At 41.1% G+C, this 57,671-nt stretch carries 41 protein-coding genes and 1 other RNA gene (2 of these 42 cut by a window edge); 27 read left to right on the forward strand and 15 right to left on the reverse strand.

Going from position 1 to position 57,671, the window contains the following annotated elements:
• From R8P61_09865 to hisB, 5 genes are all read left to right on the forward strand, one after another.
• A protein-coding gene (locus tag R8P61_09865) for a UvrD-helicase domain-containing protein (protein ID MDW3647360.1) crosses the window boundary here: on the forward strand, positions 1-244 show its final stretch. The gene continues 3,056 nt to the left of window position 1, outside the view; only the last 244 of its 3,300 coding nucleotides appear in the window; its start codon lies off the left edge, out of view; the stop codon is at positions 242-244.
• 220 nt (positions 245-464) lie between these two features.
• Positions 465-1,322, forward strand: coding sequence for an ATP phosphoribosyltransferase (gene hisG, locus R8P61_09870; GenBank protein MDW3647361.1), 858 nt, complete (start codon positions 465-467; stop codon positions 1,320-1,322).
• A gap of 2 nt (positions 1,323-1,324) precedes the next feature.
• The gene (hisD, locus tag R8P61_09875) at positions 1,325-2,611 is read left to right on the forward strand and encodes a histidinol dehydrogenase (protein MDW3647362.1); all 1,287 of its coding nucleotides are present in this window, start codon (positions 1,325-1,327) and stop codon (positions 2,609-2,611) included.
• Complete coding sequence (gene hisC / locus R8P61_09880; protein ID MDW3647363.1) at positions 2,608-3,657, forward strand: histidinol-phosphate transaminase; 1,050 nt, start codon at positions 2,608-2,610, stop codon at positions 3,655-3,657. Before hisD ends, hisC begins: the two co-directional genes overlap by 4 nt.
• Before the next feature lie 93 nt (positions 3,658-3,750).
• Positions 3,751-4,890 carry a bifunctional histidinol-phosphatase/imidazoleglycerol-phosphate dehydratase HisB gene (hisB, locus tag R8P61_09885; GenBank protein MDW3647364.1) on the forward strand — a complete coding sequence of 380 codons (1,140 nt, stop codon included), beginning with the start codon at positions 3,751-3,753 and terminating at the stop codon, positions 4,888-4,890.
• Positions 4,891-4,897: 7 nt separating this feature from the next.
• Here the strand turns inward: hisB and R8P61_09890 are convergent, their stop codons facing one another.
• Entirely contained in the window at positions 4,898-5,482 is a 585-nt protein-coding gene (locus R8P61_09890; protein MDW3647365.1) for an HD domain-containing protein, read from the reverse strand.
• Between the two features lie 32 nt (positions 5,483-5,514).
• Between R8P61_09890 and hisH the strand changes: the two genes are divergently transcribed.
• Genes hisH through hisIE form a run of 4 tightly spaced genes read left to right on the forward strand, consistent with a single transcriptional unit; the run spans position 5,515 to position 8,225 of the window.
• Complete coding sequence (gene hisH, locus R8P61_09895; GenBank protein ID MDW3647366.1) at positions 5,515-6,102, forward strand: imidazole glycerol phosphate synthase subunit HisH; 588 nt, start codon at positions 5,515-5,517, stop codon at positions 6,100-6,102.
• Complete coding sequence (hisA, locus tag R8P61_09900) at positions 6,102-6,824, forward strand: 1-(5-phosphoribosyl)-5-[(5-phosphoribosylamino)methylideneamino]imidazole-4-carboxamide isomerase (protein ID MDW3647367.1); 723 nt, start codon at positions 6,102-6,104, stop codon at positions 6,822-6,824. Before hisH ends, hisA begins: the two co-directional genes overlap by 1 nt.
• 1 nt (position 6,825) lies before the next feature.
• The gene (gene hisF, locus R8P61_09905) at positions 6,826-7,581 is read left to right on the forward strand and encodes an imidazole glycerol phosphate synthase subunit HisF (GenBank protein ID MDW3647368.1); all 756 of its coding nucleotides are present in this window, start codon (positions 6,826-6,828) and stop codon (positions 7,579-7,581) included.
• A 41-nt stretch (positions 7,582-7,622) separates the two neighbouring features.
• Positions 7,623-8,225: a bifunctional phosphoribosyl-AMP cyclohydrolase/phosphoribosyl-ATP diphosphatase HisIE gene (hisIE, locus tag R8P61_09910; protein ID MDW3647369.1), complete on the forward strand. Its 603-nt coding sequence runs from the start codon at positions 7,623-7,625 to the stop codon at positions 8,223-8,225.
• 224 nt (positions 8,226-8,449) lie between these two features.
• On the opposite strand, the gene R8P61_09915 is transcribed toward hisIE, so the two are convergent.
• Together R8P61_09915 and R8P61_09920 are read right to left on the reverse strand one after the other, a co-directional pair.
• On the reverse strand, positions 8,450-8,668 hold the full coding sequence (locus R8P61_09915; GenBank protein MDW3647370.1) for a PspC domain-containing protein: 219 nt from the start codon (positions 8,666-8,668) through the stop codon (positions 8,450-8,452).
• A 53-nt stretch (positions 8,669-8,721) separates the two neighbouring features.
• A complete protein-coding gene (locus tag R8P61_09920) occupies positions 8,722-11,529 on the reverse strand; it encodes a putative LPS assembly protein LptD (GenBank protein ID MDW3647371.1) in 2,808 nt (935 codons plus the stop codon).
• Positions 11,530-11,673: 144 nt separating this feature from the next.
• Here R8P61_09920 and R8P61_09925 point away from each other — a divergent pair, with 144 nt between their 5' ends.
• The 5 genes from R8P61_09925 to R8P61_09945 all read left to right on the forward strand — a co-directional run bounded on the left by R8P61_09925 (position 11,674) and on the right by R8P61_09945 (position 16,904).
• Complete coding sequence (locus R8P61_09925) at positions 11,674-12,501, forward strand: N-acetylmuramoyl-L-alanine amidase (GenBank protein MDW3647372.1); 828 nt, start codon at positions 11,674-11,676, stop codon at positions 12,499-12,501.
• 150 nt (positions 12,502-12,651) lie between these two features.
• Positions 12,652-13,755: a DUF1573 domain-containing protein gene (locus R8P61_09930; protein ID MDW3647373.1), complete on the forward strand. Its 1,104-nt coding sequence runs from the start codon at positions 12,652-12,654 to the stop codon at positions 13,753-13,755.
• An 82-nt stretch (positions 13,756-13,837) separates the two neighbouring features.
• Positions 13,838-14,210: a transfer-messenger RNA gene (ssrA, locus tag R8P61_09935) on the forward strand.
• 277 nt (positions 14,211-14,487) lie between these two features.
• The gene (locus R8P61_09940; protein ID MDW3647374.1) at positions 14,488-14,715 is read left to right on the forward strand and encodes a UPF0175 family protein; all 228 of its coding nucleotides are present in this window, start codon (positions 14,488-14,490) and stop codon (positions 14,713-14,715) included.
• Between the two features lie 731 nt (positions 14,716-15,446).
• Positions 15,447-16,904 carry an FG-GAP-like repeat-containing protein gene (locus R8P61_09945; GenBank protein MDW3647375.1) on the forward strand — a complete coding sequence of 486 codons (1,458 nt, stop codon included), beginning with the start codon at positions 15,447-15,449 and terminating at the stop codon, positions 16,902-16,904.
• Here the strand turns inward: R8P61_09945 and R8P61_09950 are convergent.
• The 3 genes from R8P61_09950 to R8P61_09960 form a co-directional block, all read right to left on the reverse strand.
• A complete protein-coding gene (locus tag R8P61_09950; GenBank protein ID MDW3647376.1) occupies positions 16,881-17,669 on the reverse strand; it encodes a hypothetical protein in 789 nt (262 codons plus the stop codon). The genes R8P61_09945 and R8P61_09950 overlap by 24 nt on opposite strands.
• A 241-nt stretch (positions 17,670-17,910) precedes the next feature.
• On the reverse strand, positions 17,911-19,131 hold the full coding sequence (locus R8P61_09955; protein ID MDW3647377.1) for an NADH:flavin oxidoreductase/NADH oxidase family protein: 1,221 nt from the start codon (positions 19,129-19,131) through the stop codon (positions 17,911-17,913).
• A gap of 95 nt (positions 19,132-19,226) precedes the next feature.
• Entirely contained in the window at positions 19,227-20,189 is a 963-nt protein-coding gene (locus tag R8P61_09960; GenBank protein ID MDW3647378.1) for a hypothetical protein, read from the reverse strand.
• Positions 20,190-20,360: 171 nt separating this feature from the next.
• Here R8P61_09960 and R8P61_09965 point away from each other — a divergent pair, with 171 nt between their 5' ends.
• On the forward strand, positions 20,361-20,837 hold the full coding sequence (locus R8P61_09965; GenBank protein MDW3647379.1) for a hypothetical protein: 477 nt from the start codon (positions 20,361-20,363) through the stop codon (positions 20,835-20,837).
• Between the two features lie 55 nt (positions 20,838-20,892).
• Here R8P61_09965 and R8P61_09970 read toward each other — a convergent pair whose 3' ends face one another.
• The gene (locus R8P61_09970; protein ID MDW3647380.1) at positions 20,893-21,537 is read right to left on the reverse strand and encodes a TetR/AcrR family transcriptional regulator; all 645 of its coding nucleotides are present in this window, start codon (positions 21,535-21,537) and stop codon (positions 20,893-20,895) included.
• 95 nt (positions 21,538-21,632) lie between these two features.
• Between R8P61_09970 and R8P61_09975 the strand changes: the two genes are divergently transcribed.
• Genes R8P61_09975 through R8P61_09990 form a run of 4 tightly spaced genes read left to right on the forward strand, consistent with a single transcriptional unit; the run spans position 21,633 to position 26,436 of the window.
• On the forward strand, positions 21,633-22,865 hold the full coding sequence (locus R8P61_09975) for an acetyl-CoA acetyltransferase (GenBank protein MDW3647381.1): 1,233 nt from the start codon (positions 21,633-21,635) through the stop codon (positions 22,863-22,865).
• 29 nt (positions 22,866-22,894) lie between these two features.
• The gene (locus R8P61_09980) at positions 22,895-24,334 is read left to right on the forward strand and encodes a carotenoid oxygenase family protein (GenBank protein ID MDW3647382.1); all 1,440 of its coding nucleotides are present in this window, start codon (positions 22,895-22,897) and stop codon (positions 24,332-24,334) included.
• Positions 24,335-24,345: 11 nt separating this feature from the next.
• Positions 24,346-25,551: an acetyl-CoA C-acyltransferase gene (locus R8P61_09985; protein MDW3647383.1), complete on the forward strand. Its 1,206-nt coding sequence runs from the start codon at positions 24,346-24,348 to the stop codon at positions 25,549-25,551.
• Between the two features lie 24 nt (positions 25,552-25,575).
• Positions 25,576-26,436 (forward strand): DUF1295 domain-containing protein, encoded by an 861-nt coding sequence (locus tag R8P61_09990; GenBank protein MDW3647384.1) that lies wholly within the window; start codon positions 25,576-25,578, stop codon positions 26,434-26,436.
• Between the two features lie 114 nt (positions 26,437-26,550).
• Here R8P61_09990 and R8P61_09995 read toward each other — a convergent pair whose 3' ends face one another.
• Both R8P61_09995 and R8P61_10000 read right to left on the reverse strand, forming a co-directional pair.
• Positions 26,551-28,623, reverse strand: coding sequence for a caspase family protein (locus R8P61_09995; protein MDW3647385.1), 2,073 nt, complete (start codon positions 28,621-28,623; stop codon positions 26,551-26,553).
• A 51-nt stretch (positions 28,624-28,674) separates the two neighbouring features.
• A complete protein-coding gene (locus R8P61_10000; protein ID MDW3647386.1) occupies positions 28,675-29,427 on the reverse strand; it encodes a hypothetical protein in 753 nt (250 codons plus the stop codon).
• A gap of 240 nt (positions 29,428-29,667) precedes the next feature.
• On the opposite strand from R8P61_10000, the gene R8P61_10005 reads away from it, so the two are divergent.
• The 8 genes from R8P61_10005 (at position 29,668) to R8P61_10040 (ending at position 49,921) form a co-directional block, all read left to right on the forward strand.
• Complete coding sequence (locus tag R8P61_10005) at positions 29,668-34,284, forward strand: response regulator (protein ID MDW3647387.1); 4,617 nt, start codon at positions 29,668-29,670, stop codon at positions 34,282-34,284.
• A 136-nt stretch (positions 34,285-34,420) separates the two neighbouring features.
• On the forward strand, positions 34,421-39,469 hold the full coding sequence (locus R8P61_10010; protein ID MDW3647388.1) for a CHAT domain-containing protein: 5,049 nt from the start codon (positions 34,421-34,423) through the stop codon (positions 39,467-39,469).
• A gap of 76 nt (positions 39,470-39,545) precedes the next feature.
• Positions 39,546-42,065, forward strand: a complete 2,520-nt coding sequence (locus R8P61_10015; protein MDW3647389.1) for a T9SS type A sorting domain-containing protein — start codon at positions 39,546-39,548, stop codon at positions 42,063-42,065.
• 157 nt (positions 42,066-42,222) lie between these two features.
• Positions 42,223-43,434 carry a serine protease gene (locus R8P61_10020; protein ID MDW3647390.1) on the forward strand — a complete coding sequence of 404 codons (1,212 nt, stop codon included), beginning with the start codon at positions 42,223-42,225 and terminating at the stop codon, positions 43,432-43,434.
• Between the two features lie 149 nt (positions 43,435-43,583).
• Positions 43,584-44,483 (forward strand): hypothetical protein, encoded by a 900-nt coding sequence (locus R8P61_10025; GenBank protein ID MDW3647391.1) that lies wholly within the window; start codon positions 43,584-43,586, stop codon positions 44,481-44,483.
• 21 nt (positions 44,484-44,504) lie between these two features.
• Positions 44,505-47,111, forward strand: coding sequence for an IPT/TIG domain-containing protein (locus R8P61_10030; protein ID MDW3647392.1), 2,607 nt, complete (start codon positions 44,505-44,507; stop codon positions 47,109-47,111).
• Between the two features lie 53 nt (positions 47,112-47,164).
• Positions 47,165-47,944 (forward strand): hypothetical protein, encoded by a 780-nt coding sequence (locus R8P61_10035; protein MDW3647393.1) that lies wholly within the window; start codon positions 47,165-47,167, stop codon positions 47,942-47,944.
• Positions 47,945-47,989: 45 nt separating this feature from the next.
• Positions 47,990-49,921, forward strand: a complete 1,932-nt coding sequence (locus R8P61_10040) for a caspase family protein (protein ID MDW3647394.1) — start codon at positions 47,990-47,992, stop codon at positions 49,919-49,921.
• Positions 49,922-49,936: 15 nt separating this feature from the next.
• On the opposite strand, the gene R8P61_10045 is transcribed toward R8P61_10040, so the two are convergent.
• From R8P61_10045 to R8P61_10070, 6 genes are all read right to left on the reverse strand, one after another.
• Positions 49,937-51,160 (reverse strand): Tm-1-like ATP-binding domain-containing protein, encoded by a 1,224-nt coding sequence (locus tag R8P61_10045; GenBank protein ID MDW3647395.1) that lies wholly within the window; start codon positions 51,158-51,160, stop codon positions 49,937-49,939.
• Positions 51,161-51,163: 3 nt separating this feature from the next.
• Positions 51,164-52,027, reverse strand: a complete 864-nt coding sequence (locus tag R8P61_10050; protein MDW3647396.1) for a phosphoenolpyruvate hydrolase family protein — start codon at positions 52,025-52,027, stop codon at positions 51,164-51,166.
• Positions 52,028-52,144: 117 nt separating this feature from the next.
• Positions 52,145-54,112 carry a bifunctional aldolase/short-chain dehydrogenase gene (locus R8P61_10055; GenBank protein ID MDW3647397.1) on the reverse strand — a complete coding sequence of 656 codons (1,968 nt, stop codon included), beginning with the start codon at positions 54,110-54,112 and terminating at the stop codon, positions 52,145-52,147.
• A gap of 19 nt (positions 54,113-54,131) precedes the next feature.
• Positions 54,132-54,902, reverse strand: coding sequence for an alpha/beta hydrolase (locus R8P61_10060; protein ID MDW3647398.1), 771 nt, complete (start codon positions 54,900-54,902; stop codon positions 54,132-54,134).
• A gap of 29 nt (positions 54,903-54,931) precedes the next feature.
• Positions 54,932-56,404: a DUF1501 domain-containing protein gene (locus R8P61_10065; protein ID MDW3647399.1), complete on the reverse strand. Its 1,473-nt coding sequence runs from the start codon at positions 56,402-56,404 to the stop codon at positions 54,932-54,934.
• A 4-nt stretch (positions 56,405-56,408) separates the two neighbouring features.
• Positions 56,409-57,671, reverse strand: partial view of a DUF1553 domain-containing protein gene (locus tag R8P61_10070; GenBank protein ID MDW3647400.1) — the final stretch only. 1,929 nt of this gene lie beyond the right edge of the window; 1,263 of the gene's 3,192 nt are visible here — the last part of the coding sequence; its start codon lies off the right edge, out of view — the gene reads right to left on this strand; its stop codon occupies positions 56,409-56,411.

Consider the following 57,671-nt stretch of genomic DNA (forward strand, 5'->3'; position numbering starts at 1 on the left):
CGAGATTATTCTTTCCAATGGGAAAGTTTTTCGACCAGATCGCGTAATGATCAAACAAAAGAAAGCCATATTGGTTGACTACAAAAGCGGAAAGCCCAATCGGAAATACCAATCACAAATGCAGGAATATATGCAAGCCGTGCTTGATCTCGGATATACAGAAATAGAAGGTTATATCTATTACATCCTTCGGGGGGATTTGGAAAAAATTCCATTTAATCCTCAATTAGGTTTGCAATTGTAAAATGCACTCTGCTATATTTGCGAGCATAATGAATAGCCGATACACATATAGTCTCACCCCGATAGCTGAAGCTTCTTTTCAGCCAGCGGCTTTTCATGTTCATCATATCCACCATTCCTCCCTATAGGAGGAATTATTTTTTATATCACCCTTTGCGGTTCTATCCGATATTTTTCAGCATTCCTGAAAGGAATCATTCATTAATCCAATCAAAAAATAAATGGAAACCTTAAAACTGGCGGTACAAAAATCAGGGAGATTGAGCGAAAAAAGTTTGAAGTTTATCAAAGAGTGCGGGATTTCCTATGCATGGAACAAAGCCAAACTAAAAACTCAATCCTACAATTTTCCCCTGGAACTGCTTTTCCTGCGGGATGATGATATCCCGAAATATGTGGCGGATGGTGTGGCAGATATAGGCATCATCGGAGAAAACGTGATGTTGGAGAAAGCAAAAAAAGTGGATCTGGTAGAGAGAATGGGATTTTCTCGTTGTAGACTTTCTGTAGCAGTTCCTCAATCAGCCAACTATAACGGAATCACTGATCTTAATGGTAAAAAGATCGCAACTTCCTATCCTAATATCCTGCAAAAGCATCTGGAAGAACAGGGAGTTTCTGCGGATATTCACGAAATCAGTGGCTCAGTTGAGATTGCTCCCAGCATCGGTTTGGCAGATGCCGTTTGTGATCTGGTATCTACCGGAAGTACCCTGCTGAGTAATGGACTGAAGGAAGTAGAAGTCATCTTGCGCTCAGAGGCAGTGATGATTGCCACTCCTGAGCTTTCACCCGCGAAGCAGGAGATTCTGGATAAACTCCTTTTTCGGGTTAAATCAGCGCTTCGAGCACAAAATTATAAATACATTTTGATGAATGCTCCCAATTCTGCCATCGGGAAAATAGCCAACATCCTGCCCGGGATGCGCAGCCCAACGGTAACTCCTTTGGAAGAGCAAGGTTGGAGTTCTGTGCACACAGTAGTTAAGGAAGATGATTTTTGGGACGTAATTGAGAATTTGAGGAAGGTCGGTGCCGAAGGCATACTGGTTATTCCTATCGAAAAAATGATTCTTTAGCCATGCAATATATAGTCAATCCCGCTAGAGAAGATTGGGCAGAATTATTGAAGAGACCCGTCTTCGAACAAAAAGACTTAGAATCACGAGTCCAACCTATTTTGGATGCAGTGAAGCATAAAGGAGATGAAGCCTTAAAAGAGTTTTCTTCCAAATTCGATCAGGTGGATTTGAAAGACTTGAAGCTGAGTCCTGCAGAAATAGAAGAAGCTATTGCAAAGGTGCCGGAAAGTCTCAAGGCAGCAATTGCTTTAGCCCGAAAAAATATCGAACGCTTTCACGCCAGTCAGAAAGAGGAAATACAGGTGGTTGAAACCCAGCCAGGAATCAGGTGCTGGAGAAAATCAGTGCCTATTACGAAAGTAGGACTTTACATTCCCGGAGGAACAGCTCCGCTCTTTTCGACCATCCTTATGCTGGGAGTACCTGCTGCAATAGCCGGCTGCAAAGAAATTGTCCTTTGTACCCCTCCCGGAAAAAAAGGAGAAGTCAATCCCGCTATTTTGTATACCGCCAATTTGCTGGGTATTTCTTCTATTTTCAAAGTGGGTGGTGCGCAGGCAGTAGCGGCCATGGCCTATGGGACAGAAAGTATTCCTCAGGTATATAAAATCTTTGGACCGGGGAACCAATACGTAACCATGGCCAAGCAATTGATTGGAAAGGAAGGAGTAGCAATAGATATGCCTGCAGGACCTTCTGAAGTTGCAGTAGTAATTGATGAAAGTGCTCATGCAGGATTTGTGGCTGCTGATCTGCTATCTCAAGCAGAACATGGAGTTGACAGTCAGGTACTTTTGGTCGGCAATTCTCAGGAAAAGATTGAGGAGATAGAAAAGGAAGTCGAAAGACAGCTTTCTGAACTTCCCAGAGAAGAAATTGCACGTGCCGCCATAGCCAATAGTAAAAGTATCTTTCTGGAAGAGGAGGAAGCCATCATTGATCTGATCAATGAATATGCGCCAGAACACCTCATCCTTTCAGTCAGGAATGATGAAGAAATGGCGGAGAAAATTTTTAATGCCGGATCCGTATTTCTCGGGCATCTGACCCCTGAAAGTGTAGGCGATTATGCTTCTGGAACCAATCACACCTTGCCGACCAATGGTTTTGCCAAAGCCTACAGTGGTGTTTCTCTGGATTCTTTCGTCAAAAAAATCACCTTTCAAAAACTCACAGAAGAAGGAATCAAAAACCTGGGACCAGCTGTGGAGGAAATGGCAGAAGCAGAAGAATTAATAGCTCACAAAAGAGCGGTATCTATCAGATTAGCAAGCCTGAAGTCATGAATCCGGAAATAGAAAAATTAGTTCGCAAACATGTTTTGACACTCAAGCCATATTCTTCGGCAAGAGATGAATATGAAGGAAGTGATGGGGTCTTTTTAGATGCCAATGAAAATCCCTTTGGTTCGGTTTCAGGAGGAAGCTACAATCGCTACCCTGATCCCTACCAGCGAGAATTGAAAACCAAAATTGCCCAATTAAAAGGACTCCGGGAGGAGCAAATTTTTTTGGGTAATGGAAGTGATGAGATTATAGACGTCCTGTTCAGAACCTTTTGTGAGCCCGCAGAGGATAGCGTAATGACTTTTCCTCCTACCTTTGGTATGTATGAGGCTTCTGCCGGGATCAATCAGGTAGAAGTGCTCAGTGTGCCTCTTACTTCTCATTATCAATTGGATTTAGAGGGGATAAAAGCTCGGATAGATGAGGAAGTAAAGATTGTCTTTGTCTGTTCCCCCAATAATCCAACGGGCAATTTGATCGACAGATCCCTGATTGAGGAATTGCTGGAACTGTCAAGCGGTCTGGTAGTGGTAGACGAAGCCTATGGAGATTTTGCACCAGAAGCAAGCAGTCTGAATCTTTTGAATAAGCATGTGAACTTAGTGGTTCTCCAGACTTTTTCAAAAGCCTGGGGCATGGCCAACCTTCGTTTGGGCATGGGATTTTGCCATCCGGATATTATATCGATGATGAATAAAGTCAAAATGCCCTACAATGTGAATGGTTTAAGTCAGAGAATGGCCCTGGAGGCTCTGGATAAAGTGGAACTTAGGGATGAAATGGTCGCAAAACTTCTGGAGGAAAGAGACTATTTGAAAGAGGAATTGGAAAAGCAAGCTTTGGTAGAGCATATTTATCCAAGTGATGCTAACTTTCTGTTGGTAAAGTTTGATCAGGCAGATAAGCGCTACAAAGAACTCATAGAAGAACAAGTGGTAGTGAGAAATAGATCGAGGGTTTTGTTGTGCGAGGATTGCCTCAGGATCACGGTTGGAACGCGAGCAGAAAATGAAGAATTATTGAAAAGCCTCAGAAAATTGGCTTAAAAAAATATTGGATTATTTATTATAGAAATAATTTCTAACAGTGTTATGGGGATTTTGCCTCGATAATACATCGGATTTTCAAAAAACGCAGCAGTGAAAAAACGAATCTTATTTTTGGATCGGGATGGAACCCTGATCAAGGAACCGCCCGAAGATTATCAGGTCGATAGTCTTGAAAAACTGGCCTACATCCCAGGCGTAATTCGCGAGATGGTGCGGATCACTGAGGGATCAGATTTTGTCTGGGTCATGATCACCAATCAGGATGGATTGGGAACAGAAGGTTTTCCGGAGGAAGGATTCTGGGCCGCTCATAATCAGATGATGGCCCTTTTCGAAGGAGAGGGAATACACTTTGATGAAGTGATCATTGATCGCACCTATAAGGCCGAAGGAAAACCCACTCGCAAACCAGGCACAGCTTTGCTGACTCACTATATGGATGGAAGCTATGACTTGGAAAATTCCTTTGTCGTGGGCGATAGACCCAGTGATATCCAGTTGGCGAAAAATCTGGGGGCCAAAGGAATCCTGATTGGAAGAAGCATAGACGATCAGGATGATGAGTGGGATTTGTCTGAATTGAAAAAAGATACACTGGTCCTGGAAACGGAAAACTGGCGGGAGATTGCCGACTTTTTACTTTCAGCTGGGCGCCGGGCCAGCATTCACCGAAAAACCAAAGAGACCGATATCAAAATAGAACTGGATCTGGATGGAAATGGTAAAACGGATAACCAGACAGGCATAGGCTTTTTTGATCATATGCTGGATCAATTGGGGAAACATAGTGGAATCAATCTCAAAGTATCAGCCAAAGGTGATTTACATATCGATCCTCATCATACCATAGAAGATACAGGAATTGCGCTGGGAGAAGCCTTTTTTCAGGCTTTAGGAGATAAGAGAGGAATCAATCGCTATGGTTGTTTTAATCTTCCTATGGATGAAGCTTTGACAGAAGTTGCAATAGACTTTTCCGGTAGACCCTGGCTGGTCTGGGCAGGTGAAATCAAACGAGAGAAAGTAGGAGATTTTCCGGTTGAAATGCTGGAGCACTTCTTCAAATCATTTTGTGATGGAGCTAAATGTAATTTGAATGTTCGCATGCAGGGCAGCAATGCTCATCACATGATTGAAGCGACATTTAAAGGAGTAGCCAAGGCTATCAAGCTCGCAATACGGAAAGAGGATGGAAATAATGATTTGCCGACAACCAAAGGAATGTTGTAAGGAGAAATCAGGCGGTCTTTACCAATTCTTTAACTTCCTGAAGATGTTTGTTCTTTTTAGCCTGACGCATATTGATGGCCGTAGGAGTAAAGTAATTATGATTAGAAAGAAACTTTACCTGAAGTTTATTCCAATCCACTTCATTCTTTACAATGCCTTGATGAAGAAATTCTCGATAAAGGGTATCTCCGATATGGTAGAAATCTTTTCTGCCCAAATAAAAGAGATCCGCATCACACAGGATTTGTTCGAGAAGGGTAGTGGGAGTTTGCGGAATTCTGGTTGCCATGATCATTCCACAAATCTTTCTGATTTGAAATTTGCTGTAGCCAAATTTCCGAAGACTTTCTTTGGCAATATCGCAACCCGCAGCTTCATGATTTTGATAGGTTTTTGTGAATCCGGAATCATGATAAAGGGCAGCAGTTTCAAGCAAAATCAGGTCCTCTTCTCCGACATTTTCAGAACGGGCAATCTCTATCGCGGACTGGCAAACATCCAGGGTATGATGCAATCCATGATAAGTAAGGTTGCGGGGCAACTCTTCACGAAGCTTTTGGAGAATAAAGACTTTTGCTGCTTGAAAATCCATTAAACGCTAATTTACACTTTTGCAAAGATAATATGCACCTAGTTATCATAAAATACAATGCAGGTAATGTCCAATCTGTAATGTACGCATTAGACCGCCTAAATGTTCCCTATACTTTGTCCGATGACGAATCTGAGATCAGAAATGCGGATAAAGTCATATTTCCGGGGGTAGGTGAGGCCTCAAGTACCATGTCCTATCTTAAGAATAAGGGCTTAGACCAAATTATCCCTACTTTAGAACAGCCAGTATTGGGCATTTGTTTGGGCATGCAACTTATGTGCCGCTATAGTGAAGAACGGGATACGGACTGTCTTGGTATATTCGACCATGAGGTAAAGAAGTTCCCGGATTCAGACTTGAAAGTGCCGCATATAGGCTGGAATGAGTTGAAAAATACGGATTCTCCTCTCTTGACTGACTTGGGGGAAGCTCCTCATGTTTATTTCGTTCATAGCTATTATGTCGAAAAAGGGCCCTTTACAATTTCTTCATGTGAGTATGGGTTGGCTTTTAGCGCAGCCATGCATAAGGACAATTTTTATGCTACCCAATTCCATCCCGAAAAGAGTGGGAAAATCGGTGCGCAAATCCTTAAAAATTTTATAGAAAAAATCTGATGAGTCAAACGAGAATCATTCCTGCCATAGACTTGATAGGGGGAAAATGTGTACGATTGGAGAAGGGAGATTATGGAAAGAAAAAGATCTATAATGAAGATCCCCTGGAAGTTGCGAAGGAATTTGAAGCAGCCGGAGTCAAATACTTACATCTGGTTGATCTGGATGGAGCAAAGGCAGGCAAACCGGTAAACCTGAGTATACTCGAAAAGATCAGTTCGCAGACTTCCCTTGAGGTAGATTTTGGAGGAGGAATCAAAGTGAAAGAAGATTTGAAGAATGCCTTCAATGCAGGGGCAAAGCAAGTTAATGTGGGGAGTACAGCAGCGAAGGAACCCCAGATGTTTCAGTCCTGGTTGAGCGACTATAAAAATGACAGCATCATTTTGAGCGCTGATGTCAGAGAGGAAAAAATTGCGATTCATGGATGGCAAACCCAAACAGCTATAGATCTCTATGATTTTGTAGGGGAAAATATGGAAGCGGGTATCCAAACCGCAGTAGTAACTGATATTGCCAAAGATGGGATGTTGGAAGGTCCTGCTATTTCTCTCTATCAAAAGCTCATGGAGCGTTTCCCAAAGCTGAAACTGGTTGCAAGTGGAGGGGTAAGTGGAATAAAAGATGTGGAAGAACTTCGCCAAATGAATATCTATGGGATTATCATTGGTAAAGCCATCTATGAAGGAAAAATCAAATTGGAAGAATTGACAGAAAGATAATATGTTAACGAAAAGAATCATCCCTTGTCTGGATATCAAAGACGGACGTACCGTTAAGGGAGTAAATTTTGTCGATATACGAGATGCCGGCGATCCGGTAGAGCTGGGAGCAGCATATGCAAAACAGGGAGCAGATGAACTATGCTTTCTGGATATAACGGCTACTGTGGAAAAAAGAGATACCCTGGCGGAACTGGTAAAGCGAATAGGCAAGGAAATTGATATTCCTTTTACAGTAGGTGGAGGAATCAGAAGTGTCGAAGATGTAAATAGATTGCTCTTGGCAGGAGCAGATAAAATCTCGGTAAATTCCGCAGCCGTCCGAAGGCCAGAATTGGTTGAAGAGTTGGCCAATGAGTTTGGCAGTCAGTGTGTGGTCGTAGCCATAGACACAAATATGTTGGGAGAGGATTGGCATGTTTATACCCATGGAGGAAGAAGGGAGACGGAACTGGAAACTGTGGCATGGGCAAAAGAATTAGAGAATCGTGGAGCCGGAGAAATCTTGCTTACTTCTATGCAGGGAGATGGAACAAAGGCCGGATTTTCTCTGGATATTACCCGAGCGGTATCAGAATCGGTAAAAATTCCCGTAATTGCATCCGGTGGAGCAGGAACGGAGGCTCATTTTGTGGAGGCTTTTGAAGAAGGAAAAGCTGATGCAGCATTAGCCGCTAGCATTTTCCATTTCGGCACCATTCCCATTCCCAAACTCAAGAATTACCTTCATCAACAAGGAATCAACATTAGACCTTAGATTTCAATAGAGAATACCCTTTCCCAATACGGATAAAGAAAATGAAACTGGACTTTAAAAAAGGCGATGGACTCATTCCCGCCATTGTACAAGATGCGCATACGAAAAAGGTATTGATGCTGGGCTATATGAATGAGAAGGCCCTGGATAAAACCAAAAAAGAAGGAAAAGTTACCTTTTACTCTCGTAGCAAAAAGCGGTTATGGACCAAAGGAGAAAGCTCCGGCAATTTCCTGATGGTAGAAGAAATCAAGATAGATTGTGATAAGGATACCTTGCTCATTCAGGCAAGACCTTTGGGACCGGTTTGTCATACCGGTAGCGATACCTGTTTTAAAGAAAAAAATTCAGCTCCTTTCGCCTTTCTTAAACGTTTGGAGAAAACCATTCATAAAAGAAAGATATCTCCGGTAGAAGGCTCACATACTTCTAAGCTTTTTAAAAGAGGTATCAATAAAATTGCCCAGAAGGTGGGAGAAGAAGCCGTAGAATTAGTGATTGAAGCCAAAGATGATGATGATCATCTCTTTGTCAATGAGGCGGCAGATCTCCTCTATCACATGATGATCCTGCTCGAAGCCAAGGATATGAGCCTTAAGGATGTCGTCAAAGTTCTGGAAGGGAGAGATAAAGTGACAAAGTAAAAAGATTTGCACTTCAGCATTCATGTCATCCGAGCGAAGTCGCGTGTACTGAATTTATTCATCACAACTTCAGTTATCAGGTAAATCTGAGGGGAATTAGATCACTCGACTGGGCTCGTGTTGACACATATAAAATGGGAGAAAAACACAGTCCAAGTCATTCCGAGCATGGAAAGTGTGAAAGTTTATTAATTGGGCTGAGGAAGCCTGGATTAATTTCGCTTCTAATCCTTCTTCCATTTCGCAGACCAAAACCAGGCAATAATGGCACTTATAATTCCCATCAAGGGACTGAAAAAGGCTATAGAGAAAGCGATTCCAAAATTGGTGGCTCCATCGTAATCATAGTTCTCAGGAATCAGAAGCCAGCAAAAGAAATAGGTCCATAAGAAAGGCGACCCCAGCAAGACAATAAGTGTAAAAAGAATTCTATCTAGAAACATAGGCAGTAAATGCCCGAACCCAGCTTTGATTACGCTAATTTGAAAAGGAGGTTCTAGAATCTGTCCTGCCAGAAATTGTTCCGCGTAAGCTTCAAGTCTCTAAGCGTAGCACTTCTTACTGCTATGGTCAGGTTATAGCTCCTAAGCGGTCCGAAAGGAACCCAGGAGAAAGACATATCCCAGCAATGGAGATTCCTGAATACACTCAATCTGGTTTGATTGGCTTTACGATTTACGAGATCATATCCCGTCTGAAACTGAAACTGCCAGTTTGGGGTAAAGGAGAAACTCCCATTGATGTTGGCTGTAGAGGTCAAACGGCCCGGATCCAATCCCGGTCGAGAATAGGAAAGGTTATAGTTCAATCGCAAACTCCAGGGTATATCAAAATCTACATACTGGTAGAGAGTGTTGGCGATTTGCTGAAATTCCTGATCGTCAAAATCCTTGGATTTGGATTTGGTTCCATTTCTCTTTTTGGAAGAGAGAGAGGTTGACAAACTTACCTGTGCAGCTGTCAGACGCGCCAATTGGCCTGTGCGATTGATCATAAACTCATTGATCCTTCTTGCATTTGGCAGTTCAAAGGGTGTGTCCGTATTATCAAATCCATAATAATAGGGGTCGAGACGTGCACTGGTAGTTATATTTAGCTTCTTTTCGAAAAGGCTGGTTCTGACTCGGGCATTTATAGTGGAAAGCTGGAAGCTGTCCGCTGCGAAATTATAGCTACCGCTTAAGCCAATATTGTCAATGAGGTTGCTGCGTATGTACTTGTCTTCCTTTTCGTCAAAATCATCTTCAAAACTCTCCTTCTTCCTGTACTTCATTTCGATCACACTGGAAAGACTAAAGCTCATGGATTGACTTTCCCCTTTACCCGGACCTCTGTAAATCCCATCTTCAAAAATACTATAGGTCTGAAAGGTTGTGGCTGCACTATCTGCTTGAACCGTCCGATAATAGCCAAAGCGATCCTCAGAAAAGTCTGGTCGATAATTATAGCCTACACTTGGAGAAAAGCGTTGACGAAAAGCTATTTCCCGTTTACTTTTGGTCAACTGATAGATACCATAGAAATTGGTACTGGCAGATACAGAGGTCGAATATTCATATCCCTGGGCAAATCCACGCACCTGTCTATCCTCAATTCTATTTTCTGCTTCATTCCAGAATTTCTCCGTTGTGCTTGTGTACCAGTATCCTATAGAACTAAAGGAAGGAGTAATATTGATGTTTTTGAATAGCTTGATTGTTGTTCCAGAACTCAATCTGTGCTGCATCCCATTTCGGTAGAAGGAAGAACCGACCCGTCGAGTTGGGATGGTATCTCCGGCAAATACTTCAAAGTAATCGATGCTGTCCTGCCAATTGAACAATAATGTTCCCAAAAGAGTATCTGGAACGGTCTCCAGAGAGTTTCGGGCATTCATATTATAGGTGATTCCCAAAGTCTTCAACCAGCGGAGATTCTTATTCTTTACAAATTTAAATGGCGTTTGTCTTTGAACATTGAAAGCCAGCTCGGGTAACTGCATACTCACGGTCTCCTTATTCAAATCCTGCTGATGTCTTAGGCCTACATTCAGCGAAAAAGGAAGGTTATTGAAGTTCTTCGAGATGTTGACCGAGGAGTTAAGGTTATTGGTGAAGAAGTCACTTTGATTTTGACTGATCCTTCTTTGGAAACTGTTGGAACTCGACATATTGACCGAGGAAGAAATCCGGAAGGTCGGGTCAATGGGCTGGTTGTGTGACCAGGTCAATGACCAGGCGGTTGTTCTCCTGAAATCAGGATCAGTAGGTTCATTGAATCTCTGGACTCCGTATTGAAACCTCAGGTTTCCACTAAACTTGTATTTGATATTGTATTTGGTCGCTACTCCCAGACGCCATCCGCCTCGTGTATAAATATCTCCATCTACCTGTAAATCAAAATAATCATTCAGGCCGACATAATAGCCGAGATTCCTCAGAAAGAAGCCTCGATCCTGCGCTTCTCCGTAGGTAGGAAAGATAATTCCATTCTTTCGCCCTTCTGATTCCATGTTAGGAAGGAAGCCAAAAGGAATAACTATCGGGATGGGGAAATCGCCGACTACCAGATTCAACGGCCCACTGATCAGCTGTTTTTTATCCGGAATCATCTTCAATTTACGAGACTCTATATAATAGTGCGGATGATCCAGGTTACAGGTGGTATATTTCCCCTGCGCTCCATGAAAAGTCCCATCCTCATGGTATTTGGCTACCTCAGCCAATACAAATCCTTCCCCTTCGACCAATTTGCCATTTTTGATTCGGCCTTTACGGGTGGCAAAATTATAGACAATATCTTTGGCCTGATAGGTTTCTCCTGCTTGCGTGAATTCGGGACGCCCCTCATGGGTGCCTCGTATACTATCCTCCTTCCCAAATGCATGCAAAGTCTGATTATCCATGGATATATCCAGGCGTTTAGACTTCAGGTTTATATCCGTATAATCCAGGGTTGAATTCTGGTAGAGAAAGAGTTTTTTGCTCTTTACATCAAAAACGATTGAGTCAGAGGCTGTATACTTTACCTGCGCATCGAGGTCGGAAGTGGCTTTAAGGCTGTCAACAAATTGTTGTTTTTTTGCGTCAGCGGGACTTAAGGTATCTTTTTTGCTAGTATCCTGTACCAGACTGTCTAATCCGGGCAATCCTCCGCCATTAATAAAAGAGGGAATAGTAGAATTTGGGGCCGTTGAACTGTTGGTGGTATCTTTTTTTGCAGCAGGATTTACCTGTGCAGATAGTCCTGAAAGGAAGATGAAGGAAATTGCGAAAAGTGTTATTACTTTTTTTCGAAATTTTTCCTTTCTTGGTATAACAGTCAATATGTAGTAGAAATGCTGCACTAATTATTGGCTCTCTTGCTCTTTCGGGTGCAAATATACAGGAATATCCCTAAGAATTTGTGTCCATTTACATAGTGCTTGACCTGAGTAAAAAGGTTGGTTTCTAGTTAAAGGTTTTTAGAATTGCGAAGATTACTATTTTTAATTTGCCTGGTTTCCTGTTTGGCTTTGGTTTCTTACTTTCCATTGCCATTCTCATCGGCTGAGCTTCATCCCGATCTCATAAAGCCTGTGGGGGGAAATATCAAAACCCTTGTCATCGATCCCGGCCACGGTGGGAAAGATCCTGGCGCCGTGGGCAAAAATCACTATGAAAAAGATTTAGCACTAAAGGTAGCTTTAGAGCTACGTCGTATTGTTCAGGAAAACATGCCTGGAATAAAGGTCGTCATGACTCGTGAGGACGATACTTTCATAGAATTACATAGAAGAGGAGAAATTGCAAAAGAAGCCGGAGGCGATTTTTTTGTCAGTATTCATTGTAATGCGCTCGACAATCGCTCTAAATATGGGACAGAAACCTATGTGCTGGGGGTAAATAACGGCCAGGAAAATTACGAAACCATTATAGCAGAAAATGAATCCATTCTCTTTGAAGAGAATTATGGAGATATGTATGGGGGATTTGATCCAACTTCTCCCGAAGGCTTTATCTATTTCAAATTGCTGAAAAACGTATTCCGTTCGGAGTCCGTTCGCATGGCAGAGAAAATAGAAAAGCAATTCAAGACCCGATTGGGACGGCATAGTCGCGGAGTAAAGCAAGCTCCTTTTGTTGTCCTCTATCAATGCGGTATGCCAGCGATTCTTTCTGAAATTGGATTTATCTCCAATAGAGAAGAAGAAAAGTACCTGGCATCGGAGGAGGGACAAATTTATATTGCAAGTAGCATCTATCGTGCAATCAAAGAGTATAATATGGAATTGGATATTCCAGGGCCAAGGCCTTAGGGGTAATGAGTTTTAGGGTGTTAGAGTATATGTGTGTTAGCGAATCTTGGAAAATCCCCTAATACTTTAACACACTTACACCCAAACACGTCGAAATTCCCTTCTTATTCCCTATATTTGTCTTCTGGAATATTCAAGCATAACACAGATATGAAAAAAATAATTCTGGCAAGCCTACTGCTTTTTTCTTTAATCGCCTTACAAGCGCAAGAAGGAACAAGTATCAAATTTGAAGAGACAACCCATCAGTTTGGCAAGATCAAGAAAAACGGTCCGGCTGAACATACCTTTGTCTTTACCAATGTTTCTGAAGAAGCGGTAAAACTTTCTCAGGTTAAAGCATCCTGTGGTTGTACAACTCCTGCCTGGACCAAGGAAGCAGTAGCTCCGGGTGAAACGGGTGAGATTGCTGTGAAATACAATACAGCCAGAGTTGGACCTTTTACTAAAACTGTGACGGTTAGATATGGAGATGGGGCAAAGCCCATCATTTTGTATATAAAAGGAGAAGTCGAAAATACGGAAACTGTACCGGATCGCTATCCTTATAAGCAGGGATCACTGGCTTTTACCAAATTGGTAGATAATATTGGGACCCTGGATTCTGACAAAAAACATTCTCTGGTTTTTGAGGCAAAAAATATCGGACCTCAGCCGATCACCTTCAAAGAAAAGGTAGATCAGGAAATGATGATTCAAACCAATATTGCCAAGACTACTTTGAATCCTGGCGAAAGTACTCCTATCAGTGTAGTGATTGATGGAGGAAAGTTCATAACCTATGGATCTTTCAGTAAAAACATCTACCTCTATACCAATGAGGATCAGGGAGAGAAAAAATTGACGGTCAATGGAGTTGTAAATAAAGTGTTCTCAGCAGAAGAACTGGCCCAAATGCCCAATATAGAATTTGAGCGTGTGGCTTATGATGGGGGAGTAGTGATAGAAGGAGAAAAAGTAGATGTTACCTATCAGTTCACCAATACCGGAAAAAGCGATCTCAAGATACTTTCAGTAAAAGCTTCTTGCGGATGTACGGCTTCTGCGCCTAAGGATGATATCATCAAACCGGGCATGAGCTCTGAGATCATTGCCAGTTTTAATTCCAAAGGTCGTAAGGGTCCACAGAGTAAAACCATCACGGTTAAAACAAATGATCCGGATCAACCGACTTTGGTACTCCGTTTGAAGGTAGAAGTTGAGCAGAATCCTTTTCACATGAATGAAGTAGGACCTGCTAACGGAAATAATTAAGAAATTAAGAATTCGTCCAGAACCTTTGTGTAATTTGGACGTAAATAAAGGGCTTGCAACGGCAAGTTCAGTTTTTTGAAATGGGGACGACACGGCATCGACGGGATTGACTCGTTAAGATGTAAGCATGCAGTGGTTCGTAGAGGTACCACTTAAATCCACGTCTGCAATATTTTAATTGGCGAAAGAAATTTTGCGCTAGCTGCATAGTTAGACTATTCAACTAGATGTTCTGCAGAATATGTTGACTGTACATGTTTTGTAAAGGACACATCATCCTTACAGTTTGCTGCCGGCACTCGCCATGATGCCTGCAAAAGATAAAGGTGGCAACCTCCTATCAGAGCGCCCTGTTGCTCGGGTTTCTGACGGGAAAACAATAGAGCAAATAAGCATGTAGAAAGTCTTATACCAGCTCTCTCCGGACGAGGGTTCGACTCCCTCCGTCTCCACATAAATATTGATTATTAATGCTTTATGATCATTATTCTGAAGTAAAACATTAAATAATATTAGTCAAGTATTTAAAGAATAACAGCCCATTTGATTTAATTCGAATGGGCTGTATCTGATTATAGATTTTTATCGATGTTCAAAATTTAATTTCCTCTGTCTTAACAATTTTTTAAAAACATACACTAATTGCAATTAATTATTATCCGTATATAGAGTAATAATAAACGCAATATCCATCGCTTTGGAAAAGGTTATGTTAAGCAGTAACTTTAAATAATGAGACAAATAACCTTAAATATCCCTGATTTTGTAAACTTAGATGATAAGGATATAACCATGATCCTGGCTTCTAAGCTTTACGAAGGGGGCAAACTTTCACTTGGTCTAGCAGCCGAGTTGGTTGGGATATCGAAAAGAGCATTTGCGGAATTGTTAGGGAAGTATGAAGTATCTTTATTCAATTATCCTGCATCTGATTTAAGTAGAGACGTGAAGAATGCTTAAGATCGTAGTCTCTGATACAAGCTGTTTTATTGCCCTCACAAATATTGGAGAACTTTCTATTCTCAAAAAACTTTATACTCGTTTATAGACTACCCAGGATGTCGCTGACGAATTTGGTGAAAAGCTTCCTGATTGGGTGGAGATTTTATCACCGATTGATAAGCAGAAACAACAACTTTTGGAGTTCCAAATTGACAAAGATAAGCAAGTGCTATTACCTTAGCGTTAGAAATTTCTACGGATGCTATAATATTAGATGATTATAAGACTAGAATTGCTGCTGATAAATTAGGCCTTGAAGTAACAGGTGCTTTGGGTATAATCATTAAGTCAAAGAATCAGGGAATCATAGATTCAATTAAACCTATACCTGAAAAACTCCAACAGACTGACTTTAGGCTTTCTAATCAGTTAATAGCAGAGGCAATAAGATTAGCTGGAAAATAAAGTATTTTTGTCTACCCCTATCGACCCCTCAGTCTCTTCAATAAGTATTTGATTATCAAATTTTTGATTACGGTCTAGAATTGACAATAAATTTTTTTAGTCAAATTTTAAAAGATATCAATTTATGCCATTAGTAAATGCAAGATGCTTCACGGTATATTTATTAACTTGACAAAGCTGTATTTTTATCGGAATACTTCAAATGGGAAGAAATTTGATTTCACCGAGTTTACGCAGTTAAAAAACACCCATTTATACAAACGAAAACCCTTTAGCGAAATAGTATGAAAGCCACATTATTTTCCTGTCTATTCATTGTCTCTCATTTTGCATCTGCCCAAACTTTCACGGAAATCCTATCTGCGCTACCCAATGGGGGAGTTGAAGATGGGTCTGTGGCTATGGCTGATGTAAACGGAGATACTCATAAGGATGTGCTGATTACAGGACTAAATGGTTCTTCAATTGCTATCGCAAAATTATATATCAATGATGGGTCCGGCAATTTTACTGAAAGTGTGGGTACTCCTTTTGAAGGAGTTCATGAAAGTTCGATTGCCTTTGCAGATGTAAATGGAGATACCTATCAGGATGTGCTTATTACGGGAGATAAGAATGTAGATGAGTTGATTGCCCAATTATATACCAATGATGGGGCCGGCAATTTTAGCCTGAGTATCAGTACTCCTTTTGAAGGAGTAGAAGATGGATCAGTAGCCTTTGCTGACGTTAATGGAGATACATATCAGGATGTCCTCATTACTGGCAATAAAGGATTAGAAACTCCTATTGCAAAATTATACATCAATAATGGAAGTGGAAACTTTACAGAAAGCGTCGGTGCATCTTTTGATGGAGTAGAGGATGCAGCTATTGCCTTTGCGGATGTAAATGGCGATATGCATCAGGATGTCCTTATAACTGGAGAAAGCAGTTCAGGCATTCGTATTGCTAAATTGTACACAAATGGAGGAAGCGGAAATTTTATCCTTAGTGCAACTGCTCCTTTTGAAGGAGTAGAAGATGGTTCAGTAGCTTTTGCTGATGTTAATGGAGATACATATCAGGATGTTCTTATAACCGGAAAAAATAATGCAGGAAATCAAATTGCGGAATTATACACGAATAATGGAAGTGGAATTTTTTCTTTAATTACCGGCTCTTCATTAGCAGCAGTAGAGGATGGATCAATTGCATTCGGAGATGTGAATGCTGACACTTATCAAGATGTGATTATAAGCGGTGAAAACAATACGGGAGTTAGCATTGCGAAATTATATACAAATGATGGCTCTGGTAATTTCACAGAAGTTGTAGGCACTTCTTTTGAAGGGGTTCAGGCTAGTGCCATTGCAATGGCAGATGTTGACGGTGATACGCATTTGGATGTTTTGTTAACAGGAAGCAATATTTCAGGAATACCTATTGCCAAATTATACAGCAATGATGAGAACATTTCCTCTATAAACAAATTGGGCTTTGGGAATTTTTCCAATTTCCGCCTGTTTCCTAATCCTGCAGTACAAGGCCAGATAAATATTCAAATTTCATCTGCCATAAATGCTGAGGTGGGAATAAGTTTGTTGGATGTAAATGGGAAGATATTAAAACAGGAACAAACACGATTAACGCCAGGTATGAACCTTATCCTGTTGGATTATGCCTCTTTAGCAAGCGGTTTGTACATGATAAGGATGGAATACAAGAAGAATATTTCCTCATTTAAAATTATGCTGGACTGATTTAGGCTTAATACTTTTATTGCCATTCTCTTCCGCATACAATTCTGGCAATATCTCCGCCAAATTGTGATACTCTTGCGAACAATGATGGAACATACTACTTCCCAATTCTTTGGGCAGTAATTTCCGTTTGACAAAGCCGGAGTTTAAAATGGAATTGAGAAAATTTTGTGCAAATCCGCTCATACGATACACTTTGTGGCCAATCCAAAACCTGCTCCTCATTTCCACTCCTTCGGCTGTCTTTCTCACATAATGGCACATTTCCGTTCCCCAGACACCTCTTTGGGGTGAACCTACCCGGGCACAAATAATGGTTTCGCTTTTAGGATCCAGTCTATTCATATCAAATCCAAATTTAGCCGGAGACATAAAATCGATTAGGATTTTGTCTTTCCCAACACCTACATCTTCTGTCACCAGGTGCGAACTCAGGTGTAAACGCTCCCGATAGGATTTGGTATCGTCATCATAATGACCCCCAAAATCCGAGTCAATGTCAAAATGCATATCAGGATACCAGATTTGATAGCGCACTCCTTCAGCCGCATGCCACCAAAACCACCAGTCAATCATCTCTATGCTCACCAAGGGCATTTGGGTACAAACCGCTACGTAGGTGCTTCCGTCTTCCAGTCGCCTATATCCATTTTCCCCTGCCAAATATCCTTCATCCAGCAAGGCATTGACCTTATTTCTGTCAAGCATATGAGCAGCTTGCATTTCCTCTCCCTTTCGCAGGATATCCTGATGGTCTTTTGACATCGGAGAGTTTTTTCTTCTGAGATATTTGTTAAATCTTTCCATGAAGCTTGTGGAAGCAGCTTTAAATTGGACTTTTTCTCTTAAGCTAATATGTAGCTATTTGGTCAGTTGTTTCTCTTTTCCAGCTATAAGCCCTACGAGTCATTAGGACGATTGGCCGCTGTATGCTTAACAGCTTTTTAACTTTGCAATATCCCGCTTGCCTGCTACTTTTAGCAAGGCCCTTTCCTTTATATTTCTATCAGGCAAATCTCCTTTGTAAGGATTTCTTTAACTCATGGGTTAGAAAGAACATTGAACTTTGCATCGGCTTAATTTTCTTATCCAAAGCTTTGCCCTTTGCCAGCCGAATCAATTGTCGAGCATAGTATCCTCCCTCAGCCGAATCATCAATCGACTTTATTCCGGTTCTTACAAGCAGATTCTCTAACATCTCTATTTTTCCTGCCAGGAAATCGGATATCTCATTTGTATTGGTAATGAAAGGACGCGCCATACCTACAAGGTCCAATTCCTTGCTTTCGAGTACCTGATTACAGAAACTAAAGGATCTGAAACCACCAGTAATCAAGAGCGGGATATTGCTGATCTCACGGACTTTTTTTGAAAACTCCAGAAAATAGGCTTCCCGTTTTCGGGTACTTTCTTTTACTTCCTCTCCCAATCCAAAGAATACCAATTTCTCATAGGTTCCTCCTGAGATTTCGAGCAAATCAATTTTGCTATCCAGCATTTTAATTACCTGTAGAGATTCTTCTTCAGTAAACCCTCCCCTTTGGAAATCGGAGGAATTTAGTTTAACCGAAATGGGATAGTCTGCTCCTAATTCCTTTCGACATTCTTCTATGATAGTCATGAGCAATCTACTACGATTCTCTATGCTACCGCCCCATGCATCTGTACGTTGATTGGTTTTGGGCGAAAGGAATTGACTCAATAAATACCCATGAGCCGAATGAAGCTGAATTCCTGTAAAACCGGCTTCTTTACAAATCCTGGCTGTTTTTACAAACTTTTGAATGAGTGCCTGAATATAGCTTTCCGTCATGGCTCTCGGTTTCCCAAATAGCCCCATCTTATGTAGCTGTACGGCGGAGGGAGCTTGTGGATGAGAACTTAGAAATCTGCTTGTTTGTCTTCCTGCATGGGAAATTTGAACCCAGGCCTCCGTATCATTTGCTTTGGCTGCTTCTGCCCAGGATTTCATTTTAGGAAGGATACTTTCCTCTCCTGCATACACATTTCCAGCAGATTCTCTGTGAATATCATCTACCATCACATTGCCCGTGATGAGCAAAGATGCTCCTGTTTCAGCCCATATTTTATATAAGTGATTATGTTCCTGCGTGGGGGCTAAATCTGTATCACTGAGCCTTTCAGTCATTGCAGATTTCACCAGGCGATTTTTCAGGACCACTCCACAGGGGAGCTCGAAACTCGTAGTAAGGTAGTTTTTATTCATAGTGCCGTATTCCAATAGAATATGAAGAAACAGAAAAATCAGGAATAGCTATGCATTTCTGATTTTTTTCTTCGAAAAAATGGAATAGATGCTTCCTATTTGCCTTTTCCCAGGGCAAAGCGAAGCGTAGCACTGAGAGATAAACCGCCAAAATCCAGGGAGGCAGCTTCTTGTTTTTCACTATCCCATAAAATGCCTTCTTCCCCTTCTGTAAAGCTGGGATAAGCTAAGGGAGATCCAGGATTCTCAACAGAAAAACCGGGATATCGTTCGTCCTGGGTCGTGACCCTTGTTCTGATTTCTGAAAGGACCGATTGCTGCCAGTTAAGTTCCAGGCCTATGAAAGAATTGGGCATACCCTTGAGCTGATGAAAATAGGAGAGACGTGCCCCATAATATTCCCCACTTCCGGATAGATTGATTTGGGTAGTTCTTAGTGGAGCCATAAATCGCATGATAACCCTCACTTCTTTAAATATTTCTGTGTCTTCGTTAATTCGATTGAATTTGTATTTGGAATTGACCAGTAGAAACCTTCCTGCCCTTGCCTGAAGACTGATAAAATGATTGTGCCGAGGATGAGTAGGTAGCAGGAGCCTTGCCTGTAATCCATAGACAAGAGGTACGAATTTCAACAGATATTTTGACTCAAAAATAACGTCATAATAAGTTGAGGGAACATAGGTTCCTGTTGGTGCTTGTGCCTGGTCCCATTCGTTTTTCTTCTTATCCTTCATCTTGTAAACTTCTCTTGATAAAAAAGGACCTATCGAAAAGTACTTGCTGGGTGAATAATTTAGCTCAAGCGAGAGGGGGCTGCTGAACCTGTCTTCTTTATACTCAATGGCATCTTCTGGAGTAAATGCTTCCCAATTTTCTTTTAAAGCCGGATGATCAATGGTATTTCTGACGTTTAGAGAATAGGTGAATTCCAGCTTCCAGGCTTTTCTTTTCTCTTCTTTTTCGGTGGAAAGGATGGCGGACTCTGTATCCTGAGATAAGAGAGGATTAACGCTCAGAATTCCTACACCTATCAATAGGCAAGTAAAAATTTTCATGGTAAGATGATAGTTTGACCCGGAACTCTGGGCTAGGTTAATTGTTTAATCACCAATAAGATACATTTTGATAAAGTAAATTCAAAAGCTCTGGATGGGAAGGTAAATTGATCAGGCATTTACCTGATCTTTCTTATGTTAAGGTTCAACACACAACAATAAATAAGAATGATGAAAAAGTTAAGTGTATTAATTGCCATTTTATTCAGCTTTCATTTTGGTTCAGCACAAAGCGGAACGGAATTCAAAGTCATAACCGTAGTCGAATCCATAGTTCCCGGAGGATTGGGACGATCTCGATTGATTGAGAATAATACCGAATTGAATATCGACGATTTTACCACGGAAAGAACCGATGGAAAAAATAGTTCTATGGGAAAGGTGAAGCGTAAGGATGCGAAGATTGATGCTTTCAATGAATCCAAGCTCCTAAACTTCTACAGCCTGGTCGGAATCAATTTCCAGAACATTGCCTCCAACGATGCCTTGATTACTTCCAAATTGAATCAAATGGCCGAAGAAGGCTGGGAATTGGCTTTTGTGGTAAGTGGTGTGGAAAGTGATGCCGGGACTCGAGAAGGAGATAAAGGACAGAGTGATGGTAAAGGTATTTTTATTACCCGATTTATTTTCAAAAGAAGCAGATAAGACAGTTCGGAAATTCTTAAAAAGGGGAGAGGGAGTATGCGCTTTATCTCCCCTTTTATATTTCCAACATTGCTCGAATGAAGCTCTCTGTTTTTTTCTCCATATTCAGCTTTTGAGGAGAAAATACATAGCCTAAATTAGGAGAGATATCCGAAATCCCTTTCAGGTATGCCCAGATGTTGATCATGTGCTCTTCAGCAGAATATTTCCTATTGATATTACCCTCATCCAGGCCTCTTTGGATTTCTTTTGTTAGGAGCTTAAATGGCAATAAAGACAGCTCTTTGACTCCTTCAAAATTTGGACTGTCTTTGATATGAGTTTGTACTTCCGTCTGTAAAGGACTCTCATGAGCATTTCTGATAATTCCATAGAAATCATGAATGGTCTCATAATGTTTGGGAAACTCTTTAGAAAATCGAATGTAACCCCGGCTATGAATTAGGACCTGTTCAAATCCACTTGCTCCTTCTTTCTTAAGTTTCCCAAAATAGCCCAGAAATTTTTTAAAGGCCTTTTCAATAACTGCGAGATACAGATTCTCCTTGGATTCAAAATATGAATACAAAGTGGTCCGGCTGCATTCCGCCTTTTTGCAAATATCAGAAATGGTGGTATGAGCATATCCCTTATTGAAGAATACTTCCTGTGCATGTTGGATGAATTGATCTGCCCTTCCTTCCTTTATCACGGCTTTCATAGACTCAAATTAGGAATAAAATTGACCTTGGCTCTCAAATTTATGTATATTGTTTTAAAATATGAACACTGTGTTCAATTTTTAATTTCTGTTAGATGAAACATACCCGCGTTTACATCCTCGGAGGTGCACAAACCAATTTCGCCCAAAACTACGGTCGAGCGGAAAAAAGCATCGGAGAATTGATGGCTGATAGTTTTGAAAAAGCTTTGGTCGAAAGTCAAATTGAAATTGCCGATATAGATAGCCTTCATGTAGGAAATTTTGTAGGTGAACTCTTTTGTGGGCAAGGTCAATTGGGAGGAGTCATGATTCAGCATTTTCCACAGCTTGCAGGCATTCCCTCTGCCAGACATGAAGCGGCTTGTGCTTCGGGAAGTATGGCAGCCTTTGCCGGAATGCGAGAAATCGAAGCCGGTCATTATGATTTGGTAGCAGTTTCTGGCGTTGAAATGATGCGCAATGTAAATGGAAAATTAGCTGCACAACATTTGGGTGCTGCAGCATGGATAGGACATGAAGCAGAGGAAGCTGTCTATCCCTGGGTGTATCTATTCTCAGAAATCAAGGAATTTTACCAGGAGAGATTTGGAGTGGATGATAAACATTTGGCAGAGATCGCTCGAATCAATTATGCCAATGCTCGTCGAAATCCTAATGCGCAGACCCGAAATTGGGAAATGACGGATGAGGATTTCGGGACAAATGAAGAACGGAATCCCATAATCGAAGGAAGTCTGAGAAAGTCGGACTGTGGCCGGGTAACAGATGGAAGTGCTACCATTTTTTTAGCCTCAGAATCCTATGCCAGAGAGTATGCAAAGAAGAGGAAACTGGACCTGGATCAAATCCCTTATATCAAAGGTTGGGGCCATCGGACAGCTCCTATCCAATTGGCCTATAAACTGGAACAGGCAAAGGAAGGTGCATATCCATTTCCTCATCTTCAAGGAGCGATTTCAGACGCTATGGGTCGGGCTCAAATAGAAGACCTTAGTGCCCTGGATGGAATAGAAACCCACGATTGCTTTACCATTTCTGAGTATGCAGCCCTTGAGCATTTTGGATTGGCCAAAGCGGGAGAAGGATGGAAGCTAATTGAAGAAGGTGAGATTGCCTTTGACGGGAAATTACCGGTAAATGCCAGTGGTGGCTTGATAGGCATGGGACATCCGGTAGGAGCCACAGGTGTTCGTATGTTATTGGATGGGTACAAACAAGTCGCCGGCAAAGCTGGAGATTATCAAATACAAAACGCAAAAAATATAGGCCTACTCAATATTGGAGGCAGTTTCACTACAGTCGCCAGTTTCGTAGTGGGTAAATAATAATATATATCAGGATGAAAAACGATATCATGAACTATGCCCTCGAGGCAGCAAATCCATATCTCTTGGGGCCCTATGCTCCGGTTTTCGATGAAATTGTTGCTTCGGATTTGAAGGTGATTGGAGAAATTCCCAAAGATATCAATGGGGTATATGTTCGAAATGGTCCTAATCCGAAATTTGAACCTAAAGGTCATTATCACTGGTTTGATGGAGATGCCATGCTACACGCCCTTCAATTGGAAAATGGGAAGGCCACTTATCGAAACCGATGGATCCGTACGAATAATTTTATGGAAGAAGAAGCTGCCGGTCAATCACTCTGGCAGGGCTTGATGGGAAAGCTGGCAGCAAATATGAATCGACCCTGGAATAGGGGAGTACCCTTAAAAGACACGGCCAATACAGCGGTAGCATTTCATGACGGCAAGCTACTGGCAGGTTGGTATATGTGTGGAGACCTTTATGAAATAGATCCCATTAGCCTGGAAACAAAGGGAGTACAGACTTACAACAATACCCTTTCTTCCAAAGCCATGGCACATGTCAAAGTAGATGAGCAAAAGAATGAAATGATGTTCTTTGATTATGAACTCACAGGTTCTTATTTGGCCTATGGCGTAATCAATGGAACAGGAGAAGTCAAGCACTTTGCCAAGGTCCCAACTCCGGGCCCTCGCATTCCCCATGATATGGGAATTACCGAGAATTATTCCATCCTCATGGACCTTCCCCTGATTTACGATTTGAATGTGATGGCGAGGTCGGGGAAAGCAGTTCCAGTGTTCAGAAAAGACATGCCGAGCCGTTTTGGAATCATTCCTCGCTTTGGCACTGCGGATGAAGTGAAATGGTTTGAAGCCAAGCCTTGTTACATTTACCATACCATCAATTGCTGGGAAGAAGGAGATGAGATTGTGATGGATTGCTGTGTAAATGATAATCCCACTCCTCAACAGGAATTGCCCAAAGGAGCTTCGCCTGCAGAAAAACTAAATTCCTATTTGAGGTTGCGAGCTTATTTGCATCGTTACCGCTTTAATCTAAAAACGGGAGAGACCAAAGAATACCGACTCGACGATCAGACGACGGAGTTTCCCCTGATGAATAGCCAATACCTGGGACGCAAATCAAAATTTGCTTATAACCAGCGATTCGAACTTTCAAAGACCCTTCGTTTCGATGGAATTGTGAAGTACAATACAGAAGATAATAGTTCTCAAACCTATGAATATGGGGAGTACACATATGGAAGTGAATCCCCTTTCATTCCAAAAGAACATGCCCAATCCGAAGATGATGGATATGTGATCAGCTTTATTACAGATGCCCGTGAGGAAAAGTCTGAGGTGATCATTCTGGACGCTCAAAATATCGAACAAGAGCCATTAGCCAGGATTTTACTTCCTCAGAGAGTGCCTTTAGGCTTCCATGCTTGCTGGGTAAATGGAGATCGGATGTTTCGCTAAACTGCTATTCGATGGACGCTTATATTTTTGATGCAATCCGAAGTCCCAGAGGGAAAGGCAGTGCTAAAAAAGGGGCTCTGCGAAACATCAAGCCCGTTCAATTGCTTTCACAGCTTTATGGAGCCTTGGAGGAAAGGAATTCCCTCGACGCTAAAGAAATAGAATCCGTAATACTGGGTTGTGTCGGGCAATTGGGAGGACAAGGTGCGGATATCGCCAAAGTATCAACTTTGTACCATGGATGGGGAGATCATATTGAGGGGATGACCGTAAATACCTTTTGTTCCTCTGGAATGACAGCTATAAGCCTGGCCGCTGCCAAAGTAGCAGCCGGTATGTCGGATATGGTTTTGGCAGGAGGAATCGAAATGCTTTCTCAAGTGCCTATGTTTTCGGACAAAGGGTCCTGGTTTGCAGATGAGGAAGTGGCGGAAAAAACAGCCTATACCATGATGGGAGTATCCGCGGATCTCATAGCTACTATAGAAGGCTTTGAGCAAGACGAACTCAATGCCTATGCGCTACAGTCTCACCAAAGAGCAGCAAGCGCAACAAGAAATGGTTTTTTTAAGAAGTCTTTGATTCCGATTAAAAATGCTGAAGGAAAAATCGTTCTGGATGTAGATGAATGCATTCGGCCTCAAACAACACTGGAAGACCTAAACCAATTAGAACCAATATTTGAATCCTATACTTCTCCATCGATCCGGCAAAAAATCCAGCAAAAATATCCGATTGTACAAGAATTGAAACATCGACATACCATAGGTAATTCTCCTTCCATGGCAGATGGGGCAAGCGTATTATTGATCGGAAGTTTGGAAAAAGGCAAAGCCCTTGCTTTGACCCCGAGAGCAAAGATCAGGGCTTTTGATAGTACAGCATGTGAACCTATCATTATGCTCTTAGGTGGGCAATACTCAGCTCAAAAGGCAATACAAAAGGCTGGTTTAAGCATTTCTGATATTGGCCTTCACAACTTCGCCGAGGCCTTTTCTGCAAGCTGTCTGAAGTATCAAAGAGACCTGGCAATTGATCCGGATCGTTTTAATGTAAATGGAGGGACCATGACCATGGGGCATGCACAAGGGGCCAGTGGTGCGATGATAAGTACCACTTTGCTTGAAGAAATGGAAAGGAGGGATGAGCAATTCGGACTGGCAAGTATAAGTGGAGGAGCGGGTTTGGGGGCTGCCCTTTTGCTGGAAAGAATTTAATTTAAAAAGAACTACTACATAGCTATGAATAAGAAACAAGTACAAAGGAGTCTGGTGATCTCCACCCTTCTGGCGACTTTTGTTGCCTGGGCAGGTTCACAAAACGGTCAGGAATTCAATGAGATCCCCCTCTATGCACTTTGTGTGATCCTGGGATTTGCCATCAATTGGTTGGCTTTTATTCCTGCATTCCGCCTGCAGACAGAAAAGTTTTTCGACCTGACAGGAAGTTTAACCTATATAAGCTTGACACTTTTTGCCCTTTCCATGAGTACCAGGCTTGACCAACGTTCCATATTGTTAGGATCACTCGTCATTCTCTGGGCTCTTAGATTGGGGAGTTTTCTCTTTCAAAGAATACATAAAGCGGGCAAGGATGATCGTTTTGATGCGATAAAACCCAATTTCCTAAGATTCCTGAATACCTGGACCCTGCAAGCCCTTTGGGCGGTCCTTACAGCCGCACCAGCTCTAATAGCGATAACAGCTGTAGAACGAAAAGAAATGGGAGTCCTGGGGATGCTAGGCCTGGGACTTTGGCTAGCGGGTTTTTTCATAGAAGTATTAGCAGATCAACAAAAGACTCGTTTTAGAAAGAATCCTGAAAATAAGGATCGATTCATTCAAAATGGCTTGTGGTCAAAGTCACGTCATCCCAATTATTTCGGAGAAATAGTCTTGTGGATTGGGATAACCTTAATCGCTATTCCGGTTTTACAAGGCTGGCAGTGGATCGCTCTAATTTCGCCGATTTTCGTAACCTTATTGCTTACCAGAGTTAGTGGAATTCCGATGCTTGAAGCCAAGGCAGATAAAAAATGGGGGGAGGAGGAGGATTATAAATCATACAAAAAGAATACTCCGATCTTGATACCAAAATTATAATTCTGCCGATATGGTCCTTTGCTTAGCAATTTCTGGAGAAAGATAAAAATCTCGGATGGCAGTTCTCCCGTCCTGAAATATCGGACTGGAAAGCTCTCTTTCTATTGAATAATTTTATGCTCCTTTTAATTGCAAAGTAACGAGCTGGGTAGTCCATTCATCCATTTCCGGACTGTCTTTCTGGTTCCAATCGTATCTAAGGTCCGCCTCATTTGGAGCAGGCAAAGGATCTCTTACAAGTGTTTGTAAGTTAAAGCTCAAGGCTTTGCTGGCTATGAAAAGCTTTAAATAAGCGGGATGGTACTCTCCTTCCCATGCAATCAGGTGTTTGGGTTGGTTGAAAAGAATTCCAAGTGGGAGAGACTTGCTTTGTTTGGGACCGATTTCATATAAAGCAGTGGCACCAGATCTGAATGAACTAATGGAAAAATCCAAATTAAGGAAGAGAGGGGAAACATAAATGGATTCGTCGCTTACATTCTTCAACTCTATATCGTATTCTCCATAAATATCATTAGTACTTCCACTATATGGTTTAAATGCTTCCAGAAGAAAATCCCCCTTATTAATGCCAACTATTAGCCCATTGTTATGGGCTTTGATTAGGTCGCGGTCATTCTTCGAATTGTATCTGTAAACCTTTATCTCTATAGGGAAGCTGCTGAATTTAGAACTCACATTGCTCATTTCCCGGACCAGCTCCCAATGTGCGATTTGTTCTATGTATTTATGAAAATCTGCCTTATTGTCCTCAGCTTTTATAATGGGATGTTGGTTTCCTGCTCCTGACCTGAAAACGGCATAATTATCATCTATCATCTTAATAGTATAGGTACTTTTGGCTTTATTTTTAGCCCAGATGATATTGTTTAAGATAGGTGGCTTATCCTCATTTGAATCCAGATTTAAGTTAATACCTGGCTCTACAAAGAATTGGGTCGGCTTATTAGAGAGGGCCTTGATGTATCCCAAATAGGTCTCTCTGGTGTCCAGCTTATTGGTTTTTGTCCTACTTCCGGTTTTCAACTTTACCTTATTGTCAGCTTTTATGGAAAGTATGCTTGAAGTGGCAGATACTTTTTTTAGGCCTGCTATGCCTAAACTCTTGTTATCCTGATCCTTGATTAGAACCTGGGCATTTTTCGGATCTATAGGTAAACCGTGTACAGCGCCCAGGTCCAGAACCCATTTCTGCTGACCTTCTTGTGTTAATTTGAGATTTATTTGTCCATAAATACCCTTAGTATCTACTTTAGTTCCCAAAAAACCCTCAAAGAGGTAATTTTGAGCTTTGCCGGAAGCATATAGAACAGGAATCTGTTGTTCCCGCCCCTGAAAATCCATGTTTATGATCCTGGCTAAATCATAATAGGTGATTTTATTTTTTACGCTTGCCAGCCAGTATAAAAGTGAATTAATAAAAACTCCTCCATATTCCTTGGGTCTTGATTTCTTCCAATTGCCCTTGTTTGCTTCAAACATCCTTCCGGCCCCATAAAATTCTTTTGCGACTTGCTCACTCCTTGCGGCGGCAAATTGTATCATATCTACTTCCGGAAGGAAATCAGCCAAGTCCCGGGCGTTTGCTGGAGGTGTTCTTTGATCAGGGCCAAAATAAAATTGTTCCCATTTCCGTCCTGCCCAGCTTCCTGTTTCTGCAGTCTTTACATTAAACCTCTCTTCTTCATCATCGGAATCGCTTCTGACATTATCGCCAGAATGACAACACTCGAAAATAGCCAGCAACCTGGGACCTTTTTTACTCACTTGATGAAAGAGATATCTCATCTCTTTATCACATAAATGAGTCCCGCTCAGGTTTGTACTATTCTCAGTATAAGGAAAGCTGTCCTGGCATAAGATCGTTTCTAATAGTCCATCTCCCTCATCATAATCAAAGTATTGGGTGGCGGGTTCCTGGCCTCCATGGCCCGAATAGAAGAATAAAGCTATATCATCCGGGCCAGCCTGACCCAAATGATTTTGAATTCCCTCAACTACAGCCTGCTTACTCGCCTGCTCATCTAGCAATTTCAGAATATGCAGTTCCTTCCCTACCTGATTATTTCCAAAGAAATGATTCAAGTGGGTTTCAACTCTTTCAGCATCCCTTACACATCCAATCAGGCTATTTAAGCCTTCTGGATATTTATTTATACCGATTAATAAAGCGTATATATTACTCATTATAAATTAGCTGAGCTTGTAGCAGGAAAAAATGTCTATTGCATAGTAGTCTTAAGTTGTTCCGCCCATTACCGGTGCGCCAGAACCTTCCTTATCCGGATCTGTAAGTTTGATTTTACCGTCTTCCAGATTTAGTTGCCTTAGGTTAAAACCAATGGTTGGGCGTTTGCGGGAACTAAATTGAATTCGCTTATTATTTCTAATACTGACTCTTACGTCTCCACTTCCATCTTCAATTTCATCTTCCCCGGTATCTTTCAAATCGAGCCTGATGCTTGAAAACTTACCTACTTCAAAAGCCATATAAACCAGCTCCCCGGCTTGCAGTTTCTTCACAATTTTATGTGAATTGTTGGGGTTTTGCTGGAGAACCCAGGCAAAGAGATCATTCTCTGATATAGCAGGTGCTTCTCTTCGGACATTATTAAATCTGAATTTGATTTCCTCATATATCCTGAAAGCCTTAGTCATGGAGCTAGGACTATCTGCTCCCATTTCTTTAAGGTATTTCTGCAAAAAAGGAACAGCTTCACTTCTCTCTGCCGCAGGACTTTCCGGAAGATTGCCAAGCAAAGTGGAATTTATCTTGGTGTCCAGATCGGAAGGCGAATCAAATACATCTTTCAATTTGAAATCTGATAATTCGTATTCAGAGCTGCCATTTTCCTGACTGATTATAGAAAAAGGTCTAATACTTAGCAGGGGCGGACTGATAAGTGTTTTGAATCTGTAATTTTCAAGCTGGATATTGATTAGGTCTCTCTCATCAAAAAGATCGAAAAGACTACTATCTGAGAATTTCATAGAAGATTGAATTTAGGTTGTTCTTGATTGTAGAATGAAAGAATTCCAGTAAATATTAATAATTTACTACGAGCAGTTTGAAGATTTGGCTTCTTGAAACAGTACTTAAATTTGAATAATTAAATAATTCAAACAAAGGATTTTATAAATAAGATGTTAATTTTAAATAAAGGATTATGAAAAGTCATTAGGCTAATAATCCGTACCTTAGAATACTGAATATCTTTTGCTGTCTAGTGTATGAGTAAGGCTTTTATTGTTTGTATAAAGATAATCGCACTTCTTCTGGGCTGTGTAAAGGGAGTTTCTCAACCATTTTATCCCTATTTAGATCATTATCCTTATAGCTTATACAGTAAGGATTTAAGTGAAAGTATTTCCAAACAAAATTACCGGAGCATTCAGGATGATGCAGGAGTTCTGTTTACATCTGCCTTTGAATATGTCATGCAATTTGATGGGAGGAGATGGATATTGTTGAAAGAAAGTAAGACTTTACGAAAAGCATCATTTGCCAAAAACTCAGCAGGAAAGATCTTTGTGCTGGGAGAAAGTAATTTTGGCTACATAGGGAAATCGGATATCGGACAGGAATATTCCTTTGTTTCCTTAAAAGGAAGCATCCAAAACACCTCGCATGCAGCGACTCCCTACCAGAACTTACTTTACCTGGAGGATTTTATTGCATTTCATGATGCAAACTCTATATACATTTGGGATGAAGGCAAGGGAGAGATGAAAATCATCCCAACTCCCTTTACAACTATTTCTAGTCTTATTGTCCATAAGAATTCTCTAGTATTATTGTCCTCTGAAGGAGAACTTTTCAAATACGATTTCAATTCTTTTGAAAAGCTTGCTCCTAAGGCTCCGCAGCTTTCCCAGCTTAAAGCTGTTCATTTGTTAAGCTCCGGGAACGATATATGGGCATTTGTTGAGGGAAAAGGGATCTATACTTTTCAGAAGGAAGAATGGGAGCAGGAAAATGTGGGCCTTTCCGAACTCGTTGAGCGAGCCACTATCACCCAATTGGGCTTGATTCAAGATGGAAGTATTGCAATTTCTACCCTTACCGATGGCTTCATTCTCGCGGATAAAGAATTGAATATCCTTGAGAAAATAGACAGTAAACGGGGAAATTTATCTACGAATGCCGTAAATGGCTTTTATCAGGACAAAGAGGACGGGATTTGGCTAGACCTTAATGATGGCTTGAGTAGATTGTCATATCCACCCAAATTAGAAAAATACTCCAGGGAATTTGGATTGGGTACCCAGGTTTTAAGTGTTGTGAAATGGAAAACCCATTTATTTGTGGGGATGCATGGAGCTGAACTTAGGTACACCAAAATCGGCGAGAATCTAATTGATGTTCCTGATTTTGTAGCCCTTGAATTCCCGGAGAAAGTTCATGATATATGGGACCTCAAAGTATTTAAAGGAAAACTGTTCATCGCTTCGAGTCGAGGAGTTTTTGTGCTTGAAGAAATAGGGCAAAGTCCCAAAAAGATTTCTCCTTCGGGCCTGGTATTTACTTTATTTAAGGGTAGCTGTGATGAAGATGCTTTATATATGGGCTGGAAACCTCTGGATAAAAATCCTGCCGAATATTATGTAGGGAAAATTTCTTTTGAGAATGCCCAACTCCAGATAGATCCGTATTGGCAAGAAACTGAACATGAAGTCAGAGACATAGAAGAGCTAATTTGTGGAGAGATGTGGGCTGGATTTATGGACCTAAGCCTGATCAATATTAACAAAGAGAAAAGGGACATAGCAGCGATTCGGCATTTTGAACTAGAAGAAGCGGAGAAAAAAAGTCATGGATTCATACAATTCTTTGTCCATGATAAACAATTGTATTTCGGAAGTCGTCGGGGCATTATGTCCTATGATGAAAAGGCGGATACTTTGGCCCAGGTACAAAAATTCGGAGAAGATTTCTTCAAAAGAAATGCCTCGGCCTATGCTGCAATTGAAGATAAACAAGGAGGCTTATGGTTAAGCATTGTTGACCGTATTCAATACCTGCCTACAGGAGATATAAATACTTCAGATTGGGAGATTGGAAAATTCAGTTCTTTGCCTTATGTCTATTATATCTATCCGGAGGATGAAGAAAATGTATGGTTTGCAGCAGCTGATGGTCTTTACCATTACCGGCCTCAAATTTCAAAAGATTATAGCACTCCTTTTAAAGCTTTACTCAGGGAAGTAAAAGTAACCTATGATGCGGTAAAAGAAAGAGAACTTGAAGACCAAGAACGCCCGGATAAAAAGCCCCCGGAAATTATAAAGAAGGATTCAATTATATTTTCTGGCCTCTTTGCTTTAGATGAAAATGGCTACCAAACTATTCCTTCTCCCAACTTTGAATTAAACCTGCCTTTCAAGTATAAAAATATCAGTTTTAGATTTGGGGCAGGGACTTATGAATTTCCAGAGCGAACCCTCTTCTCCTATCAATTAGAAGGCTATTATCCCTATTGGTCTGATTGGGATAAAGAACATGAGTTTAGCTTTCCTTACCTTGAGGAAGGTGCTTATACCATGAAGGTTAAAGCTCGAAATATTTATGGGATAGAATCGGAAGTCATTAGCTATCCCTTTTATATCCAACCTCCCTGGTACCGTAGTTGGTGGGCCTATCTGCTCTATTTCCTGGCTGCTGCAGGCATTATTTTTTCTGTTTATAACTTCTATAAAAATAAGGACCAACTTAAGCAACAAGCCAAAGAATTGGAACGGGAAAGGGAAACCCAGCGACGCCTGCTCGCCATAGATAAGCTCAAAGACCAATTTCTGGCTAATACCTCCCATGAACTAAAAACCCCTTTACATGGGATTATCGGAATTGCTGAATCCCTGCAGGATGGAGCAGGAGGAGAATTGAATTCGGTTTTACAAAAAAACCTGGATATGATTGTTTCTTCAGGAAAACGACTTTCCAGTCTTGTCAACGACCTCCTGGATTTTTCCCGAATAAAAAATAGAGACCTCAATCTCCACAAAAAAGCTGTTGGGCTTTTCCCTGTGGTGCAAATTGTCATGGAGGCTTGTCAGACACTCATCCAGGGCAAAGATTTGAAACTGATCAATGAATCAGATCCTGATCTTCCCTTATTATTTGTTGATGAAAATCGGCTTCAGCAAGTATTATACAACCTGGTTGGGAATGCAATCAAATTCACGGAGGTCGGGGAAATACAGGTGGGCTCAAGACAGGAAGTAGATAAAATAATTGTTTCTGTCAGGGATACGGGTACGGGAGTACCTAAGGAGAAACAAGAAAGTATATTCCAGGAATTTGAGCAGCTAGATGGAGGGAGTGAGCGCCAATTTGCCGGTACAGGTCTGGGGCTTTCGATTTCTAAACGCCTGGTTGAGATGCATGGAGGTGAAATGTGGTTGGAGTCCGAAATAGGGGAAGGTTCGACTTTCTTTTTCAGTATTCCAATGGCTGATTCTGAACATACTCCTATTGCCCAACAAGAAAAATCTTCTCTAGCTGAAAAAACCCATTTTAGTCCCCCAGAATTAACAGAAGTTCTAAGTGAAGATGATGCCTTGGTAAGAGAAGGGAAGGAAACCATTACTACAAAAACAGATTCTCCTTCTGTTCGCATCCTGGTAGTCGATGATGAGCCCATCAATCAACAGGTACTTAGAAATATGCTCACAGTCCGAAACTTTGAGATTGTCTCGGCGATGAACGGTGAAGAAGCCCTGAAAATTCTGGATGAGAATCCTGATTTTGATATGGTTTTGCTGGATGTCATGATGCCACGAATGTCGGGATATGAAGTTTGTAGGCGAATCCGGGAGAAATACCTTCCTTCAGAATTGCCCGTTTTGATGGTTACGGCCAAGGATCAGATTTCAGATAAGGTAAATGGATTGAACTCCGGAGCAAATGATTACCTTTCGAAACCCTTTGATAAAGAAGAATTTTTAGCTCGATTAGAGACCCATCTCAATTTACATAGGATCAATACAGCAACCGGTAGATTTGTCCCTTCTGCCTTCCTTCGTGCGCTGGGCCATGAAAGGATAACAGATGTCTATTTAGGTGACCACAAAGAAAAGGAAGTGACCGTCTTCTTCTCGGATATCCGAGGATATACCAGTCTTGCTGAAACCATGACTCCACAGGAAAACTTCCTCTTCGTAAATAAGTACTCTCAAATCATGGGGCCCATAATCGAGGCCAACAATGGTTTTGTCAACCAGTATCTTGGAGATGGAATCATGGCTATATTTTTGGATAGCCCAGAAGATGGTTTGAAGGCATCCATCGAAATGCAAAAAGCAATCCAGGCATTTAATCTACAACAGACCAAAAATAAAAAACCAAAGATTCGGGTCGGAATGGGCTTGCATACAGGCTCCCTGATTATGGGGATCATTGGAGATCATAAAAGGAATGATGCTGCTACCATTTCTGATACGGTGAATTCTGCTGCACGTGTAGAAGGACTTACCAAGTACTATGGAGCAAAAATCCTGATAAGTGGTCAAAGCCTGGATCAGTTAAGCAATCTCGATCAGTACAATTATCGATTCATGGGGAAAGTACAGGTGAAAGGGAAACAAGAGTCCATATCTATCTATGAGTTTTTTGATGGAGACAAAAAGGAAGTGCTAGAGGGTAAAATAGCAAGCAAAGAACAATTCTCGAAAGCATTAAAACTGTATTTTAGTCGGGAGTTTGAATCTGCAATCAAAGAACTAGAGGAAATCATTTCTGTCAATCCCGAAGATATGGGAGCTAAACATTTGTTGGATAAAGCCATGATGAACCTGAAGGAAGGAATTCCTGAAAATTGGGATGGCATAGATTTGATGGAGACCAAATAGCTTTTCTCTTTATAAATAGATCAAGGAATTTTCCCTTTTCATTCCACTAGCTTTTGGGATAAATTTTAGTAATTTCTAATACGTAAAACAAAACATTATACCATTGTGAATTATGGTATGGTAAACCCTCATTTCTATGAGTTCCCAAACCCCGGCAATGAATGCACCCTCTGGAAAGCCAATACTTTTGTTGGCCTTTGCAAATGCGGCCCAAAACCCTTTGAAGATCCATCAGGAAAAAATAGCGCTTGTTAAGGCTCTTGTAACTAAACTCCGTGAAGAAGACTTGAAGGAAGAAGATATAAAGAATGAATATACAACGGATTTATGTGAAATAGTGATCCTGCCAGAAGCAAGTATCGATTCAATCATCGATTCCTTTGAGGATAAAAAATACAAGGATAAACATGGCAAGAGCCGGATAGCTGTTTTTCATTATGCAGGTCATGCGGGCGATGATGCATTATTGCTGGAATCTAAACAAGGAGGTGGAGATAACAGACGTGCTTATTCGCAAGGATTGATTTCTCTTTTCAAAGAACAAAGCAAACAAGGCATGCTTAAGTTTGTATTCCTCAATGGATGTTCTTCCCAGAGAATCACGGAAGGTTTTTTAGAGGTAGGAGTTCCTGCGGTTCTCGGTACAACCAAATCCATACAGGATTCCATGGCCAAGGATTTATCCGAGCGATTTTATAAGGGCCTGGGACAAGGGAATTCGATACTTCGATCCTGGAATATAGCGGAGGCACAGATTCGATCATATTTCAAGGATGATATCAATTCCAGTTATCGCCCAGTAATTTTTAATCGGGAAAGCGAATTGCCTGATCAATTCCCCTGGCAAATTAGATTTGGAAAAGGGGCTGATCATCAGGGACTCAAAGGCTGGAATTTACCAGAAGCTTCCCAAAACCCTTTACACAATTTACCCCTTCCCAATAAATACTATGCGAACCTGCCTTCCAGCCCTTATACAGGCTTGAATTATTTCCGGGAGAAGGATGCAGCTATATTTTTCGGAAGAGGAGCAGAGATCAGAAACCTGCATAATACCATCATGGAAGACAATCGGGTTATTCTGATGCACGGAAAATCCGGGGTAGGTAAGTCCTCACTCCTTTTCGCTGGATTGATCCCTCGCATGAAACATTATTATCCGATTTATTTCAGACGAAACCAGGAAAAAGGCTTGCTTCAAAGTCTCATGGATGCCATCCTCGAGCAACTTCCGGATGCGGATGAAAAAGTTGCAAAAGGGTCTGAGCAGAGTAATGAGATGAAATCTGTATTGGAAAATATTGAAGCTTTAGATCAGAGATTTAATCTATCTGGAGAAGAGGAAAGTGCCGGACCCCTGGATGGAATGTTTCAGGGATTTGGAAAATCGTTGGATATGGAAAAAGAGGGCATAAGGGAGATGCTGGAATGGGAAGAAGCTTTAGAGCTTGGAAAAAAGATTTTAGAAAACTGGAGTCAGCTCGAAAAATTAACCCAAAAACCTGTCTTACTTATTATAGATCAGGTCGAAGAAATTTTCACTCGTCCCACCGCAGGCAGCTCTAACTTTATTGAGGAAGCAGAACTGGATTTATTTCTTGAAGCTACTAAGCAATTCATTTCTCTTGAGGAGCAGGGGATAGACGGAAAAGTAATCTTTTCATTTCGAAAAGAATATTTCAGTGATATCCGCGAAATCTTTAATGAAAAACATATCCCCTTTGTGGATTTTCATTTAAATACCCTGGAAAAGAAAGGTATCGTCGGAGCAATTAAAGGAGTTCAAACTAACCCGAGCCTAAAGAAACATTACAAAATTGAATATGAAGAAGAACTTCCCGACAAAATAGCCCTTGATATCCTGGCGGATTCGGATGCCAGTGTGGCTCCAATGCTACAAATAATCATGCGGAAACTTTGGGATCAATATGCCGCAAATCCAAAACCTGACCTTAGAGAATTACTTCTCATTAAGGATGAGTTCTACCAAAGCGGGATAAGCACTACGATGGAAGATTTTTTCCATTCACAGGTAGAAATATTTAAAAGAAAAGGCTTTGTTGATTTGGTGGAAAATGGATGGCTTTACGAGGTTCTTAACTTACATACAACCCGACTGGGAACAGCGACCAGTTATCAAAGTTATCTCTTAGAAGACCTCTTTTGCCAGGACCATGATGAAATCGTTAAAGCCCTTCTTGAGTTACAAAGATGCTTCCTCCTTGTCGGCCTGGAAGTTCAGTCCGGCAACAATCATGTAACCCTTTTGGCTCATGATACCTTGGCACCTATTGTTAGGAGAGTAAATGAGGAATCTGACTATCCTGGCCAAAGAGCAAGAAGAATCCTCTACGGAAAAATGAGGAATATTCAATATTGGTTCCCAGCTGAAAGGAGAGAAGAATTAGAGGGATTGAAAATGCTAAAAGATGTCTTTTTTGAGAAAAACAGGAATTATGACCTCTTAAGAGAAAGTATTCGGAAAACTATAATTAAGAACGAACGAGAATTCAATGACTTCTGGCATAGTCTTTTACCTTTTCTCAAATCTGATTTCGAAGAGAAACTTCCCCAAATTTACCTGAGTGAATATGAGATCCAAACCATCAAGGCTGGGGAGCATGGGATGAGGAAAAGGACCTTTTGGGAAAATCGATTGCTGGAGGAAAGCGAAAGAAAAATCAAAGAACACAAGCAAGAAGTTCAACGTGCTATAGGCCAAAGCAAATACAACCTTGCCCTGGCATTTGAGGTTCAGGCTACTCGGATGGTAGAGGAAATAGAATTGCTTAATAATCATAATTCTGCTTTTTATGAAAAAGCCTGGCTATATGGATTACATGCTTTAAATCAGGAATTTCCTTCTCATAAATCCCTTCCTACTACACTTTCGAGAATTGCTTCCTCAAATTTAAGCGCTGGTCCGTTTCGAAGACTTTGGAAATCGCCAGCTTTTCTCAAAGAGAATAGATTTTGGTTGAGAGAATTCTCTGCGGACTGTTCTTCTATTGCCTTTAAAGAGAATAGTGGAGAGGGATTTAATTATGGAAAAATTGATGTAAAGAGTGGAGAAATCCGAACCTTTTTGAGGCCAGAGGATATGGGTAACTGGAAATGGAGTGCTCAGAAAGCCTCCTGTTCATTGGACCTGGCGAAGATGGCATTTATCAGAATTGAAAATGATCATAGAATCCAACTGGTTTTTATGGACACATATTCTGCAGAGTATCTGGAAAGCTTCTCGATCGACATCAACAATCCAAATGATCGATTTTGGCTGGAAAAGAGTCTGATCATTCTTCATCACCCGGAACTGGATCTGGTCATTTTTGGGACTACTCAAGAAATATTTATCAAGGAACTTAATGGACCTGTAATACCGATTCAAAGTTTTGATGAAAATGGTATAGGCCTGGAAGTTAAACAACTTAAGTTCTCTCGGGATGGAAAAATACTACTCTTGCTGGATTCAGAAGGACAATTGTATTTGTACCACTTATGGAATGAAGATAGCAGACAAATAGAATATGAACGGATTCTCTATCCTCCGTATAAACTTGATCTGGACTTTCAGGAAGATATTATCATTGACGGAGTAGAGGGAACTACCAAATCTACGTATAAAATAAAAGAGGCAGTTATCAGCAGTAGGGGGAAGTACATAGCTCTCCAAATTGGAGATCCAAATGATATTCAGGTAAATTTCTTGAAGTTATTTTCTATGGAAAGGGCAAGTTCTAGTCAACAAAAATGGGAGGACCATGGGAGCATTTTAGAACTTGTGTTTTCACCTGATGATCGATATTTCGCTTATCGGGCAGAAAAAGAAGGAGATTTGGACTGGGTAAATGTATATGAATTGCAGGATGGCATTTCTAAATTTCTGGTAGAAATCGAGTGCAAATCAGAAGGTGGCTACATTGATAAACTTGGATTTCATGAAGATAGCCAGCGTTTGTTTACCTTTTCCACTTTAGGAGAATTGAATATTTGGAGGATGGGTGATGGGGAGGAATTTAACAAATTTGAACTGGGAGAAAGTCCGAATCGCATGGCATTGTCCAGGGATAGTTCGACTTTCATTACAGCTGGTAACGAAGGAATCATCATCTGGGACTTCTTTCAGCAAGAAAAAATAGGGAAACTTAGCCTTCCCGATGAGAAATATAAAGGGAGTTTTATTCCTGCATTTGCATTGTCGGATAATGGGATAGCTGCAGCAATATTTAGTGCTCCTTCAATATTTCCTTCCTTATCTAATAATGGAAGTGAGCATTCAGCAATTTTACAGATTTGGGATACAAAAAAGAAGGAGGAAGATATCCTGTTAACATGTGACTTGCCAGAGGACTCCCTCCATATAGGCCTGCATGAAAATGGTGAATTGCTGGCTGCAGATTGGAAAGGAAGCAACATTCGGCTATGGCATATCCCAACAAAAAAATGGATGAACCTGGATGGGCCTCGAGGGAAAAAATTACTGGGAGTAAGTTTCGACCCTCAAAGCCAAAAACTTGCTGCCGCCTGGGATAATGGCCAGATTTTTATCTGGGATATACCCGCTATTCCCCAGACTGGGCGATGGAAAAAAGTACGGAAAAGGCGAAAGATCCAAATTGCCCATAAACAAATTTTAGATCTCTTTTTTGACGGAAATATTTTAATTGTTCTTACACCTGAGCAGCTGATACACATGGATTTAGTCTCAGGAGCAAAAGAAAAATTTCCCTATAAAGTCAGGCAATCATCGGGCATGCACCTTTGCAAGAATAAAAGATTTCTGATTTTTTCCACTTGTTTTGATAACACACCCGAAATCATTTTTTATGATTTGAAAGCTCAACGAATTCTTACAAGAATTGAATTGGAAGGGACAAAAAATCGTCCCCTCAATTTTTGCATAGATTCAGAGGAAAAGTATTTGCTGACTTCAGATGTCGAACAACCTTATGCCACCATTTTTAATCTTGAATTCCTGATCGAATATTTGACGCATGCCAGAGAGAGCGATTTATTCCAGAGAATCTACAAGAATTCCTTCCATCACCTTCCCTATGAATTTGAAAACATTGAATTGCATGAAATAGAGATTGAAGGAGATGAAAATAGACAGATTGCTGAAAAAAATGTCCTTCCAGTAGAAATGAATCCCTGGGCGTATTTGAATAGGTCCCTGGAAGAATAAGTCTTCTCACCCTATGGGGTGATGTCTTTATTCGAAAAGAGCCTTTCATTTACGAAGAATACCAAATGCTTCGTTTATGAAATGCCTGATGACTATAGGGCTGCTGGCTGTATTTTTGATAAATAACAGCTTCGCCCAAAACTCCAATGACCTTTGCAGCAATGCCATTCTCATCGATTCTATTCAAAATCGACAAAGTGTTTCCATTGCTTTTAACAGTACCACCCAAAGTCTTATAGCTTCTTGTGAAGACTCAAGCAATGTCAATTGGGACCTTTGGTACAGCTTTGTTATGCCCTTTGACGGCCAGATCAGGCTCACGGGTTTATCAACAGTCAATAAAACTTCTTTATATGAAAGTTGCGGTGGCCAGGAATTGAGCTGTATGGCTGCTAATGGATTTATAAAAGGCCTAATTGGAGGAAATACCTATTTGCTGAGGTATGGAACTGCATCTCAGTTTAGTGGAAATAATACCCTTTTTATTCAGGCTTTTCGCCCTCCTTCCAATGACGAGTGTTCAGCTGCAATCGCCATAGCCGATATCTCTCAAAAACAGAATATTCAGGTTGATAATCGGGGCGCATCTGAAAGCCTGGAAATTGGCTGCGATCCTGCTAATCAGGACAATTTTGATATTTGGTATCGCTTTGACATGCCTTACGATGGGAATGTGAAAGTATCGGGTTCATCAGGTAGCCATAAACTAGCCCTCTTTGATGCTTGTGGGGGGAATGAAATCAGCTGTTTTTCCAGTACAGGTTTCTTTCTGGATCTCAACGCAAATCAGACCTATTTCCTGAGATTCGCTTCAAATAGTAGCAGCGCCGGAACGAGCAATTTAAGTTTACAGGCCTTTGCCCCTCCGCCCAATGATTCTTGTTCGGGAGCGATTTCTTTGGGCGATCTTAGTTCTCCCATCAATCTGGATTTGGACAACCGGGGTGCCAGTGAAAGCTTAAATGCCTCTTGTGAATCTTCCCGATTTGAATACCTTGATCTTTGGTATGAATTTGAAATGCCTTTTGATGGAAATGTTAAAATTACTGGAGTCTTTGGAGTAAACCGACTTACGCTTTATGATGGATGCGGCGGGAATGAACTGGCTTGCAATACGGGACTCTCCTTTTGGCAAGGCCTTGATTCAGGACAAGTATATCTCATTCGTTATTCTTCCCTTAGAAGCCAGGCAATCAATGACCAGATAAATATTCTAGCCGCACCTACAGCAAGCAACGATGAATGCACAAACGCCACTTTTATAGACAGCCTGGAACTGGGAATAACGATCTCACTAGATACACGCTCTGCAAGCGAAAGCCTAGATGCATCTTGTGAAACTGCTTCTGAAGAGAACCTCGATCTTTGGTATGAATTTGTGATGCCTTTCTTTGGAAACATAAAAATCACTGGAGTTTTTGGGGTAAACAGGCTTGCTCTATTCGATGCTTGCGGAGGAAATGAACTGGAGTGCTCTCAATCAGGAGCTTTCTTTGAAAACCTGACTTCGGGCCAGCGCTATCTCTTGCGTTATTCAGCCATTTCTCAGCAATCCAATTTCGACCAAATTACCCTTCAAGCCGTACCAACTGGTCTCAATGATGAATGCATAGATGCTTTTTTGATTCCGGATATTGATCAGGAACAAATCATTTCTCTGGATACCCGAGCGGCTAGTGAAAGCCTGGACAGTTCTTGTGAAACGGATACAGATGAAAACCTGGACCTTTGGTATCGCTTTACTATGCCTTTTGATGGCTTGCTTAAAGTGAGTGGAGTTTTTGGCGTAAATAAGCTGGCTCTTTTTGATAGCTGTGGGGGAAATGAAGTCGCGTGTTTTGCCGGCAATGGAGTCTTTTACAATCTCAGTTCTGGCCAGGTTTACTTCTTGCGATATGCTACTACTCGACAAATGGCCAATGTAGATGATTTTTTCGTACAGGCCTTTATCAATCTGCCTCATGATCTTTGTGAAAATGCAATAGAAATTGAGCGTCCTGATTCTGCCCAATACATCCTGACTGATACAAGAGAGGCTTCACAAAGTCTAATTTCCTCTTGCGAAGATTCAAGCTTCAGTCAGCAAGATTTATGGTATCGATTTAGTATGCCTTTCGATGGCAAAGTCTTTATTCGAGACGGAAATAATGCACATAACTTCTCGCTTTGGGATAGCTGTGGAGGAAATGAAATCAGCTGCTTTTCTGGCTTTGGAGAATTTAGTGGGTTAGCGGATAGTACCGAATATTGGCTGCGTTATGCTTCCCCTTTTGGCAATGCGACTTTGGATTCTTTTGAAGTGGAAGCAGTGATGAGTGTGGGACTAGGGGAAGGACAAGAGGATTTCTTTAAGCTTTATCCGAATCCTGCAGATGACATGATTATTATTAGCTGGGCTTCCCAGGGTTTTTCGGAAGGCCTTCTTACAATTTATGATTCACAAGGCAGAAAAGTATGGATGTCCAAGAAAATTTCTCTGAATCCGGCTAGGATTCAAAAAGAGATTCAACTTAATGGGTGGAAATCTGGGATCTATTATCTACATCTCTATACTCCCGACTACATCAAAACTTCGATCTTTATTAAAAAGGATTGATCCCTTTTCTTACTTAAAAGAAGAGCAAGGAATTTTGTCAATTTCTTGTACTTGAGGCAAAATTGATATTTCCATAATTTAAATTATCCTATTTTAAAACAATTTGGACAGATAAGAACTTATTGCTAGTTTGTATCATCTATCTTAAGAAAATTTGATGAGCCCTAAAGCAATATTTTCATATCTGAAGACATTCGTTTTCATTGCATTGTTGCTTTCCTATATAACAGATTCTTATTCTCAGAATTCTTTGGATGATAAAATCGTACGTATCAGCTCAGAAGGAATGCTGGGCCAGGAGATCGGGACTGGATTGTTGATAGGAATCAATCAGGATACCTTATTTGTTCTGACAGCTCTGCACGTGGTTCATGATCGGGATAACTCTTATACCCATGAAGCTATTCAGATAGGTTTTTTTAATCCTGATTTACCCCTTAAAAAAGCTGATCTTATACATCTTGATGATGTGTATGATATGGCAATTCTGGCGATTCTTCTGTCCGAAGAAGAATTGGAGGTATTTAGCCATGAATCCGATGGAAAATATACTGTTGCACTGGCTTATGTTACTAAAGAATACAAGGATCATAATTTAACCATTATTGGTCATCCGGGAGTTAGGAGTTGGTATTTGAATCAACGGAACTCAATCATCCTGCCGAAATTGGGGGAAGATGATGGAATCATGACTCTTAGTAGCGAGGGAATAGGGCCAGGATTTTCTGGTTCTCCAATTTGGAATGAATGTGGGCAATGGATTGGATTACTCTATGAAGATGGGAGCATTGAAGCGCGAGCGATTTCTTCCCAAACGGTAGTAAGAAAATTTCCCTCTTCCTGCTTTTCATATTTCTCTGCAGCATCCGAAAAATCATGTGTGGCCAATGATTCCCTGCAGCTAAAGTCTTTGGAACTTATCAGTAGTCATGTGAATGATTATGTGAGCAAACTGAGGGATGTAGGAGACTTCTTCTCAAATAACCAGGATCGAATTTTTTATGGAAAAAAAGCAACTGCACAAGCAGATTATGTCATCAAAGAATATGGCGAAGCTTATGCACGCCTAAATGCCAATAGAGAAACTATTTTGTTGAATGTGAGAAATGCATGGCCTGACGAACGAGCTGAGTCAGATGTGAAATTGCTCTTAATAAATCTACTGGATAATTTTCATAAGCTGGAGATGGTGAATGCAAACAAATTGCTTATTGAAATAAGCGATTATCTGGATGCGCCTTTTGGAAATAGATCTAAGAAAAAAATGCTTAAAACACGCTTGGATGAATTGACTGGAAAGATTGAAAACCATCTGGATTCTGTTGAGAAAGAACAAGTGCGAATTTTGGCAAGCCTAGATAAAAAATAAGGGAATACCCAAGATGATTTATACGGAAAACCCTTAAAAGACCTAAGAAATAATTCCTGCAATTTGAGCGGGAAGAGCTAAATAATCTTTGAATACTGAATGGACGTAAGAGCATAGTCTCGAAATCTCCTTTCTCAACATAACGCGCTATGAATAAAAATTCCAAAACAGGAATTTGTCTCCTTTTGACACTCTTGTCAATAGGAATAGGACAAATGCATGCTCAAAAAGATAAGGGATTCCCCAAAATTGCAAGCCCTGGCTTGAATCCTGTCATCTTAGGCGCAAGCGAATTTGAATTAAACTTCTTTTATAATGTCCAGCGTTTTCCAGAAGTATACAGGCAAGACGCTCCCTATAATTTAACCAACTTCGAACAGCGGACTCAACAAGGCCAAATGCAATTGACCTTTGGCTTGTCAGATGAAAGCAATGTAAATCTTGGCATTGATCTGGGCTATTCCTATATAGAAACTTCTCTTAAGAATACCCGCCAAAATCCATTTGAAATTGGACCACATGCTAACCTTGGCCCGAGAGTCAGGTGGGAACCTTTTCCCAAACTTTTTTCTAAAAGTAGCAGTCTGTTTCTCCAGCATAAACTTTTGATCCCTTTGGTAGAATCAAAAGTGAAGTTTGTGGATACCCTAAGTATTGTAAACCAAATGGTTTTCAGCCAACGTCTGGGCTATAGTTTTTTACTGCAAGCTGAGGTAGGTGCGATTTTTTCACCTGCAGTAAGCATAGCCGGGAGGACTAGTTCAAAAAGACCCATTACCACCCCAGCCAGTCTTTATCTAGGATTTATTGCCACCTCCCGTTGGGTTCTATACGGAAGCCTGAATTATATCCCCGAGTTTTCGGAAGTTCCCTGGTTTGAAGATGGAAACCGATATCGACGAAGGGCAGGAACACATGCAGGCGGAGGCATTCAATTTATATTCTCGCAAAGGCTTAGCTTCTTTGCCAGTTATCAGGGAATATTAGATGCCGAATTTGGAGGAGCAGCAAACTCACTGACCTTTAGTGTGAGATTTTCTAATCAATAGTCAACCTCAAAATCGAAAAACATGCTTTCTAAATTTAATATATCTATTGTTCTGGGTTTACTTGGATTACTCCTCTTAATCACCCAATGTGCGCCTCCAGAAATCTCAGCACCAAGACTTGATCGACTTGATCCAACAGAAGGTTCAGTAGGAGAAGTTGTTATTATTTGGGGGGAATTCATGCATCACACTACTTCTGTGATTTTGGATGGGGAAGAGCTTAATTTTTCTCCGGGCCAGACTCCGGAAGAGGAGATTTTTTTCATTATCCCTGAATCTTTGGAACTGGGAGATCACCTTGTGTATGTAGAATCCGTTTCAGGCAAGTCCAATACCTTGAATCTGAAAGTAATCAATCCCAGACCAATTATTAACTCCGTAAATCTTGAGATAGGAATGCCTGGAGATAGTGTGAAGGTTTGTGGAGAGCATCTGCAAAATTCAGGCTTACTCATCGAACTCCTGGGACAACGTATTAACAATTTCACCTATGATGCTCAAGGTTGTCTATTATTTACTGTTCCTGAAGGATTGACAACAAGCTCTGGAGAATTGATCATTACGGTCGATGGCCGATCAGATTCAAGACCCTTTTCTGTAAGATCAAGTCCTACAGCTCCTATTATCCAATCAATTATTCCTTCGGTTACTGCGCCTCTGGATACCATTAAGATTTTTGGAGAAAGCCTTTTGGGTAATGAACTAAAAGTGATTTTTACTCCTTCAATTGAAACGGATGTCCTGGAAAAATCAGATACTCTTGTTAAGGTGATTGTACCTGTAGATGCCGAAAATGGAAGTGTCAAATTGATTGTAGATGGAGTAGAGACAAATGAATTTTCTATTGTAGTAGTACGTCCGGAAAACCCATTGATCGGAAGTATAGCACCTTCTACAGCCTCAATCGGGGATACCGTCGAAATCAATGGGCAGAATTTTGGAGCAGCAGCAGATGTAGTGGAGATCATATTTTCGGATAATAAACAAGCGGAAATAGTGTCTCGTACTCCTCAAAAGATTTCTACGATTGTTCCCGCAGATGCGATTACGGGAGAAGTGAAAGTAAAAGTTAATGAACTGATTTCTTCGGGTTTCTCTTTTACCATTATTCCATTGGGTTTGCCTAGTATAAGTTCAATAAGTCCTGATTCTGCAGCTCAAAACACACTCTTAAGTATAAATGGGGTAAATCTTGATGGTGCAAACCAAAATATTGTTTTTCAACAAGGAGGAGTAAGGGCAAATGGTAATATAGTGACAGCTAGTCCGGATTTGATTTCTGCTAATCTTCCGCAAGCTAATTTTCAGCTAGGAAAGGTAGAAGTCTGGGCCGAAATTGATGGGGATAATTCTGATACCTTGAGTTTTGATTTTGTTCCTCCTCCTTCTATTGCTTTAATAAATGGCGGAAATTCTGTCAACAATGGAGCTATAATTGAAATTCAGGGCGAAAATTTCATCCCTTCTATCAATAATCCTGTTAAAGTATTCTTTTCCTCTACCGGTGCAACAGAAGGAGTTATAACAGGAAGAACAAATACCAAGATTGATGTGAGAGTTCCGATTGATGCCATTACGGGCGTTGTAAGGATTCTTACACCCTACGGAGAAGTAAGCGATTCCATTTTCTTGCAATCATTGAGCAAGATTAGTGCTGTCCAGCCTTCCAACAATGCGCCCAACTATCCTATTTTGATTTATGGAGAGAATCTGGATCAGGTTAATGAATTGAAATTTGGAAACCTTACGGTAAACACAGGCTTTCAATATTCAGCCGCTTGTAATTGTTTGGGAGGAAATATACCGGATGGAGTAGGCCTTGGAAATCTTGATATTAGGACAGGCGTAAATGGAAGCTTTAGTAGTCCTTTCGCATACAATATCAATGCTAATTTACCAGCTGTAAGTGCACCTGGTTCACCCGTAATTCTCCCGACACCGCCTCCTGGAGTATCCATGGGATCCTTTCAAAATGGTTGGATAGTCGCATATGGCCCTGGACCGAATGGACCGGATAGTGTGAGGGAAGGCCGATTCGCTCTGGCAGGCGATATTGTTTTCAATAGTCCAAATGCTGATGGATTTTATGTAATAGTAGATGAGGACAATAATAATGATACAGTAGGGTTTTTCTCTGAATTTGGTGATACAAGCCGTTTGGTCATCAATAACCAGATTTATATTGGAAAGCAAAATAGCGTGTATATGGGAGATTCCGTTTATTATAATGATTACCAGGGATTTATCCCCAATATGGTTTACACGCCTCTCAATAGTGGCAAGCAAGTAGAATTGGTCTTCCCTGGAATTCTGACCAATGTAGCTGTTGCTTCAAATAGTACTCAATATATTCTTACCATAAGGGGTAAGTATTTTCTAAGACGTGAATTTGATCCCCTTTTTCCCATATATTCGGAATCTGGTTTTTATGAGTTCACAAGTGGAGGAAATACGATAAGTATTCCAAGTTTTGGAAGCAATCCTGCTGAAATTGATGAATTAATTTGGAATTCATATAATGAAATCGTCCTTAAAATAAAAAAATCTGATATACCTCCAGGAACCTATGATTTTTCTATTGATGTTTTTGGTGGATTTACTAATGATATATCAATAATGCTACCTTAGGGATTTACGATCTGGAATCTTTATTCTCTTAGCCCGAAATATTATCTATACCGATGTTAAAAAAGCTTTATGTAATTTCTCTTTTTCTTTGCCTTTTGTTTTTTAGTGGAATAGCCCAGCGATCTAAAGAATGGCAGGATAAAAATGATCGAGGAAATCGATTTGAAGGAGAATATTTTGATAGAGACATAGGTAATCTTGCCATAGATCTCTTGTCTTTTTTTTCACCGGGAGATCATTATGTATTTGGGGAAGATCAAAGACTGGAAGTACATTTCTATAATCCCGATAGTGGTCAATATAAGTTAGTTGCCAAGGAAATAGATGTACGTCAGTTTTATTGGATGGAAGATAAGAATAGTTCCTCCAGAAATGGATGGAATACTTTTTCAGGATGGCCAGTGGATTATTTACTAAAAAGCCTGGAGATCAATAGAAAGAATCTGGGACTCTTGGTTAATCTGGGAAAGCCTAACGAGAAAATAATAAGTCCTGCCTATTTAGGCATAGCAGAAAAATCAGATAAAGATTCCTTTAAACCATTTTATGTGGCTCATTTTGTATTGGGCACCTCTGCAGAAAAAGGAAGTTGGAAACTTTATCAAGGCAAAGGGAGGAGAGCAGGCACCCTAATTCAGGAGCGAAAACTTTCATCAAAAGATGGTTCAAGTCCATTTGCTATTTATATTATGAAAAAATTACTTCCCCAAAGTGGTTGGTATACTATGGAATTAAATTTCACCAGCCTGGAAAGAAATAATTCAGAAAAAAGTGAGTCAAAAGAAGAAGTTATGACCTATGCTTTTAGCTTCTATCATCATATAATTGAATAAATAAAATTTAGTGTTCAGTAAATCTGCTTGCTGAACTTTTGCCAGATGCCGGAATCAGAATCAAGAGCTTTTGAAATCAAGTATAAGGACGGAGGACTAAAAATCCCCCGTGGCAATAATTATTTGCTAATCATTGGGATTGATGACTATATGCATGTTGGCAAGCTCCAGAATGCCGTTCGGGATGCAAAAGCATTTAAGAAACTCTTAATCGATAAGTATCATTTTTCTGAGGAATACGCTCTTTGTCTTTTTGACAATGAGGCTACTTATTCTCGTATTGATCAGGGATTAAGGAGTTTACACAAAAAAATAAAAAAAGGGGACAATCTATTGATCTATTTTAGTGGCCATGGCCACTATGATGAATTTTATGGAGATGGATATTGGATTCCGGTAGATGCTCAATATGAAGACAATAGAGGCTATTTTTCGTATAAAGATATAATCAGTGCGCTGGCTAAAATCGAAAGCCAGCATACCTTCATGATTGTTGACTCCTGCTATTCTGGGGCGGTTCTGGTTGAAAACACCCGTGATTCAAATGGCCATGATCCCCGTGAAAAAGATCCCAGTCGCTGGATATTGGCTTCTGGAAGGAATGAAGTTGTGCCTGATGGAAAAGTAGGAGGACATAGTCCTTTTGCGGTTCAACTCCTGGACACCCTCGACCGTTATGCAGATGAAGGCATCTCTGTCCTTTCCCTGGTAGATAAAGTTACCCGTTCTACTATACATAATGGGAAACAGAAACCCATAGGAAGGCCCATTCAGAATACGGGTGATAAAGGAGGCCAATTCATTTTTTACCCCAAATCCATGGATCTTGGGAAAGTGAGTATGAAATCGCTTCCAGAGACTCAGAATCCCTCCATTAACTCTCGTGAAATACATGCTGTAAAAACTAAAAAGAAAGCATCCTTTGGACCTTTACTCTTAAGCCTATCACTATTATTCGCGGCAATACTTGGACTAGCATTCTCTGCTTTCGTTCCCAAGAAAAATCTCAGGATAAAAGCTGAAATTGAAGCGGAACAATTTTCCTTTCAGCAGAAAGAGGGAACTTATAATTTTCGGGGAATACCATTAACCTATTGCCGGTTTACAGATTTTGAAAAAATCAGCCTGGAGGCAGATAAATTTACTTTTAATAGATCTGGAAACGTGATAAATAGAAAGCTGGAAAATGAGTTGAGTTTTGAATCCATGGGGGAGAAAGGTATTTCTACCCCAATTAGATCTTCATTACTATTTGAAAGCTTGCAGATTTCTGAAGGGAGTAAACTTAACTTCAGCAGAATTGATCCAGATAAATTTTCATCCAGAATTAAGGTGGGGATTGAACAGGATAATCCTGAAAAGATCGTAATGAGTTATCTGGATTCAGCCAATTTAGAATTGGAGTACATAGATTTTTCTAGCCAGGAAGATATCGGTTTCATTGATGAGCTGAGTAGCCTGACCATATTTGGTCCGGCAGTTTCTGCCAGAAGACAAATTAGCGTATGGCCATCAAACTCTTTTAGTTTGAGTTTTGATATAAATGATTCAGAGGATTCTGTGCAATTGAATACAGGAGAAATAGGGTTAAGTAAGCCTCACTTTTTTAAACGAGAAAATTCCAATGAAAATGTTCCTGTTTCTTCTATAATTTCGGGCAAAATCTTCTTTCTTAATCAGGATCAGGAAATCTATAAAAGTCATACGCTTAGTTCAGGAGAAAAACTTGCGCTCATCGGAGATAAAGAATTTAACTTGTCAAAAATGCTTCTTAGCGAGAAGGGATACTCTCTAGAGCTGGACGCTGTACCTGAAAGGGTGGAAATAGATGGGGCGAATATTTTGAATCCACCCTATATAAATTGGCTATGGCAAAACCATAGACTTCTATTCCTGATTTCTGTATTTATCTATTTCTTTTTGTTTTTATTATCACTGCCACCTTTGCGCAAGAAAATGATAGGAATTTTCAAATAGGTATATCTCAAATCCTTATTCCTTCTCAATCAACTCAATCAGCAAGTCAACGGCCTCTCTCACAAATGCCGGATCTTCTGCATGAGTTTCTCTTTCCACCACCTGAATATTGCTAGGTAAATTGTCTCTGAGATAATCGAAAAAGGCCTTGTCAGAGGCGGGATCTTCCAATATACCTCCTGGTATGGAGTATCGCCCTACGCCCTTTTTGGGGAACATGAAGTAGGCTTTGTCTTTGGTATGTTGAAGGCGTTCTACGATGCTTTTCGCTACACGAACGATTTCTTCCTCATTGAGTCGAGGAACAAAGACTACGGGGCTATGAAATACGATTTGATGGTCTTTGAATTCATCCGGTACGACATTGGGTTCTACCAGGATTCCTAAGTGCTCAGCTCCTCCCGGACAGAGTACCTGTGGCAATCCTAGTTTGCCCGCGACTGTCAGACGCTCCGGACCACCAGCCCTAAGAACGCTCCAGACATCGTCCGCAATTTCCCCCATAGCATAATCGAAAACGGCTCCAATAATGCCTTCTTTCATCATCTGTTCCATGGCCTGTCCACCACTTCCCACTGCATGGAAAACGATGACCTCATAACCTTTGGATTCAATGTATTTGATAGCCTCTATCGCACCATTGGTAAGGACTCCCAAATTGGACATGCCGATCAGGGGCTTATCCGCTTTCTCCATTTTAAATTTGGTCTCAACGGATGCCATTCCACAAGCAGCTGCAGCGGCATTGGCGAGTATCTTTCGGGTAAACGGATTGAGTTTCAAGATGTCGCTCACCGATGGCATCATGGTAATGTCCTTGATGCCTACGAAGCCACTGGTATCTCCGGATGCAATGGTCGAAACCATGATCTTGGGAAAACCATAGGGGAGGGCCTGCATGATGTTACAACAGGTAGAAGTTCCCTGAGTTCCTCCGAGTCCCAATACGGCATGCACTTCATCCTTTACAATGCGGGAATTCAGAATATTGATACAACCCTGAACTACAAAGGGATTGGATTTCTCACGAGTCGGGTCTTTCAAAAGTTCGGATAAATCTCCTCCTCCGGTTTTAACAACTTCCTCTCTGCTGATAGTGGCTTCAATGCCTGGCGTACCCACAACCCCGATGTCTATCAATAAAGCTTTGTCGCCTCTGGCTTCAATTTCATCCACCAAAAATCCAGCCTCCTGGTCTTTGGTATCCAGGGTTACGAGTAGTGCAATAGTCTTGGACATAATCTATTTTTTATCAGGGAATCTAAGATCAGCAAATTCCTTTGCAGTAGAATATACAGCTTTTTCAATCGGAATCCTTTCGGTAGAAGAACCCGTCCAAATGCCATCACAGCTGGTATGATTCAGGATATATTGGGCGTCTACCGGATTTTCTAAAGCTGCTCCATGAGCAATCAACATGATATCCGGTTTTATCTTCCTCAATACTTTATTTGCTTCTTCTGTACGGGCTGCCGTTTCTTCAATTGTTTCTCCAGAATCATATCCTTTCAAGCCTCCTTTGGTTGTACCTGCATGAAAACAAAAGATGTCGGGCATCGATTCTTCAACCATACGAATGCTGTCCTCCATATTGAAGGCCAGACCTACGGAAACCATTTCCATTTCTTTGGCCAATTTCAGCATCTCGATCTCATTATCGAGTGTAATCCCACTTTTGGTCAGTACCTTAAATATTTCGCTATCCTTATCTACATAGCTAATAGAGGGACCGATATTAGAAACTGAAAAAACTCCGATTTTTTTCAAATCTTCCAAAAACCAACGCATGTCCTTCAAGGGATCATTGGCATTTATACAGGCGCAGATAAAAGCATCACCCTTGATTGCAGGCATGATATCTTCGCGCGTGTAGTCAAAGGTTTGCTTATTTGAATCCAGGATGGGCCAAAGCATAGACATGGTTCCCATTCCATTGGCTCGCAATCTTGCACCTGAAAATGTATTGATACAATCAGCACCGGCCTTTTCCAGTAGACTCGCAACCAATCCACTGCCCGCACTGGCAATGAATATGGGAATATTATTGTCGACCTTCTTTTTCAACTTGGCCATTATTTCTTCACGGGAGGTACGTGGGACTATCATAGGGAGAGTGTGTTAAAGTGTTAGAGTGTTAGAGTGTTATGGTGTTAAAGAAATTATGGTGTTGGTGTGTTGGAGTATTGGCGTTATTTATAATTTGACTCCAACACACCAGCACGTTTATATAACTCTGTCATTCCCACCATCGATAGGAACTTGAGAACCGGTAATTTTGGAGAAAGCTTTACCTAGCATGAGTACAGCGAGGTCGGCTACGTCCCGGGAGGTAACTTCTACTTGTAGTACATTATTGGTTTTGTATTCTTGCACGCTGAGGCCATAATTGGCAGCGCGAGTTTTGAGTACTTCTTCGGTCCAAATGCCTGTATCGAATACGGCATTGGGATGAATGGTGTTTACACGAATTCCTTTGGAACCAAGTTCTAATGCTGCGACTCTTCCCAATTGAGTAAGGCCAGCTTTGGCTACAGAATAGGCAGAGGCACCAGGCCCGGGAGCAGGAACATTTTTAGAGCCAACAATTACGATAGCTGGATCGATTCCCAATTCCAGATAAGGAATGCAGAGAGTCATCAGGCGTCTATGACTACTCACATTGAGGTCCATACTCCTATCCCAATTGCTATCTTCCATATCGGCTATTTTTGCACTCTTTGGAAATATACCTGCATTGGTGATTAGATAGTCAAGGCCCCCAAAGTTTTCGACGGTTTGGTGAATAGCAGCTTTGACTGCGGCTTTATCAGTTACATCACAGGGGATACCAATGACATTGGGTGTATTGAATGCACTTGTAACATCCGGATTTATATCCAGGGCAGCAACAACAGCACCTTGATCCAATAGGCTTTCCACACATGCTTTCCCAATTCCACTTGCGGCACCGGTTACCATCGCAATTTTTCCTTGCATGGCTTTGGGCTGACCCATTTTCTTCAATTTCGCCTGCTCAAGCTCCCAATATTCAACTTCGAATAAATCTTTCTGAGGCAATGCCACCCATCCCCCAAGATTCTCACCCTGATAAATTGCCTTTTTTGTATGGCGGGTAATGTCATCTATGATTTTGTAGTGCTTGGTACTGGGACCAAAAGATAGCGTACCTATTCCCGGGAGAACTCCCCATCTAGGCGCTTTATCAAGGATGGTTTCCCCTTGTTGGAATTCACCATAATAGCTTTCATAAGCAGAAGCATAGGAAGCAAAGTCTTTCTCATGGTCATCATGAATCACAATGGGGATTCGCTTGGTACGAATGATATGATCCGGAGTCAATGGACCCCTGCTACAAACATCATCGATATTCTTGAGATTGCTAAAAGCTGTGGAAGCGGGGCTCGAATTCAAATGAGAGAGAAATGCTTTTCCCGCCATATCAGAAACCCTTTTTCTGACCTGGGCCAATTTCAGGTGATTTATATTTGTAGCTGCATTATCTTCAATCTGATCGATCCCTTGATCTTTGATATAGTCTTCCGCTTTGGAGACGATTTCGATCATTTTTTCATAGGCCTTCTTTGGGTCATGGTTGAAAGTAAAAACCCCATGATTTAAGAGGATCATACCTTCCAGTTTTTCCCAATCGATCCCTCTTGTCATTTCGTAGATGGTTTTCGCAAGGATAAAGCCAGGCATGACATAGGGCACAATCAATACACTATCACCATAAATCTCTTTGATGCGTTCTTCTCCATTATCAGTATTGGTTACGATTACAACCGCATCGGCATGGGTGTGATCAACAAAGGTATAAGGGATGATTCCATGCAGGATGGTTTCTACCGAAGGATTAGGTGCTGAGGGATTGGTCATGGCCATTCGCTGGTATTTTACCATTTGGGTATCCGTCAACGTATCCAATTCAGCCAATTTATATAGCGCATCCAGTTTTACCGGTGCAAAGCCTGCTTCTTCAATAGTTGCCAAATCCCAACCACTTCCTTTCACATAAAGGATCTCTTCTTCCTCCCCGAATATGTTAGTCTCTTTGATTTTTACAGAGGTATTCCCTCCGCCATGCAGGACCAGATCTTCATCTGAACCCAGAAGTCTTGAGGTATAGACCCTCAGTTTTAAGAGATCATTGTTGAGGGCTTGAGCTTCACTATCCTTCCAGGAACTTTTCATATGCTAATTTTTTGAGGGTTTATAAGGTATCTAAAAAGGCAGAAATAACTGCCTGTGCTTCTTTTTTGTGTTGGAGGTCATCTATATATCTGGAAACAACTTTTTCCAATTTGCTACCAGGGATTGCCTGATGGATTGCCTCAGCCATTTCCCAGGGGTGAAGGGGGTCATCATCATTTCCAATGATCAAAGTGGGAATATCTATGCTAGTTAGATCAGCCATGCGATCAAAGGGTTTATCATTAACCATATGATCCAGAACTTCAGAAGTATGGCTTCCTTGTGCGCGAGAAAACTGACCCATAATAGAAGTCGCTGCCTTGGGCAATTGATTTTTGATTGCCAAAAATGCTTCCGAATTTTCAAAACTTCTCTTGCCGCCAGGATGACCAATTAGCTCTGCAATATCCAATAAGATTTCCAGGTTGGCAGGCCTTCCTTTATCCAACCATGCGGGTCTGACGAGAATTAAGGCATCGACTCTTTCCGGAAATGTTAATGCGATATGTAGAGAGATACCCGATCCCATGCTGATGCCTCCAAAGATGCAGTTATCAATGCTTTCTTTATCCAGCACCTCTAGCACATCATTTGAATACTGGAGAAAAGAAGGTGGAGAATTTTCGGAATAAAGGGAATGACCATGTCCCAAAGCTTCTGGACAAATGAGATCAATGCCTTCAAAGCCTTGAAAAAATCGATGGGCCTGTGATAGGTCCGCACCTAAACCATGGTGAAAGAGTACTTTCTTTCCTGATCCTGATCTTGTGTAGTTGACAGCGTTTTTCATCCCTTTCGAATATTACAAAATGCGGGGGATCAGGCCAAAATATCTTTAACAAGTTTTCCATGAACATCGGTCAGGCGAAACCTTCGCCCCTGATGCTTGTAGGTGAGCTTTTCGTGATCCATACCCATCAAATGAAGCAAGGTGGCTTGAAAATCATGGACGTGAACCGGATCTTTTACAATGTTATAACTAAAGTCATCGGTTTCACCATATGTAACCCCTGGCTTTATTCCTCCACCAGCCATCCAGATACTGAAACATCTGGGATGATGATCCCGACCATAATTGTCGGAGGTTAATTTCCCTTGTGAATAGATCGTTCTACCAAACTCGCCTCCCCAAATAACCAGGGTATCTTCCAGCAAACCTCTCTGTTTGAGATCGCTTACCAATGCCGCACTGGCTTGATCAGTATCCTTACACTGCAGCCGGATGTCTTTGGGAAGATCTACATGCTGATCCCATCCCTGATGGTACAATTGGACAAAACGCACATCTCTTTCAATCAATCGTCTGGCCAAAATGCAATTGGCTGCATAAGAACCTGGCCTTCTGGAATCCGGGCCATACATATCAAAGATGTAATCGGGTTCGGAAGAAATATCCATGGTCTCTGGTACAGAGGTTTGCATGCGATAGGCCATTTCGTATTGAGAAATTCGAGATTGAATTTCCATATCTCCGACTTCTTCCATGCGCATCTCATTCAATTGAGCCAGATGATCCAGTGCCTTTCTACGATCTTTATCCTTTACTCCCGGAGGATTATTGATATACAGTACCGGAGCTTTGCCGGACCTGAATTGAACGCCCTGATGTAAAGAGGCTAAAAAACCATTTCCCCATAGTCTGGAGTAGATCGGTTGGGGGCGAATGAGTCCCCTCGACAGGAGCACACAAAAAGTAGGCAGGTTATTATTTAAGCTCCCAAGGCCATAGCTTACCCAGGCACCAATACTGGGACGTCCGGGTTGTTGAGAGCCGGTTTGGAAAAAGGTAATGGCAGGATCATGATTGATGGCCTCTGTATGCATGGAGCGAATGATGCAAAGCTCGTCTGCAATCTTGGCTGTATAGGGTAAAAGATCGCTGATCCAGGCTCCACTTTTTCCATGTTGTTTGAATTTGAACATGGAACTGACTAGAGGGAAAGACTTTTGGTAAGCAGTCATACCGGTTAGTCTTTGCCCCTGCCTCACTGAATCCGGCAATTCCTTCCCATGCATTTCATACATCAAGGGCTTATAATCAAAAAGCTCTATCTGAGAAGGACTCCCGCTCTGGAAAAGGTAAATCACCCGTTTTGCTTTGGGAGCATAATGAGAAATCAGATAATCTGTCAGGTCTTCCTGGCTATTGATTCCACTTCCACATCCCGGCAACAAGGAAGCTAATGCTGCTCCTCCTATTCCCATGCCAAGCTTTGAGAGAAAGTGCCTACGATTAACTCGCATAGCAGCTTCATGTTCTATCTTTGAATAATGTATAGGTTTCTTTGACATGCGCTCAGGATTTCATTTTTGCTTCATCCAGGTTGAGAATCGTATTCGCGACTATACTCATGGCAGCATACTCGGCAGGATCCTTTTCATGAAGAAGCTGGTATTGGCCTACTTCGAGTAATGAGTTAGCTGCTTCTGTCTCTAACTTGAAACGATCCTTTTCACTCAAATACAAGGATTTAAGAACCTTTAGTTCATCTGGTTCAGGATTTCGGGAAGTCGCCAGGCGAAAGCCTTTGCTTAGCTGTTCATCCAGTTCGCTTTCTTCCAACATCCTTGCTGCCAGCAAACGAGAAGCCTCAACATATTGAGGATCATTCAAGAGTACCAAAGATTGCAAGGGAGTACTTGTGCTTTGTCTTTTTACTACACAGACCGTCCTCTCTGCAGCATCGAAGGTCAACATTGAGGGAGGAGGGATGGTTCTTTTCCAATAGGAATACAAACTTCTCCGATAGAGCCCCGAACCTTTACTCGCTCGATACTTATTTTCTCCGATTTGATTGGCCAATTCTTTCCAAACACCAGAAGGTTGATAGGGTTTAACCCAGGGACCTCCAAGGCTTTGGTCCATCAATCCACTAATCACAAGGGCATTGTCTCTGATCATTTCAGAACTCAATCTTTTAATTGGCCCCCTTGCCAGGTAGATGTTTTCTTTATCTCGATCTCTTTTCTCTTTGCTTATGTCTGAGGATTGCTGGTAGGTAGCTGAAAGGACGATCTTTTTGATCAGTGCTTTGACATCCCAGCCACTCTCCCTAAAATCCACGGCCAACCAATCCAGCAATTCCGGATGACTAGGTAAGGATCCCTGGCTCCCAAAATCCTCTGGAGTATTCACGATTCCCCGCCCAAAAAGCATTTGCCAAACCCTATTGACTGCAACTCTTGCAGTTAGTGGATGCTCCGGATGGATCATCCATTGGGCCAGTCCCAATCTGTTTTTGGGATACTCCTCAGAAAATTCAAGCAATTGATGAGGGGTATTTGCATATACCCTTTCCATCCGGGCATCATAAGCGCCCCTATTGAGCACATGGGTAGCTCTCGCTGTGTCCATTTCCTCCATGACCATGATATAGGGAAGCTCCGCATGCAAGGGCCTAAGGCTATCCAGTTTATGCTGAACATTTTGATAGGCTTTGTTTTTCTCTTTCAGGTAGTGAGTGAAAAGTTCATCATAGGAAGACTTATCTCTACTTTCTGCAATTATTTTCACATCCAGGGGACTCAGACTTCTGTCGTATACGCGAATCTCATCTAT

It is taken from the genome of Bacteroidia bacterium (genome assembly GCA_033391075.1).
Lineage (GTDB): Bacteria > Bacteroidota > Bacteroidia > J057 > J057 > JAWPMV01.

Bases quoted from the DNA above. Each gene is read 5' to 3' on its own strand.
- hisC (MDW3647363.1), top strand. From the start codon at position 2,608: ATGAATCCGGAAATAGAAAAATTAGTTCGCAAACATGTTTTGACACTC.
- R8P61_10020 (MDW3647390.1), top strand. From the start codon at position 42,223: ATGAGCCCTAAAGCAATATTTTCATATCTGAAGACATTCGTTTTCATT.
- R8P61_09975 (MDW3647381.1), top strand. From the start codon at position 21,633: ATGAAACATACCCGCGTTTACATCCTCGGAGGTGCACAAACCAATTTC.
- hisA (MDW3647367.1), top strand. From the start codon at position 6,102: ATGAGTCAAACGAGAATCATTCCTGCCATAGACTTGATAGGGGGAAAA.
- R8P61_09950 (MDW3647376.1), bottom strand. From the start codon at position 17,669: ATGTCAAAAGACCATCAGGATATCCTGCGAAAGGGAGAGGAAATGCAA.
- R8P61_09965 (MDW3647379.1), top strand. From the start codon at position 20,361: ATGAAAAAGTTAAGTGTATTAATTGCCATTTTATTCAGCTTTCATTTT.
- R8P61_09980 (MDW3647382.1), top strand. From the start codon at position 22,895: ATGAACTATGCCCTCGAGGCAGCAAATCCATATCTCTTGGGGCCCTAT.
- R8P61_09930 (MDW3647373.1), top strand. From the start codon at position 12,652: ATGAAAAAAATAATTCTGGCAAGCCTACTGCTTTTTTCTTTAATCGCC.
- R8P61_09890 (MDW3647365.1), bottom strand. From the start codon at position 5,482: ATGGATTTTCAAGCAGCAAAAGTCTTTATTCTCCAAAAGCTTCGTGAA.
- R8P61_10060 (MDW3647398.1), bottom strand. From the start codon at position 54,902: ATGAAAAACGCTGTCAACTACACAAGATCAGGATCAGGAAAGAAAGTA.
- R8P61_10000 (MDW3647386.1), bottom strand. From the start codon at position 29,427: ATGAAATTCTCAGATAGTAGTCTTTTCGATCTTTTTGATGAGAGAGAC.
- R8P61_09945 (MDW3647375.1), top strand. From the start codon at position 15,447: ATGAAAGCCACATTATTTTCCTGTCTATTCATTGTCTCTCATTTTGCA.
- hisF (MDW3647368.1), top strand. From the start codon at position 6,826: ATGTTAACGAAAAGAATCATCCCTTGTCTGGATATCAAAGACGGACGT.
- R8P61_09995 (MDW3647385.1), bottom strand. From the start codon at position 28,623: ATGAGTAATATATACGCTTTATTAATCGGTATAAATAAATATCCAGAA.
- R8P61_09915 (MDW3647370.1), bottom strand. From the start codon at position 8,668: ATGTTTCTAGATAGAATTCTTTTTACACTTATTGTCTTGCTGGGGTCG.
- R8P61_10045 (MDW3647395.1), bottom strand. From the start codon at position 51,160: ATGTCCAAGACTATTGCACTACTCGTAACCCTGGATACCAAAGACCAG.
- R8P61_10040 (MDW3647394.1), top strand. From the start codon at position 47,990: ATGCCGGAATCAGAATCAAGAGCTTTTGAAATCAAGTATAAGGACGGA.
- R8P61_10015 (MDW3647389.1), top strand. From the start codon at position 39,546: ATGAAATGCCTGATGACTATAGGGCTGCTGGCTGTATTTTTGATAAAT.
- R8P61_10005 (MDW3647387.1), top strand. From the start codon at position 29,668: ATGAGTAAGGCTTTTATTGTTTGTATAAAGATAATCGCACTTCTTCTG.
- R8P61_09940 (MDW3647374.1), top strand. From the start codon at position 14,488: ATGAGACAAATAACCTTAAATATCCCTGATTTTGTAAACTTAGATGAT.
- R8P61_10030 (MDW3647392.1), top strand. From the start codon at position 44,505: ATGCTTTCTAAATTTAATATATCTATTGTTCTGGGTTTACTTGGATTA.
- R8P61_09990 (MDW3647384.1), top strand. From the start codon at position 25,576: ATGAATAAGAAACAAGTACAAAGGAGTCTGGTGATCTCCACCCTTCTG.
- R8P61_10035 (MDW3647393.1), top strand. From the start codon at position 47,165: ATGTTAAAAAAGCTTTATGTAATTTCTCTTTTTCTTTGCCTTTTGTTT.
- hisIE (MDW3647369.1), top strand. From the start codon at position 7,623: ATGAAACTGGACTTTAAAAAAGGCGATGGACTCATTCCCGCCATTGTA.
- R8P61_10050 (MDW3647396.1), bottom strand. From the start codon at position 52,027: ATGATAGTCCCACGTACCTCCCGTGAAGAAATAATGGCCAAGTTGAAA.
- R8P61_10010 (MDW3647388.1), top strand. From the start codon at position 34,421: ATGAGTTCCCAAACCCCGGCAATGAATGCACCCTCTGGAAAGCCAATA.
- R8P61_10055 (MDW3647397.1), bottom strand. From the start codon at position 54,112: ATGAAAAGTTCCTGGAAGGATAGTGAAGCTCAAGCCCTCAACAATGAT.
- hisH (MDW3647366.1), top strand. From the start codon at position 5,515: ATGCACCTAGTTATCATAAAATACAATGCAGGTAATGTCCAATCTGTA.
- R8P61_09970 (MDW3647380.1), bottom strand. From the start codon at position 21,537: ATGAAAGCCGTGATAAAGGAAGGAAGGGCAGATCAATTCATCCAACAT.
- R8P61_10025 (MDW3647391.1), top strand. From the start codon at position 43,584: ATGAATAAAAATTCCAAAACAGGAATTTGTCTCCTTTTGACACTCTTG.
- R8P61_10065 (MDW3647399.1), bottom strand. From the start codon at position 56,404: ATGTCAAAGAAACCTATACATTATTCAAAGATAGAACATGAAGCTGCT.
- R8P61_09955 (MDW3647377.1), bottom strand. From the start codon at position 19,131: ATGAATAAAAACTACCTTACTACGAGTTTCGAGCTCCCCTGTGGAGTG.
- hisD (MDW3647362.1), top strand. From the start codon at position 1,325: ATGCAATATATAGTCAATCCCGCTAGAGAAGATTGGGCAGAATTATTG.
- R8P61_09960 (MDW3647378.1), bottom strand. From the start codon at position 20,189: ATGAAAATTTTTACTTGCCTATTGATAGGTGTAGGAATTCTGAGCGTT.
- R8P61_09985 (MDW3647383.1), top strand. From the start codon at position 24,346: ATGGACGCTTATATTTTTGATGCAATCCGAAGTCCCAGAGGGAAAGGC.
- hisG (MDW3647361.1), top strand. From the start codon at position 465: ATGGAAACCTTAAAACTGGCGGTACAAAAATCAGGGAGATTGAGCGAA.